The organism is Sinorhizobium sp. NFACC03, from assembly GCF_900103435.1.
Lineage (GTDB): Bacteria > Pseudomonadota > Alphaproteobacteria > Rhizobiales > Rhizobiaceae > Ensifer.
Map to the genome: position 1 here is coordinate 1 of NZ_FMXF01000033.1, position 56,946 is coordinate 56,946.

51 protein-coding genes and 3 pseudogenes (1 of these 54 only partly in view) are annotated in these 56,946 nt (G+C 60.6%); 23 read left to right on the forward strand and 31 right to left on the reverse strand.

Annotated elements, in window-relative coordinates:
• Positions 1-610 (forward strand): hydrolase (locus BLU35_RS28630; RefSeq protein WP_093235532.1); only part of this gene is annotated, 610 nt, incomplete at its 5' end.
• 132 nt (positions 611-742) lie between these two features.
• Positions 743-1,141: a DoxX family protein gene (locus BLU35_RS28635; protein WP_093235534.1), complete on the forward strand. Its 399-nt coding sequence runs from the start codon at positions 743-745 to the stop codon at positions 1,139-1,141.
• Positions 1,142-1,157: 16 nt separating this feature from the next.
• On the opposite strand, the gene BLU35_RS28640 is transcribed toward BLU35_RS28635, so the two are convergent.
• From BLU35_RS28640 to BLU35_RS28655, 4 genes are all read right to left on the reverse strand, one after another.
• Positions 1,158-1,448, reverse strand: a complete 291-nt coding sequence (locus tag BLU35_RS28640) for a GNAT family N-acetyltransferase (RefSeq protein ID WP_058330206.1) — start codon at positions 1,446-1,448, stop codon at positions 1,158-1,160.
• 377 nt (positions 1,449-1,825) lie between these two features.
• Positions 1,826-2,929, reverse strand: a complete 1,104-nt coding sequence (locus BLU35_RS28645) for an NADH:flavin oxidoreductase/NADH oxidase (RefSeq protein WP_093235535.1) — start codon at positions 2,927-2,929, stop codon at positions 1,826-1,828.
• A 210-nt stretch (positions 2,930-3,139) separates the two neighbouring features.
• Complete coding sequence (locus BLU35_RS28650) at positions 3,140-3,427, reverse strand: XapX domain-containing protein (protein WP_057255187.1); 288 nt, start codon at positions 3,425-3,427, stop codon at positions 3,140-3,142.
• Between the two features lie 146 nt (positions 3,428-3,573).
• The gene (locus tag BLU35_RS28655) at positions 3,574-4,506 is read right to left on the reverse strand and encodes a VOC family protein (protein WP_093235536.1); all 933 of its coding nucleotides are present in this window, start codon (positions 4,504-4,506) and stop codon (positions 3,574-3,576) included.
• Positions 4,507-4,623: 117 nt separating this feature from the next.
• Here BLU35_RS28655 and BLU35_RS28660 point away from each other — a divergent pair, with 117 nt between their 5' ends.
• The 6 genes from BLU35_RS28660 to BLU35_RS28685 all read left to right on the forward strand — a co-directional run bounded on the left by BLU35_RS28660 (position 4,624) and on the right by BLU35_RS28685 (position 10,947).
• Positions 4,624-5,523: a LysR family transcriptional regulator gene (locus tag BLU35_RS28660; RefSeq protein ID WP_058325112.1), complete on the forward strand. Its 900-nt coding sequence runs from the start codon at positions 4,624-4,626 to the stop codon at positions 5,521-5,523.
• A 293-nt stretch (positions 5,524-5,816) separates the two neighbouring features.
• The gene (locus BLU35_RS28665; protein ID WP_093235537.1) at positions 5,817-6,764 is read left to right on the forward strand and encodes a hypothetical protein; all 948 of its coding nucleotides are present in this window, start codon (positions 5,817-5,819) and stop codon (positions 6,762-6,764) included.
• The gene (locus BLU35_RS28670) at positions 6,761-7,648 is read left to right on the forward strand and encodes a HesA/MoeB/ThiF family protein (RefSeq protein WP_093235538.1); all 888 of its coding nucleotides are present in this window, start codon (positions 6,761-6,763) and stop codon (positions 7,646-7,648) included. The genes BLU35_RS28665 and BLU35_RS28670 overlap by 4 nt, the downstream gene beginning before the upstream one ends.
• On the forward strand, positions 7,645-8,844 hold the full coding sequence (locus tag BLU35_RS28675; protein WP_093235540.1) for a hypothetical protein: 1,200 nt from the start codon (positions 7,645-7,647) through the stop codon (positions 8,842-8,844). Before BLU35_RS28670 ends, BLU35_RS28675 begins: the two co-directional genes overlap by 4 nt.
• On the forward strand, positions 8,837-9,943 hold the full coding sequence (locus BLU35_RS28680; protein WP_093235541.1) for a GNAT family N-acetyltransferase: 1,107 nt from the start codon (positions 8,837-8,839) through the stop codon (positions 9,941-9,943). Before BLU35_RS28675 ends, BLU35_RS28680 begins: the two co-directional genes overlap by 8 nt.
• Positions 9,940-10,947 carry a hypothetical protein gene (locus tag BLU35_RS28685; RefSeq protein ID WP_093235543.1) on the forward strand — a complete coding sequence of 336 codons (1,008 nt, stop codon included), beginning with the start codon at positions 9,940-9,942 and terminating at the stop codon, positions 10,945-10,947. Before BLU35_RS28680 ends, BLU35_RS28685 begins: the two co-directional genes overlap by 4 nt.
• A 32-nt stretch (positions 10,948-10,979) precedes the next feature.
• On the opposite strand, the gene BLU35_RS28690 is transcribed toward BLU35_RS28685, so the two are convergent.
• The 3 genes and pseudogenes from BLU35_RS28690 to BLU35_RS28700 all read right to left on the reverse strand — a co-directional run bounded on the left by BLU35_RS28690 (position 10,980) and on the right by BLU35_RS28700 (position 15,463).
• Positions 10,980-14,378 (reverse strand): acyl-[ACP]--phospholipid O-acyltransferase, encoded by a 3,399-nt coding sequence (locus BLU35_RS28690; protein WP_093235544.1) that lies wholly within the window; start codon positions 14,376-14,378, stop codon positions 10,980-10,982.
• 91 nt (positions 14,379-14,469) lie between these two features.
• Positions 14,470-14,748 (reverse strand): YiaA/YiaB family inner membrane protein, encoded by a 279-nt coding sequence (locus BLU35_RS28695; protein WP_093235545.1) that lies wholly within the window; start codon positions 14,746-14,748, stop codon positions 14,470-14,472.
• A gap of 28 nt (positions 14,749-14,776) precedes the next feature.
• Positions 14,777-15,463: pseudogene (locus BLU35_RS28700) on the reverse strand (PspA/IM30 family protein).
• Positions 15,464-15,562: 99 nt separating this feature from the next.
• Here BLU35_RS28700 and BLU35_RS28705 point away from each other — a divergent pair.
• On the forward strand, positions 15,563-16,159 hold the full coding sequence (locus tag BLU35_RS28705; RefSeq protein WP_093235547.1) for a TetR/AcrR family transcriptional regulator: 597 nt from the start codon (positions 15,563-15,565) through the stop codon (positions 16,157-16,159).
• A gap of 415 nt (positions 16,160-16,574) precedes the next feature.
• Here the strand turns inward: BLU35_RS28705 and dtd are convergent, their stop codons facing one another.
• Positions 16,575-17,018, reverse strand: coding sequence for a D-aminoacyl-tRNA deacylase (gene dtd, locus BLU35_RS28710; protein ID WP_093235548.1), 444 nt, complete (start codon positions 17,016-17,018; stop codon positions 16,575-16,577).
• A 261-nt stretch (positions 17,019-17,279) separates the two neighbouring features.
• On the opposite strand from dtd, the pseudogene BLU35_RS35310 reads away from it, so the two are divergent.
• A pseudogene (locus BLU35_RS35310) lies at positions 17,280-17,426 on the forward strand (peptidase T); the annotation flags it as partial.
• A 128-nt stretch (positions 17,427-17,554) separates the two neighbouring features.
• Here the strand turns inward: BLU35_RS35310 and BLU35_RS28720 are convergent.
• From BLU35_RS28720 to BLU35_RS28755, 6 genes are all read right to left on the reverse strand, one after another.
• Positions 17,555-17,980: a DUF4168 domain-containing protein gene (locus BLU35_RS28720; protein WP_093235550.1), complete on the reverse strand. Its 426-nt coding sequence runs from the start codon at positions 17,978-17,980 to the stop codon at positions 17,555-17,557.
• Between the two features lie 1,173 nt (positions 17,981-19,153).
• A complete protein-coding gene (locus tag BLU35_RS28735) occupies positions 19,154-21,043 on the reverse strand; it encodes a bifunctional sugar phosphate isomerase/epimerase/4-hydroxyphenylpyruvate dioxygenase family protein (protein WP_093235552.1) in 1,890 nt (629 codons plus the stop codon).
• 28 nt (positions 21,044-21,071) lie between these two features.
• Complete coding sequence (locus tag BLU35_RS28740; RefSeq protein WP_093235604.1) at positions 21,072-21,932, reverse strand: shikimate dehydrogenase; 861 nt, start codon at positions 21,930-21,932, stop codon at positions 21,072-21,074.
• Between the two features lie 91 nt (positions 21,933-22,023).
• Positions 22,024-23,037 (reverse strand): TRAP transporter substrate-binding protein, encoded by a 1,014-nt coding sequence (locus tag BLU35_RS28745; RefSeq protein WP_093235553.1) that lies wholly within the window; start codon positions 23,035-23,037, stop codon positions 22,024-22,026.
• 59 nt (positions 23,038-23,096) lie between these two features.
• Entirely contained in the window at positions 23,097-24,377 is a 1,281-nt protein-coding gene (locus tag BLU35_RS28750) for a TRAP transporter large permease (protein ID WP_093235555.1), read from the reverse strand.
• A gap of 10 nt (positions 24,378-24,387) precedes the next feature.
• Complete coding sequence (locus tag BLU35_RS28755; RefSeq protein WP_093235556.1) at positions 24,388-24,951, reverse strand: TRAP transporter small permease; 564 nt, start codon at positions 24,949-24,951, stop codon at positions 24,388-24,390.
• Positions 24,952-25,232: 281 nt separating this feature from the next.
• Here BLU35_RS28755 and BLU35_RS28760 point away from each other — a divergent pair, with 281 nt between their 5' ends.
• Complete coding sequence (locus BLU35_RS28760) at positions 25,233-25,898, forward strand: TetR/AcrR family transcriptional regulator (protein ID WP_057255171.1); 666 nt, start codon at positions 25,233-25,235, stop codon at positions 25,896-25,898.
• A 73-nt stretch (positions 25,899-25,971) separates the two neighbouring features.
• Here BLU35_RS28760 and BLU35_RS28765 read toward each other — a convergent pair whose 3' ends face one another.
• The 6 genes from BLU35_RS28765 to BLU35_RS28790 form a co-directional block, all read right to left on the reverse strand.
• Positions 25,972-27,045 (reverse strand): ABC transporter ATP-binding protein, encoded by a 1,074-nt coding sequence (locus BLU35_RS28765; RefSeq protein WP_093235558.1) that lies wholly within the window; start codon positions 27,043-27,045, stop codon positions 25,972-25,974.
• Positions 27,042-27,869 carry a carbohydrate ABC transporter permease gene (locus tag BLU35_RS28770; RefSeq protein ID WP_058327944.1) on the reverse strand — a complete coding sequence of 276 codons (828 nt, stop codon included), beginning with the start codon at positions 27,867-27,869 and terminating at the stop codon, positions 27,042-27,044. Before BLU35_RS28770 ends, BLU35_RS28765 begins: the two co-directional genes overlap by 4 nt.
• A complete protein-coding gene (locus BLU35_RS28775; RefSeq protein WP_093235559.1) occupies positions 27,866-28,768 on the reverse strand; it encodes a carbohydrate ABC transporter permease in 903 nt (300 codons plus the stop codon). Before BLU35_RS28775 ends, BLU35_RS28770 begins: the two co-directional genes overlap by 4 nt.
• A gap of 178 nt (positions 28,769-28,946) precedes the next feature.
• Complete coding sequence (locus tag BLU35_RS28780) at positions 28,947-30,179, reverse strand: ABC transporter substrate-binding protein (RefSeq protein ID WP_093235561.1); 1,233 nt, start codon at positions 30,177-30,179, stop codon at positions 28,947-28,949.
• 59 nt (positions 30,180-30,238) lie between these two features.
• Positions 30,239-31,141 carry a sugar phosphate isomerase/epimerase family protein gene (locus tag BLU35_RS28785; protein ID WP_093235563.1) on the reverse strand — a complete coding sequence of 301 codons (903 nt, stop codon included), beginning with the start codon at positions 31,139-31,141 and terminating at the stop codon, positions 30,239-30,241.
• A gap of 10 nt (positions 31,142-31,151) precedes the next feature.
• Entirely contained in the window at positions 31,152-32,186 is a 1,035-nt protein-coding gene (locus BLU35_RS28790) for a Gfo/Idh/MocA family protein (protein WP_093235564.1), read from the reverse strand.
• 137 nt (positions 32,187-32,323) lie between these two features.
• On the opposite strand from BLU35_RS28790, the gene BLU35_RS28795 reads away from it, so the two are divergent.
• Positions 32,324-33,340 carry a LacI family DNA-binding transcriptional regulator gene (locus tag BLU35_RS28795; RefSeq protein WP_093235566.1) on the forward strand — a complete coding sequence of 339 codons (1,017 nt, stop codon included), beginning with the start codon at positions 32,324-32,326 and terminating at the stop codon, positions 33,338-33,340.
• 57 nt (positions 33,341-33,397) lie between these two features.
• Here BLU35_RS28795 and BLU35_RS28800 read toward each other — a convergent pair whose 3' ends face one another.
• The 4 genes from BLU35_RS28800 to aspA form a co-directional block, all read right to left on the reverse strand.
• On the reverse strand, positions 33,398-34,726 hold the full coding sequence (locus BLU35_RS28800) for a sigma-54-dependent transcriptional regulator (protein WP_093235567.1): 1,329 nt from the start codon (positions 34,724-34,726) through the stop codon (positions 33,398-33,400).
• Positions 34,702-36,519 (reverse strand): sensor histidine kinase, encoded by a 1,818-nt coding sequence (locus BLU35_RS28805; RefSeq protein ID WP_093235569.1) that lies wholly within the window; start codon positions 36,517-36,519, stop codon positions 34,702-34,704. The genes BLU35_RS28800 and BLU35_RS28805 overlap by 25 nt, the downstream gene beginning before the upstream one ends.
• 144 nt (positions 36,520-36,663) lie before the next feature.
• Positions 36,664-37,944 (reverse strand): dicarboxylate/amino acid:cation symporter, encoded by a 1,281-nt coding sequence (locus BLU35_RS28810; protein ID WP_093235570.1) that lies wholly within the window; start codon positions 37,942-37,944, stop codon positions 36,664-36,666.
• 63 nt (positions 37,945-38,007) lie between these two features.
• Entirely contained in the window at positions 38,008-39,426 is a 1,419-nt protein-coding gene (gene aspA, locus BLU35_RS28815) for an aspartate ammonia-lyase (RefSeq protein ID WP_093235572.1), read from the reverse strand.
• Positions 39,427-40,094: 668 nt separating this feature from the next.
• On the opposite strand from aspA, the gene BLU35_RS28820 reads away from it, so the two are divergent.
• The 3 genes and pseudogenes from BLU35_RS28820 (at position 40,095) to BLU35_RS28825 (ending at position 41,613) form a co-directional block, all read left to right on the forward strand.
• Complete coding sequence (locus BLU35_RS28820) at positions 40,095-40,286, forward strand: DUF6494 family protein (RefSeq protein WP_093235573.1); 192 nt, start codon at positions 40,095-40,097, stop codon at positions 40,284-40,286.
• A gap of 125 nt (positions 40,287-40,411) precedes the next feature.
• Positions 40,412-40,512 (forward strand): annotated as a pseudogene (locus BLU35_RS36395) (type II toxin-antitoxin system HicA family toxin); the annotation flags it as partial.
• 297 nt (positions 40,513-40,809) lie between these two features.
• Positions 40,810-41,613 (forward strand): L,D-transpeptidase, encoded by an 804-nt coding sequence (locus BLU35_RS28825; protein WP_093235575.1) that lies wholly within the window; start codon positions 40,810-40,812, stop codon positions 41,611-41,613.
• A 327-nt stretch (positions 41,614-41,940) separates the two neighbouring features.
• On the opposite strand, the gene BLU35_RS28830 is transcribed toward BLU35_RS28825, so the two are convergent.
• Entirely contained in the window at positions 41,941-42,858 is a 918-nt protein-coding gene (locus tag BLU35_RS28830) for a LysR substrate-binding domain-containing protein (protein WP_093235576.1), read from the reverse strand.
• Between BLU35_RS28830 and BLU35_RS28835 the strand changes: the two genes are divergently transcribed.
• From BLU35_RS28835 to BLU35_RS28860, 5 genes are all read left to right on the forward strand, one after another.
• On the forward strand, positions 42,847-43,116 hold the full coding sequence (locus tag BLU35_RS28835) for a transporter substrate-binding domain-containing protein (protein WP_093235606.1): 270 nt from the start codon (positions 42,847-42,849) through the stop codon (positions 43,114-43,116). The genes BLU35_RS28830 and BLU35_RS28835 overlap by 12 nt on opposite strands.
• Before the next feature lie 6 nt (positions 43,117-43,122).
• The gene (locus BLU35_RS28840) at positions 43,123-43,833 is read left to right on the forward strand and encodes an ABC transporter permease (RefSeq protein ID WP_210185170.1); all 711 of its coding nucleotides are present in this window, start codon (positions 43,123-43,125) and stop codon (positions 43,831-43,833) included.
• Between the two features lie 2 nt (positions 43,834-43,835).
• Positions 43,836-44,576, forward strand: coding sequence for an ABC transporter permease (locus BLU35_RS28845; protein WP_093235578.1), 741 nt, complete (start codon positions 43,836-43,838; stop codon positions 44,574-44,576).
• A 570-nt stretch (positions 44,577-45,146) separates the two neighbouring features.
• Positions 45,147-46,679 (forward strand): FAD-dependent oxidoreductase, encoded by a 1,533-nt coding sequence (locus BLU35_RS28855; protein ID WP_093235581.1) that lies wholly within the window; start codon positions 45,147-45,149, stop codon positions 46,677-46,679.
• A gap of 78 nt (positions 46,680-46,757) precedes the next feature.
• Positions 46,758-47,603 carry an SHOCT domain-containing protein gene (locus BLU35_RS28860; RefSeq protein ID WP_093235582.1) on the forward strand — a complete coding sequence of 282 codons (846 nt, stop codon included), beginning with the start codon at positions 46,758-46,760 and terminating at the stop codon, positions 47,601-47,603.
• Positions 47,604-47,686: 83 nt separating this feature from the next.
• On the opposite strand, the gene BLU35_RS28865 is transcribed toward BLU35_RS28860, so the two are convergent.
• From BLU35_RS28865 to BLU35_RS28875, 3 genes are all read right to left on the reverse strand, one after another.
• On the reverse strand, positions 47,687-48,781 hold the full coding sequence (locus BLU35_RS28865) for a septal ring lytic transglycosylase RlpA family protein (RefSeq protein WP_093235609.1): 1,095 nt from the start codon (positions 48,779-48,781) through the stop codon (positions 47,687-47,689).
• Between the two features lie 505 nt (positions 48,782-49,286).
• Positions 49,287-49,931: a hypothetical protein gene (locus tag BLU35_RS28870; RefSeq protein ID WP_093235584.1), complete on the reverse strand. Its 645-nt coding sequence runs from the start codon at positions 49,929-49,931 to the stop codon at positions 49,287-49,289.
• Between the two features lie 232 nt (positions 49,932-50,163).
• Positions 50,164-50,454: a type II toxin-antitoxin system Phd/YefM family antitoxin gene (locus tag BLU35_RS28875; RefSeq protein ID WP_286161660.1), complete on the reverse strand. Its 291-nt coding sequence runs from the start codon at positions 50,452-50,454 to the stop codon at positions 50,164-50,166.
• A gap of 389 nt (positions 50,455-50,843) precedes the next feature.
• Here BLU35_RS28875 and BLU35_RS28880 point away from each other — a divergent pair, with 389 nt between their 5' ends.
• Both BLU35_RS28880 and BLU35_RS28885 read left to right on the forward strand, forming a co-directional pair.
• A complete protein-coding gene (locus tag BLU35_RS28880; protein WP_093235585.1) occupies positions 50,844-51,464 on the forward strand; it encodes a hypothetical protein in 621 nt (206 codons plus the stop codon).
• A gap of 846 nt (positions 51,465-52,310) precedes the next feature.
• Positions 52,311-52,796, forward strand: coding sequence for an adenosine-specific kinase (locus tag BLU35_RS28885; RefSeq protein ID WP_058330212.1), 486 nt, complete (start codon positions 52,311-52,313; stop codon positions 52,794-52,796).
• A gap of 718 nt (positions 52,797-53,514) precedes the next feature.
• Here BLU35_RS28885 and BLU35_RS28890 read toward each other — a convergent pair.
• Together BLU35_RS28890 and BLU35_RS28895 are read right to left on the reverse strand one after the other, a co-directional pair.
• Positions 53,515-54,327, reverse strand: coding sequence for a cysteine hydrolase family protein (locus tag BLU35_RS28890; RefSeq protein ID WP_093235587.1), 813 nt, complete (start codon positions 54,325-54,327; stop codon positions 53,515-53,517).
• Between the two features lie 99 nt (positions 54,328-54,426).
• The gene (locus tag BLU35_RS28895) at positions 54,427-55,263 is read right to left on the reverse strand and encodes an alpha/beta fold hydrolase (RefSeq protein WP_093235610.1); all 837 of its coding nucleotides are present in this window, start codon (positions 55,261-55,263) and stop codon (positions 54,427-54,429) included.
• Positions 55,264-55,502: 239 nt separating this feature from the next.
• On the opposite strand from BLU35_RS28895, the gene BLU35_RS28900 reads away from it, so the two are divergent.
• A complete protein-coding gene (locus BLU35_RS28900; RefSeq protein WP_093235612.1) occupies positions 55,503-56,474 on the forward strand; it encodes a GlxA family transcriptional regulator in 972 nt (323 codons plus the stop codon).
• 418 nt (positions 56,475-56,892) lie between these two features.
• Here BLU35_RS28900 and BLU35_RS28905 read toward each other — a convergent pair whose 3' ends face one another.
• Positions 56,893-56,946 carry the end of a GntR family transcriptional regulator gene (locus BLU35_RS28905; RefSeq protein WP_210185171.1) on the reverse strand. The gene runs 684 nt beyond the window's last position, so only the last 54 of its 738 coding nucleotides appear in the window; the start codon falls outside the window, past its right edge — the gene reads right to left on this strand; it ends in the stop codon at positions 56,893-56,895.

Consider the following 56,946-nt stretch of genomic DNA (forward strand, 5'->3'; position numbering starts at 1 on the left):
CGTTCAGTCGATCGATCGGCAGGTGCTGAAGAACAACGTCGTCGGTCTCGCCAAGGCCGCAAAGGTCTTCAACATTCCAACGACCATCACCACCGTCGAAACCGGGTCCTTCTCCGGCCACACCTATCCCGAACTGCTCGCCGTCTTCCCGGAAAACGACATTCTCGAACGCACCTCGATGAATTCCTGGGACGATCAGAACGTCCGCGATGCGCTGGCCAAAAATGCCGCCAACGGCCGCAAGAAAATCGTCGTCTCCGGGCTGTGGACCGAAGTCTGCAACACCACCTTCGCGCTCTCGTGCATGCATGACACCGACTACGAGATCTACATGGTTGCCGACGCCTCGGGCGGCACGTCGGTCGATGCGCACAAATACGCCATGGACCGCATGGTCCAGGCCGGCGTCATCCCGGTGACCTGGCAGCAGGTTCTGCTCGAATGGCAGCGCGACTGGGCCCGCAAGGAAACCTACAATGCCGTCACCTCGGTGGTGAAGGAACACTCCGGCGCCTACGGCATGGGCATCGATTACGCCGTCACCATGGTTCACAAGGGTGACGAACGCATCCGCCACGGCAAGACGATCGGCCCCAACCCGGCAAAATAACGGGGCGATCTGCCCACCGCACAACACCCAGACCCACAATAAGACCGGCTTCGCATGAAGCCGGTCATTATTTTGAATGTTTCAGATCACGTCCACATTGACCTCACCGGGTCGCATGTAAAGGAAACACGCATGCACGCTTTGTCCAACCAGCTGGCCCCTTATCTGCTCAGCCTTTTGCGCATCGTCTCCGCCCTCGTCCTCTTCAGCTACGGAACGCAGAAGGTCATCGGCTTTCCCGCAAGCGACGGCGGCGGACCGCCCGTCGGCTCCCTGCCCTGGATTGCCGGATTATTCGAACTCGTCCTCGGCTTCACGCTGCTGGTCGGCTTCAAAAGCCGGCTTTCGGCCTTCATTCTCTCGGGCGTCATGTCGTCGGCCTATTTCCTGCGCCATGCGCCGCAGGGTTTCTATCCGGCTCAGAACGGCGGTACGGCCGCCATCATCTTCTGTTTCGTGTTCCTCTACCTCGCTGCCGCAGGCGGCGGACCCGTCGGTCTTGATGCGGCGCGCGGTGACGCCAAGCTTTGACGGTCGGTCGCGCCGGTCAACCGTCGACGACGTCGCCATAGTCCAGATGGCGAGCGTACCAGGCGGCCACGAACGGGCAGCGGATGACGACTTTCCGGTGGCTCGCTCTCACGAGGTCGAAAACGCCGGTCACCAGCCGCGACCCGATCCCGCGGCCGGACAATTCCTCAGGAACCTCCGTATGGATCAACACTAGGCGCCCATCCTCCTGACGGTAGTAGACGGCGGCGATGCCCCCGTCGACCGCCAGTTCGAAGCGGCGCAACTCCGGGCGCTCGATAACCACATTGTTTTCGGATTGGTTCATGGGACGCTTTCCCTTCTCCGGCCGGGCTTCAAACGGCCTGTTGCAGAAACTGATGGATAGGAGGCGACGATCCGTTTGCGCTCCGCGGTTTTCGCCGGACAAAACAAGCTTCTTGTCCAGGCGCACCGATACCTAAGTGTAGTTACGTGGCACACCGCGCAGGTCTACCTTTCAACCATCGCCTCGCTTCAGGGGGCAGACAGCATCTTCCAGTCCCGGCTTCGGTATCCCCTCCCCGAAGCCTCGGGCCGCCCCGGCCCGCTGAGACCGTCTCCTGCCGCAGGAGACGGTCTTCTTTCTACGTCGCGGTCAGCGTCGAAAAGAAAAAGGGCGCGATCCGAAGTCGGTATGGCGGGCGGGCCCGCCCCTACGTCTGCCTAGCGGTCGAAGAGATGACGGAGTTGTCGGGGTTGCGATCGCAGATACTGATCGGGCGCCCACACCCGCTCGCCGAAATGCGCGGCGGCATGCCAGGGCCAGCGGGGATCGTAGAGAATGGCGCGGGCAATCGCGATGAGGTCGGCATCGCCCGTCGTCAGGATTGCTTCGGCCTGTTCGAACTCGGTGATGAGGCCGACGGCGATGACCGGTATCGCCACATTCTCTTTGACGGCGCGCGCAAAGGGTACCTGATAGCTTGGGCCGATCGCAATTTGCTGATGGGACGCAAGGCCGCCCGACGAGACATGAATAGCCGAGCAGCCACGTGCTTCAAGCGCCTGGCAAAAGGTGATGGTTTGCTCGATATCCCAGCCGTTCTGCGCCCAGTCGGTCGCCGAGACCCGCATCGTCACCGGCCGGTCCGCCGGAAATGCCGCGCGAACGGCCTCGAAGACTTCAAGGGGGAAGCGCATGCGGTTTTCCAGCGTTCCACCATAGTCGTCTGTGCGACGGTTGGAGAGGGGCGACAGGAACTGATGCAGGAGATAGCCGTGGGCTCCGTGAATTTGGACAGCGTCCAGCCCGAGAGCGGCGGCGCGCCTGGCGGCATCGGCGAAGGCCGAGCGGACCTGCGCAAGGCCGGCGCGATCGAGCGCCACCGGATGGTCATAATCATCGTGGAAAGGGACAGGGCTCGGTGCGACGGTTTTCCAGCCGCCTTCGTCCTTCGGGTTGATCTGGCGGCCGCCTTTCCATGGGACTTCGCTGGAAGCTTTCCGTCCGGCATGACCAAGCTGGATGGCGATGGGCATGTCGGACCACCGTCGCACCCCGTCCAGAACCCCGCCCATCGCGCGCTCGCAGGCATCCGAATAAAGCCCGACATCGCCATAGGAAATACGGCCCTCCGGCAGGACCGCGGTCGCCTCGATGGTGAGCACAGCCGCACCCGACAGGGCCAGATTACCGAGATGGATAAGATGCCAATCGGTCATCTGCCCGTCCGTGGCCGAATATTGGCACATTGGCGCGATGACGATGCGGTTTCGCAGATGAAGCGATCCCATTTCGAAGGGCGAGAAAAGCCTGGTTCCGCTCATGATCGTTCTCCAGAGGTCGACAGGGCCTGTCGGGTCGGCCCTGCCAATGTTTCACCGTTTAGCAGCAAGGTTGCAATCTCTCGGTGTCGAAGGGGCTTCAGAACTTGCCGTTCCGGCTCTGCCATTTCGATTGGGCAGGAATAGCCTCGATCGGGTCCCTGTGTTCGACGATCTTGCCGTACTGGACGCGGAAAGGCTCTCGACGCGGGCTCAGCTATCAGACTTGATCCGAACCCGCTGGGCTGCGGCGACATCGCTCCGGTTTTCTCCCTTCGGCATGTGACCGAACATGTGGGGTTTGATCTGGTTGATCCAGGAAATCACCGCCGGCTCCTTGCCCCACAGAGTTTTGGCAAAAGGAACGATCTGTTCGCCGACGAGAATTCCAAGAAGACCGACCAGGGCGATAACCGGCGGTGCCGGCGAGCGGACATTGAGGAGGCTGTAGACAATGCCGACAAGAAGTCCGGCGCCGAGTGACAGGAGATAGAGTTTCATGACGGTGATCCTTGATTGGTGTAGCTGCCACTCCGAGCGGTTGACCCAGAGTGGCTTTGCCTATCGCATCGCTTAGCCGGGTTCGGGCCGATGCGTTTTCCAGGGTGGACGCGCTGCTTGCGAATGGCACCGATTAGGCGCCGGTCCTATGCAGCGAGCGGAACCAGATTTGCCTCGATCTTGTTGCGGAAAGGCTCGTATCGGTTCGGCAGCTTCAGCGCCTCGCCGAGATGGGCGGTATCCTCGTCGCGGTCGAAGCCGGGTTCGTTCGTTGCGATCTCGAACAGGATCCCGCCCGGTGTCCGGAAGTAGATCGCCCAGAAATAGTCGCGATCGATAACAGGGCTTACCTGGTACCCGGTGTCCATCAGTGCCTTGCGCACTTCGAGCTGCTTTTCACGGTTCTCGACCGCAAAGGCGATGTGATGGACCGAACCAGCCCCCTGGCGGGCAAATGGTGTCTTCGGGAGCGCCGCCAGGTCGATCGTGTCTGCACCGTTGCCGCCGGGAATGATGAACCGCGTGACGTCCCCTTCGATTTCAGAACGCTCATAGCCCATGAAACGGAGGAGTTCTTCGGTCGCCGCCGTGTCGTGAAGGTTGAAGCGGGCGCCGCTGAAGCCGCGGATGGCGTTGGCCTCGGAAATGCCCTCGGCAAGCCAGGGGGCGCGGACGTCGTCGGCCGCTTCGACCAGGGCGAGGCCATCACCATCGGGGCCCGTGAAACGCAGGCGATTGGCACCAAAGACCGTGTCGGTCTGAATACCACCCACACCTTGAGCAATGAGGCGGTCCTTCCAGAAGGCCAGCGCCCCCTTTGGAATGGAGAACTGGGTCTCGCCGACTTCGCCGACGCCCGGCCGCCCGATCATCATGTGCGGGAACGGAAAGTACGTCATGACCGTACCAGGCGTACCGTTCTCATCGCCATAATAAAGGTGATACACACTCGGATCATCGAAATTGACCGTCTTCTTCACGCGGCGAAGGCCTAGCGTGTCGGTGAAAAACCTGTTGTTCTGCTGCGCATCCGACGCCATGGAGGTGACGTGATGCAGTCCCTTGATATCCTTGATCATGGCCCGTGCCTTTCTTCGTTGACTTGTCCGTCGATGCGAAGAGATGTACTCGGGTTGATTACGTCGCAGAATTGCAATATTTCTTTCGAGTGAGTTGCGATTTTTGAAACAATAGAGATGAACGATCATAAAGCCCTGAAAATTTTCCTGATGGCCGCCGAGAAGCGCAACTTCGCTCAGGTTGCCCGCGAGCTCGATATGACGCCCGCTGCCGTCACGCGGGCCATTGCCGCGCTTGAAGATGATCTCGGGGTCCAGTTGTTTGTTCGCACGACCCGCCAGGTATCGCTGACGACGGACGGCGCCGTTTTTGCCGCCCAGATTCAGCCAGCGGTCGAGACGCTCGAAAACGCGCGGCGTGATGTCAAGAACGCCCACAAGGCTGACCAGGGGCGACTGAGGATCAGCGCGCCGACTTGGCTCGGCAAGACAGTGCTGCCGCCGATCCTCTCAGGCTTCCGGGAGCTCTACCCGAAGATGTGCTTCGAGATCTCGCTGTCGGACGGCCTGGTCGACATCGTTGATGACGATTACGATCTCGCGATCCGCATTTCGTCGGCCCCTTCGGACAAGTTTACGATATGGCGCAAGATCAAGGTGGTCCCGAGGATTCTGGTGGCCGCGCCAGGTAGTCGGTTCGCTGAGATGGAACACCCGAGCGAACTGACACCGGACGATTGTCTCGCCTATAGCGGCGAAAGCCGACGTGAGAACTGGCTGCTTTCGGACGGAGGCTCAAGCATCACCATCGTCGCCGGAAGGGCATTCAGCGCCAACAATGGCGAGGTCCTGGCCGACATGGCCGCAGACGGCGCGGGCGTGGCGATGCTGCCGGGCTTCCATATCGCCGAGCATATTCGCAGTGGCCGGCTCGTCCACGTCCTGCGTGGCTGGTCGCCACCGGACCTTTGGCTGACGCTCTATTATCCGCCCTACCAGGCCCTACCGCCGCGCATCGCGACCTTTTCGAAATTCTTCGAGGAACAACTGACCGCTCACATGGTCATGCTCGACTAGAGCTCCCGCTTTCAAGTGGAAGCACTAGAAGCGAAAAGATGCTCTAGAATCAAAGTGCTGGAGCGTACTTTTGTGCGTTCATCTGAACGCACGGCGCTCGTCTTATGACGATCTGCGCTTCTTGTGAGAAAAAGAGGAGTCGGCGAGGACAATCACGGCATCACCGCCTGATACCAAACCGTTGGCGCTTGCTCTCGGCCAAAATTAAACCAAATGTTTGCTCTCTCCCGCGAAGATGCGACCCAAGCTTGCACAAACCTCCATTCTAGAATTGAAGCTGCCGGGCCGGGCCATTGTACAACCTGATATCGGTCGTGCTGAAGAAGCGCCTCGACCTCTCATTCAAGACTTCACCAGATTTCCGCGCGAGGATCGTGGAAGCTCCCGGGCTGTGGATGAGCGAGCGGGAAGTGGCCAGACTGCGGCACGATCTGCGAAAGGTCGCGCAGCGATCGGTTGCCGATGGAGAGCTGGACTACGGCGTCTTCTCCGAGCGTGAAGACGCCCTCGCCCGGACGATCGTGACGGTCGTCTATCGGGTTTCCGACGGTGAGCCGGTCGCCTTCAACGCCTTGCCGGTCATCCAGGTCTCTCTCTCGGGCAAACCCGTCGACGTTCTCCACCTGGGGCTGGTGATGATCGATCCCGCAGTTCGCAGCCAGGGGCTTTCCTGGGTGCTCTACGGCCTCACCTGCTTTCTTCTTTTCCTGCGCAACCAGCTTCGTCCGCTCTGGATTTCAAATGTCACCCAGGTGCCAGCCGTGGCCGGCATGGTGGCCGAGACCTTCAGTGGCGTCTTCCCAGCGCCCACGCGCGGCGCGCGCCGATCGTTGCATCAGCAACTGATCGCCACGGCGATCATGGGCTCCCATCGTCATGTCTTCGGCGTCGGTCCTGATGCCGGTTTCGACGGTGATCGCTTCGTGATCACCAATGCCTATACGGGCGGTTCCGACAACCTGAAAAAGACCTTCGCGGCGGCGCCGAAGCACCGGAAGGCCGAGTACAACGACTTCTGCGCAGCCGAACTCGACTACGATCGCGGCGACGACCTGCTTCAGATCGGACAGCTCGACCTCAACGCGGCGCAGCGTTACCTCATGGAAAGCGTGCCGCGCAACGCGCTCGGTCGTCTTGCCGTCGCAAGTCTCGTCATCCTCGTCCAAAGGCTGGCTCTGCCGGCTTTGCATTGGGCGGACAGCCGTCGGCAGTGGGGCATATTGAGGCCTTCAAACCAATGAGCAGCGTTTTCTCCTATGAGGCCTTCACCACGCGCAACATCGGCTTCGTCACGGAGGCGGAGCAACGACGCTTGAGACTGGCGACCGTCTTCGTCTGCGGAACCGGCGGCATGGGCGGCGCCTGCATCCAGGCGCTGGCGCGGGCCGGCATCGGCCGTCTCATTCTCGCCGATATCGACCGCTTCGAGCTGTCGAACCTCAATCGCCAGGTCTTCTGTTTTGCCGACACTATTGGCACGCCCAAAGCAGAAGCGACCCGAGACCTCTGCCTAAAGATCAATCCCGAATTGGACGTGACCGTCTTCGGCCCGGATTGGACCGATCATGCCGAGACGCTCATTGCCGGCGCGGACGTCGTCATCAACGGGACGGACGATCTCGGCGCCAGCCTCCTGCTCTATCGCGTCTCGCGAAAACTCGGCCGGACGGTGATCGACGCCTATGCGTCTCCCTTGCCTTCCGTCTACGTCACGCGATCGCAAGATCCGATGCCGGAAGAGCGGCTCGGTTATCCGACCGCCGGAACCGCCTGGAACGCGCTTACGGCCGACCAGCGGGCGGAAGCTTTCCTGCGCGAGGCAGAATACGTGATGGTCCATTCGTCGTCACGCCACCATGTCGATCTTTCGCTCGCCGGCGAAGTGATTGCCGGCACCCGCAGTCGCATGTCCTTTGCGCCAATGGTGATCTCCACCGGCACATTGATGGCGTACGAGGCGATCCACGTGGTCCTCGGTCGCCCACAGTCCGCCGATTGCCGCGGCTGGTTCTTCAACCTCCACGCCGGGCGCATCGAACGGCCCCGCAATGCGATCGTCGCGGCGCTGCTGCGTCCGCTGGTACGTCGCTACCTGATGCGCCTTGCGGCTCCGGCAGTGCCATGACCACGCCGCTCGTTGCCGATAGTTTCGTTTCGCTGGCGGCGCTTGGCGGCCTCCTTGTGCTGATCGGCACCATCCGTAGCTTCGATACGGAAAGCCCGCTGAACCGCCGCTTCCTTTTTGGATTGCAGGTGCTGGCGGCACTGATGGCGAGCCGGGTGCTCGCATGGTGGACGGACCTCTTCATCTTCAAAGCCGCAACGATCATAACTGCAGGCCTCGTTCCACTCTCGACAGTTCTCCTCGCCGAGGGCCTGTTGCGCCGCCATGCACCGAGGACGACGAAATGGATCGCAGCCGGGGGTGCCGGCACCTTCTTTGTTCTCGCCTTCCTTCCGGCATCGATCGCCGAGCCCTGGCGTGTCGCGCTGCTGTTCGTCTATCAACTCGTCACCTTCGCTCTTGCCGGGCACATGACGGTAACGCGCGACCGGGCGAGCCTGTCGAAGGCAGAGAACCAGGCGGTCGACCGCGTGGCCCTCTCGCTGCTTCTGATCCTGCCGCTCCTCGTCACCGATTTCCGCTCGGCCTACATCGACCAGCCGGTGCGGCTCGGCGGGGTGGCGATCCTGTTCCTGTGCTGGCTGCTGATCAGCCTTGGCCAGCGCGCAGTCATGCATCGTGACACCGTCGTCTCCTTCGCTATTCTGCTTTCGGTCGCTCTGCTTGCAGCCCTTGTCATCGGCTTCGAAAACGAGCTCGAACCGGCAGCACTGGTGCGGGCGACCAGCGTCATCCTCAGCGCCGCCTTGCTTGGCGTGATCTGGAAAGACAGTCTCAGCCTGCGCACCGAACAAAGGCGCCAGAGCTTGATCCGGCATTTGGCCGAAGACCGCATCGACGACACGCTCGGCTTTCTCAAGGAACTGCAGAACCATCCTTTGGTGGATGGCGCACTTTTGCTTGGCGAAGATGAACTCTCAGACCTCGACTTGCCGGTGATCAAGGCGCTCTTTGCCACCCGGCCGTTGATGCGCACTGCCGAAACGGGCAGCCTTTCCCAATCGGACGCCGAGCAGCTTGCCTGGCTGCTCGAAAAATATGAGGCGACCCACGTCATGCTGGTGTCGAACCGGCCGTTCCGGCTGATTGCGCTCAACATGCCCTCCGTCACGGCCACGCCGGGTGCGGAGACCGAGTTGAAGGTCGTCCAGCGCATGGCCATGCTGATCTCCGAGAGGAACTCGCTCCATGATTAAGATCCGCGAGGGGGATATCGACGCCTTCTTCACCGCGCCCTTTCAGATCTACGGTGCACGCACGCCCTACGTCTCGCCGATGTTCAGCGACCTCAGGCGTTTCCTTTCAGCTGAAAAGAACCCTCTCTTCGATACGGCAGAAGACTTCGCCATCTTCACGGCCCATGAAGGCGGGGCCGTGCGCGGGCGCATAACAGCCCACGTGCACCGCGCATCGAACGCGAAGTTTGGCCTCGATCGCGGCTATTTCGGCTACTTCGACTGTGCCGACGACGAGCGCGTCGCGGCCGCCCTGTTGGAGCGGGCAGAGGATTGGGCGCGTGCGAAGGGCTTTGGGGAAATCCTCGGAAACTTCAACCTGACTGCCATGCAGCAAGCCGGCGTCATGACCGGCGGTTTTGAGAACGCGCCCTATACGGATCAAATCTGGGGGCCACCGCATCTGCCCCGCCTGCTGGAGAAACGGGGATACGCCCCCTGCTTCCCGATGACCACCTTCGAAATCGACGTCCGCACCGTGGCGGTCGATGGCCTGCTCGCCAGCGACCAGATGCGCGCGCTTTTCGACGACGGCTTCCGTTTCTCACCGATCCGGCGAGCAACGCTCGAACGGAGATTGGAGGATTCCCGGCTGATCCTCAACGAGAGCTTCGCCGACAATCCGATGTTCGTGCCCGTCAGCCGTGCGGAATACGACTTTCAGGCCAAGGAGATGAAGTGGATCATGGATCCACGCATCTCGGCGGTGGCGGAGAAAGACGGCGCGCCAGCCGGCGCGGTGATTGCCATACCTGACGTCAATCCGATGCTGAAGGCGATGGGCTCGCGGCTCGGGTTGAGTGCGCCCTGGCATCTGCTCAGGCACCGCCTCAAGCGCCGACGTGCCGTGATCATATTCCAGGGTGTGAAACCGGAGCATCAGGGGCGCGGCCTCAATCCACTCCTGCTCGCCAATGTGCTCACAGAAATGCGCCGCGCCGGCTACGAGACGGCCGGCGGCACCTGGATCGCGGACGTCAATGCGGCGAGCCTGAGGCAGGCAGAAAAAGCCGGCGCAAGGCCTCTGCATCGTCTGCATCTCTTCGGAAAGACATTATGAACCGCATTGACACCGCCATGCTCGTCGACCTGGCGGCTGAGGCTAACTTCGCCCCCTCCGTCCACAACACCCAGCCGGCCCGCTGGATGCTGGACGGGGGCGGATGCATTCTGCTTGCTGCCGACCTCTCCCGGCACCTCAGCATCGGCGATCCGACCGGTCGCGACATGGGCCTTTCCTGTGGAGCGGCGCTCGAGGGCATGGTGATGGCGCTCGCCGCGTGCGGGATCGGTGTGGCCATCGAAGATCTCTGGACGGACAATATACTCAATTGGAGGCCCGGCTACCGATTGGCCGCGCGGCTGACCCTTGCGGGCACGGCGAAAGCGACGGAGCTTGCCGGCTGGACCACCAAACGCTTCACATGGCGTGCCCGCTTCTTGCCCGCGGCGCCCGAACAGATCACACGCCTTGAGCACTGGGTGGCTGAGACGGCTGATGTAAAGCGCGCCAGCGGCCACGAGGATCTCGCCTTCATTGCCGCACTTAACGACCGCGCAAGTCTGTCGATCATGCGCGAAAAATCGTTCCGCGATGAACTCGTGGCGTGGATGCGGCTTTCTCCAACCCATCCGGCCTATGCCTTCGATGGGCTCAATCTTGCCGCGCTGCAGATGGGGCGGCTGGAAGGCGCCCTGGCGGAGCATGTGCTCGCTTCGCCGCTTTTCGATATTGCCGACCGGCTGGGCCTCGGCCGCGCTCTTGTCGCCGAAGCTGAGAAGACGATGACCGCCACAGCCTGCCTCCTGTTCCATCGGCCGGAGAGCGAAAGCCCGATTGCTTGGGGGCGGGCTTTTTATCGATTCTGGCTGAGCTTCACGCGGTTCGGTTTCGCAGGCTGGCCCATGGCGGTGCTCGCAGACCTTTCGTCCGCCGCAGAGGCGTTGCAGCAGCGCTTCCCGTTGCCACCCGGCCACCGGCTGATCAATGTCCTGCGCGTGGGGCCGGCGCCGTCGACCGTTCCGAAATATCGCCTTCCGGCCCGTGACCTCGTGTTGAACTGAAAGCTGGACTGAAGCCGGCTCCCTTTTCTACATCAGGCTGCGTCCTCGGTCCTTGCAGTCTCGGCGAGAAGCTTCTGAGCACTGACGAAGTCCACCTTTCCGGTTCCAAGCACAGGCACGGCACCCACCCTCACATCCGCGGGAACCATCATGTCCATCACCCTCTTTTCCTTGGCGAAGCGAAGGAATGCGGCACGTGTCGCACCCGGAGCGTCCGTGAGCATGACCAGGCGCTCGCCTTTTTTGGCATCAGGCAGCGACACGACAACCGTCAACTGACCCGGCCACAGCTCTCCCGCCAACGCTTCCACAGCACCCAGCGAGACCATCTCGCCGCCGATCTTGGCAAATCGTTTGGCCCGCCCCCGGATGACGATGAAACCATCTTCATCGACAGTGACGATGTCGCCGGTGTCATGCCAGCCGTCCGGCGTCGGCTCGATCACGCCGGGCGCTTCCACGCGGAGATATCCGGCCATGACGTTGGCGCCGCGGATGAAGAGCCGCCCGCCCTCCATGACACCCGGCACGGCATCGAGCCTATACTCCATGCCCGGCATGATCTTGCCGACGCTACCGGCCTTGTTGAACATCGGCGTGTTCAGCGCAATCACTGGCGCCGCCTCGGTCACACCGTAGCCTTCGAGGATCCGGACACCGAACTTCTCCATGTAGAGTGCACGGGTAGCCGCCCTGACCGGCTCGGCGCCGGCGAAGCAATAGCGGATCGAGCGGAAGTCATAGGGATGGGCCGTCCGTGCATAACCGTTCAGGAAGGTGTCGGTGCCGAAGATGATCGTCGCGTTGGAAGCGTAGATCAGTTCCGGGATGATCCGGTAGTGCAGCGGCGACGGATAGAAATAGACGGGCACGCCGGAGATGAGCGGCAGCACAGTGCCAGCGGTGAGCCCGAAGGAATGGAACACCGGCAGGATGTTGAACACCTTGTCGCCCGAGTGGAAATCGATGCGGGACGCGGCCTGCGCCGCATTGGAGAGGATGTTGCGGTGTGTCAGCACCACGCCCTTCGGCGTTCCTTCCGAACCGGAGGTATAGAGAATGACTGCCGGATCGTCGGCCGTGCGTCGGACAAGCGGACGCGCCTTCTGCAGGAGACCGCGCAGCTTGTCGGCAAGGCCAATCGTCTGGCGCAGATCATCGAGCCAGACAATTTCCACGGTCTTCGACAACTCCTCGACGACGGACCCAAGTTTCGCCTGGGTGACGAAGGTACGCGACGTCAGCACGTAGCGGACCTCCGCGGCCTTGCATGCCGAAACGATGTTGGCCGCGCCCGCAGTGAAATTCAGCATTGCCGGCACCTTGCCGGCGGACATCACGCCGAGGATGGTTGCAACCGCACCGTTGGCGTTGGGCAAGAGAACGCCGAGCGCCTTCTCGGCCGGGAAGAGCGCCTTGAACTTCGCGCCAAGCACGGCGGCACCCGTCAGCAGCTTGCCATAGGACAGGGAACCGGTGACCGGGTCCTGCACAGCGAGCCGGTTGAGCCCGCGCTCCTTGGCCGTCTTGATCACCTTTTCGAGCACGGTGGTGTCGGTATCCGTGGTGCGGAACATCAGCATCGACATGACCTGGTAGAGAGCGGCGCCCGCGGCCATGCGGCGCTTGCGACCTTTCAACTCTTCCGGCACGGAAAGACGAACCGGCTCCAGAATGGTGACCTTCACCTTCGGAAACAGGCGGCGGCGAACGTGCAGGGAACTGAGGCGCGAGAAGTAGCTCTTCTCCAGCCCATCGATGCGGACCGGCACGACCATGGAGCCGGTCTTGTCGGCCACCATCGCGGCACCGTCATAGACCTTCATCAGCGCGCCGGTGACCGTGATGCGGCCCTCGGGGAAGATCACGAGCGGCTCACCATTGTTGACCGTCTTGATGAGCGTACGCGTTGCCATCGGCTTCGAAGGATCCAGCGGCAGGAAGTTGCACATCTTCAGGAACGGTTTCACCCACCAAGCCTTGGCGATTGTGTAGTCGACCGCGAAGGTCGGTTCCTCGTCCGTCAGCGCAAGGGCCAGTGCGCCATCGAGAAAGGAAACATGGTTGAGCGCGATGATCGGCGCACGCCCCGCCTTTTTCAGATTGTCGAGGCCCTCCACTTCCAGCCGAAGGAAGGCGCGGAAGAGGATGGATACGAAATCACGGAAAGCATTGGTCGGCAACGTGCGCAGCATGACCCAGGCCGCCACGGCATTGGCGAGCGCAAGGCCGGCGAAAAGTACCGATGTCGACACGCCGGACGCCTGCAGGACGGCGACAAGGCCGCCGCCGGCGGTGATGAAGGCCGCGGACAATACATTCGACGCGCCGATAACACGCGATCGTTCGTCCTCTTGCGCCCAGGCCTGAAGGGCCGCAAGCGTGGGTACGGCCAGGAAGGCGCCGGCGATGGCCATGCCGGCCAGATCGATGGCGATGCGCAGGGTGTAGGGACCGGCGAAAAAGGCGGAGAGCGTCTCGGTCGCTGCGGCCGCACCGGCATGTCCGACGCACCAGGCGAGATCGAGGCCGAACAGCGCCATGATCAGGGTGCCGAGCGGTGCCGGCAGGAGCACGATACGTCCTGCGGACATCCAGGCGGCGATTGCCGAGCCAACGCCGATCGCCACGGCGAAGACGGCGAGATAGGCAGTGATCACAGTCTCGTCGCCGCCGAGATAGTTCTTCACCATGGGCGGCAGCAACGACAGTACGATCGCGCCAACCAGCCAGAACCACGCCGCCATCAGCGCGGTGCGCCAGAGCCGTTTGTCGCTGCGCAGTGAAGCGAGGAGCCGCCCCGTGGAACGGAGGACGTTGCGATCGACGACAAGGTCCGGCGCCTTGGCGCCCAGGCGAGGAATGTAGCGGCTGGAAAGCCAGCAGACGAGCGCGAGGCCGAGCATCATGGGGCCAAACAGCCACGGATCGACGCCATCGGCCGCGGCAAGCCCTGCGACGACTGTGCCGCCGAGGATGGCGATGAACGTCGCCCCCTCGATCCAGGCGTTCGCGCGCGGCAGTTCCTTGCGCTCCAGGTGGTCCGGCAGGATGCCGTATTTGACAGGCCCAAAGAGCGCGGAGATGGCACCGAACAGGAAGAGCGCAGCCAGCAGCACGGCAATGGAGGAGAACGCAATACCGACGACCGCAACGGCTGCGGCAGCGAGCTCCCACCGCTTCAGCCTCTCGGCGACGACCGCCTTGTCGAACTTGTCGGCAAGTTGGCCGCCGAGTGCGGAAAAGAGCAGGAACGGCGCCATGAAGACGGCGCCGGCCAGCGTAACGAGCGATCCGGCATCATTTGCCGCCACGGTGGCGAGGATGAGGAAGACGAGCGTGTTCTTGAGGAAATTATCGTTGAACGCCGACAGGAACTGCGTCCAGAAGAGTGGCGCAAACCGCCGAGAAGTCATGAGATTGTTTTTCACGGAACGTCTCCCCTTTTTTGAACGTTATAGATGAAAATAGTTTCATCCTCGTTCACAGGTTGTGCCTTGTGGCGACAGGGCTAACGATGAATTAAACGTCGTCGGCCTTGATGCCGAGCAGCAGCTTCTCGGTCTTTGCATCATCGATCCTGCGGATGAGCTTTTCAGCTTCCAGATTGTCGCGCAGCGTCTTGGTGACGTTTACCGCCGTCTGGAGGAGCATCAGAATGCCCATGGCGAGATACCCTTTTCCCCAGAGATCGATCGGCATCATGTAAAGGCCGATCACCACCATGAAAGTGGCCACGCCGAAGCTCACATAGGAGAAGGAGGTCCAGGCCGGGGAGTGTTTCATCAGGCTGTCGTTCATCGTCGTTTTCCTTTGAGAAAGAGTGGGTTCAAAGAGCAGGGTTTGCCTTGGCACGCAGACGCTCGAGCACGCCTTCAGCGCTCGTCACGAGCGGGCGCCCGCAACCGGCCGCGGCCAGTTTCTCTGCAAGCGCGGTCGGATCAGGCCGGTCTTCCAGCTCAACCAGCGCCTCGGCCGTCAACTCAGCCTCGCGCTGGCGCGTTTCGAGCCGCGCAAGTGTTGCCTCGGCATCGCTGAGCGTAGCCAGATCGTTGCCAGGCACATCTCGGGAAAGGCGCCGCGTCCGGTCACGTGCCTCGGCCAGGCGCTCGCCGCGGCGCAGCGCAGCCAGGCGCGTTTCGCTCTGCCGCACCGCTTGCCTCAACCGATCTATTCCATCTGTAAACTCCGCCTGAACCTGACGTGCGTTCTGCAGTTCGGTTTCCAGCCGAGCGATCGCGGCGGCAGCCTCGGTAGCCAGATCCTCCCGCCCCTTTTCAAGGGCTGCGATAGCGCGCGTTTCGAGATCATCGATGCGGGCAGAGAGCCTCTCGGCATTTTCTTTTTCCAGGCGATTTTGCGCGATCGACAGAGCGACCGCCCGACGTGCGCTTTCGACGCCGCGCGCGGCATCACGGATCTGCTGCGCAAGTATCGGTAGCGCATGCCGATCTCCGAAGGCCTCCTCCGCCTCATGGGCGCGACCTCATATCAGCGTTACGATTTGTTTGAACATTTCCTCACCTCCATGTATGAACAATGTTCATAATCTTTTCTCACAAAGATGAACGATGTTCAAGTTCAAAATGAACAACGTTCAACAATGAGGTTAACGGTGGTCGGAAAGCGTCAGACGAAGAAGGAAGACCTCAAGGCAAGGCTGATTGTTGCCTGCACGGAGCTCATTCGCGAACAAGGGCTGAAGAACCTGCGCGCGCGGGATATCGCCGAACGCGCCGGCGCGGCGCTCGGTGGTCTTTACACGGTCTTCGACGATCTCGACGGGCTGATTCTCCACGTCAATTCGGGGACGTTGAAACAGTTGGAGAACACCCTCAACGCCGCGATTTCGCCATCAGCGGCCATTGAGGAGACTTTCCTCAGCCTGTCTCTGGCATACATGCGTTTCGCGCTTGCAGAGCGCAACCTGTGGTCGGCGCTCTTCGAACATAGGATGCCGGAGGGCGTCTCCGTTCCGGAGTGGCACCTTGCCGAACACGCTTTCCTGATCGGGCTCATCGCAGCACCACTCGCGCGACATATGCCAGATGCTTCTCGCCAAGACGTGGCAATTCGTGCCCGGACGTTCTTCGCGGCCGTTCATGGCGTGATCTCTCTCAGCCTTGAAGGACGGTTCGTCGGCATAACGTCCGAAGTGCTCGAACGTGAGATTACAGTGCTCGCAGGAATTCTTGCCAGGAGCCGAATCTGACGTATTCGGCGCCAGCTTGGCAGTTCCGTTCGATAGATGACGCGACCTTTTCAGCACAGACCATGTGGAAGGGATCACGCCGTCGGCCGTGCAGGTCGACGCAAACAAAGGGCGCCGACGCTCGTAGTAATTCAATTCAAAGCCAGGCACCTCGATCGCATGTCGATGCTTGGGCGGTCATGTTGCGCACCTGGTCACTTGACCAAGGGAGCATTTTTGCCACCCAATCTGTCGGTTCCCTATCCGCGCACTGGCGGATAGGCTGGCTCCTCCAACCATTTCCGATCGCACCCGCCGAAGGCACTCAACCTGGGCTCTGACCCGGCCCGACAGTCATTCATCCAGGCGATCCGACCGCGAGTATAGGTGATCATCGCCTCAAGCTCATTCCGCTTAATGTGCGACCCTGAAGCGGTTAGCCGGACGTCGTGTCCAGCCAGATCGTTACTGGACCGTCGTTGGCCAATTCCACCCGCATGTCCGCACCGAAGACGCCATTCGCAACGGCAACGCCAAGGGCCGAGAAATTGGCAGAGAAAGTCTCATATAGGCGTTTGCCCTCCTCCGGCGGCGCTGCCGTAGAAAAGCCCGGCCGGTTTCCTTTCGTCTCGGCCGCCAATGTGAACTGGCTGACGATGAGAGCTGCGCCGCCGACATCGACAAGCGAACGGTTCATTCGATCCGCATCGTCCCTGAAGATGCGCAGGTTGACAATCTTGCGCGCCAGCCATTCGCTTTCCTTTTCAGAGTCACCCTTCATCGCACAAACGAAGACCAACAGACCATTGCCGATTTCCCCCGTCACCGTTTCGTCGACGGTGACACGCGCAGATGAAACGCGCTGGACAAGTGCTCTCATGGCAACGATTCTCCCTATGGCTTCCCGCTCTTATCGGCTCAGAGGCGGTGGCGCTCAAGCTCTACTCAGAACCGCGCGCCGACGGTCAGGAGATCGTCGCTGAAATCCTAGTGGAAAGCATGGAGGACTGGCCATGCGCGATCCGCCTGCCCCGAGCGGCCATTCCGGACGATACATTATGTGATCGTTGAAGCAACCTGTCGCGCGGGCGATGCCGCGGAAGCAAGGGGAACTGGGTTTCCTCGTGAACTGGACTGCCTAGGCGCGGTGCTCTCGGCCCGCGGCATTCCGACGCCCAACTTCTTCACCGGCGCCTACAACTTCCATTCGCGTTTCGAGTTTCTGCCGGTGCAGGCATTCGAAAGGTCGCTGGAAGTGGTCGCCAAGATTTGCCAAGTGGCCGCTAGTAGCCGACAATTCCACGGGGCGTGCCAGCAAGCCTCCCTTGCGTATTTCGCACTCGGGAGCGGAAGCCCGCAAATTGAGTTCGCGGGCCACACGCAAGTGTCCGGCAATCCGATCGCTGCCGAGGCCACCTACTGCTGTGCCGGAGCGGTCTTTTGAAGTTCTGCCTGAACCTTCTTGGCGACTGCCGGATCACTCTGTGCCGCTGTAAGAATGGCCGAATATTCTTCGACCGAAATGGCCGGCGAGGCTTTGACGGCTTCAACCATTTTCTTGCTGCCTTCGGTCTCCAGCTCCTTCTTCGCCGCCTCGTCCGATGTTGCTTCTATCTTTGCGGAATATTCCTGCCTGACCTTGTCGACCTGAAGATAGGCAACCGCAAAGGCTTCGATCTTTTGTTCGCTGATGGCGGCCTCCGTGCTCTTCTTGTCAGCCTGTCCCTGCTCCGGCTGCGTCTCTTGCGCCTGAGCAATTTCAAAGGCAGATGCCGGACTGAAGATCATGAAACTGAAGATTGCAGCCGTCAGCGATGCAATGGGCGTGTAACGAGTAATCATATTCATTCCTCTATGATGTGCATGACGTAATCGGCAGCGATACGGCCTTTCGATCGTCACTCGCGTCGGCCGGATACCGAACGCGCCAGTGACGATGAAACGCTGGGAAGGGCTCGGTGCGGCGGTACCGGGGCAATTTGCTGACCATTGAACGGCAGCTTTATGGCTCACCCACGACGCCGGTTCTGTCGAGCCCCATGTTCTTCCCCGCCCTCGAACCCCTTTTGGCGTGTCGGGGCTGCGCCGGTCGAAGGCGGCAGGTCAGCTAGCTTTCGACCGGCGCACGACAGCGTGCCGTCACGGTTAAGTGGCATCTTCGCCATTCGGGTTTAGCACCGGCGCTTCTCTAGTGTCCCGAGGCGGATATATCCGTTCTTCGGACTTCGGCGTCGAGTCATGAGGCACGGGACGGCGGACGGGCCGTGGTTTAGGATCGCCCTTCTCGGGCGGAGGAACAATTTTCTCCGTCATAAGCTCGTTGCTCGCGCTTTCCACTAAAGTTCCGCTCGAGCCGATCTCAGCCTTGAATGGTAGCGTTGACGCACTGGTTTGCTACCAATCGCGGGCCTCGATCAGCCGCCCTGACATTCGTTCGGTTCTGGAAAACGCCGGCATAGTTTTCATCGATGGCGACTACGCGGATAGTGGCGAGCCTGGCGTGCGACTGATCAAATAATGTCCTCCTTCAGGTAGGACAGAGAGCATCCGGCCGCTGAGGCGTAAGACTAATTATGGAACATCCGTATCTATCGGAAAACATCCGGAAATTGCCTGTGAAGGCATGAACGGCGAAAAAACGCAGGGAATTGGACGCTGCCCTTGCGGAAGCCTTCGCCTACACTGACGGCCCATGCCTGATCTCGACATCCACGTGGAGTCGATCGCAGCCCGTGTGCCGCCCGTCTACTCCTGGCTGTCCAAACGCGGCAAAGACCCGCTCAGCATAAAGGTCGAAGAGGTTCGGTACTTCTGACAACCTAGCCCCCAGCTTGATTATGTGGCAGCCGAGAGAGCGTTCGGCGCCCATTCCATCGACGCCGGACCCCTCGGTCGCGAAGGAAAGAGCATCAATAGCAAGTGCGTGCACGCTGAGTCGCCTAGGACGCCTCAACGATCGGAACGAGCACTTGCCTGAGCCGTGCCAGTCGCCGACCCAAAGCTGACGTTGGAAGGTCAGTTTTTAGGCAGACCCTCTGGCCTCAGGTATTTTTTCAGCGCCGCAATGCGAAAGATTGCATTGGCGGCTCCGTATCCGCGATACCCGCGCCGCTCGATGATTTCAAAGAAGAACCCTTCGCCGTAGGTCGGACTGTAGAGCTGGAAATATTCACCGTTCTCGTCCCGGTCATAAAGGATGTTCTCGACCCTCAGCCGCTCGACCAGTTCCGCGTCGAGCCCGAAGCGCGCCTCGACGTCATCGTAGTAGTTCGGCGAGATCGGCAGCGCCTTGAAGCCGTTTGCACGCAGCGCCTCAGCCGTTGCGAAGATGTCGTTGGTGGCAAAGGCAAGATGCTGCACACCGGAGCCGAAGGTCTCGGCGATGAAGTGGCCCGCAAGCGTGTTGCGGTTCTCCGCGCCGTTCAACGTCAGGCGCAACGTGCCAGCATCATTCTCAACGACCTGGCTGCGAACAATGCCGGCCGGATCGACGATGTCGATCATCGGCGTCTTTCGCACATCGAGCAGCGATGTGTAGAACAGCAGCCAGGTCAGCATCTCCTCATATTTGACGGTCTGGGCAATGTGATCGATGGTCGTCAGGCCAGCTGGTATCGCCGCTCCCTTGTCCGGCACCGGATCGAACTCAATCTCCCAGATCCTGGCGAGGTCGGATCGCTCGTCGAGGAAGTAGATGATCCCGCCGCCAACACCGTGGATCGCCGGAACCAGCAATTCTCCTGGGCCGACTGGCTGTTCGAAGGGTTCAGCACCAAGCGCCCTGGCTCGCTCAGCAGTCGCTTTGGCATCGTCGACCACGAGGCCGAAAGCATACGCGGACGTGCCGTGAACCAGATAGGAAGCGTTGGCGAAGCCTTCCCTTTCGGTGTTGATCACCAGATTGATGGAGCCCTGCCGGTAGACTACGACCTGTTTCGTCCGATGTTGCGCCGTCTTGGTGAAACCGATCGTCAGCAGCAGCGCTTCGAGTTCCCCTGCCTCGTCCTCGGAGGCACTGAACTCCACGAAGGCGATACCCTTGACGTCGACGCGCGGAGGCATCTGGGGAACCGGCAAGCGGACATCCGGCTCGGCGCGCTTCACCTGGTCCCCGAGATAGATCAGCGAGCGGTAGCCGTCGACCGCGATGGCATTGGCATTGCCTCCGCGAAACTGGTCGTTGAAGATTTCAAGCGACAGATATCCATCATAGCCGGTCGCCGCCACCGCGCGGGTAAAGTCGGTCACCGGCAGGTCGCCCTCGCCCGGCATATTGCGAAAGTGCCGGCTCCAATAGAGCAGATCCATGTCGATCAGCGGAGCATCCGCAAGCTGGACGATGAAGATTTTCTCCTTCGGGATCGAGCGGATCGAATTGATCTCGATCTTGCGCGACAGGGTATGAAAGCTGTCGAGGATGAGGCCTATGCTCGGGTGATCGGCGCGCCGGACGATCTCCCAGGCATCACGATGGTCGCTGATATGGCGCCCCCAGGCGAGCGCCTCGTAACCGACGCGCAAGTTCCGCTTCGCCGCCCGCTCGCCGAGTTCGCAAAAGTCGGCGGCTGCCCTGTCGATGCCAGCCACTGCCGCCGGCGACACGTTGGAGCAGACGAGCACCAAGTCCGTGCCCAACTCCTGCATCAGGTCGAACTTGCGCTCGGCCCTGTCGAAAGTCCGGGCTCTGAGTGGCTCCGGCATCCCCTCGAAATCACGGAACGGCTGGAACAGACTGATCTCCAGGCCAAAGTCGCGCACCATTCGGCCGACCTCGCGCGGGCTTTCGTCGAAGGCAAGGAAGTCGTTCTCGAAGATTTCGACACCGGCAAAGCCGGCCTTGGCGATGGCGCGCAGCTTGTCCTTGAGATCGCCGCTCAGCGAAACCGTTGCTATCGAGGTCTTCATGCTTCTGTCCTCGCTCGAGTTTTCGGCGTCAGCCGGTCATCGTCTTGAAATGGTTCAGCATCCGCGCTGCGTCGGGTTCGAGTCCCGTAAACAGGCGAAAGGCGCCGACCGCTTGAAATACGGCCATTCCTCCCCCATCGAGCGTGCGGCAGCCGCGCCGTCTCGCCTCCTTGAGCAGCGCCGTTTCGAGCGGGAAGTAGACGATCTCGGCGACCCAGTGGCGCGGATCGAGAAGGTCACCGTCGAGCGGCAGCCCCGGATAGTTCGCCATCCCTGTCGGCGTGGCGTGAATCAACCCCGACGCCGACCGCATTGCAGCCGCAAGGTCCGTGCCGGCTGAGATATCCGCCTCGGGGAACAGGGCGGTCAGCATCTCGGCAAGCGACCGTGCCCGCTCCGGCTCGCGGTCGAAAACCGCAAGACGTTTCAGGCCGAGCGAAAGTGCGGCATAAGCCGTTGCAACGCCGGCGCCGCCTGCTCCAAGCTGCACGGCGAAGGAAAGGTCGGCATCCGGCAGCCCCCGCCTGAAACCTTCGGCAAAACCCCACCAGTCGGTATTGTGGCCATGTCGCCGCCCTCCCTTGAGCACGACTGTATTGACGGCGCCAAGCCGCTGCGCGTCAGGTGCGAGATCGTCAAGATGGGCGATCACCGCCTGCTTGCATGGATGGGTGATATTCAGGCCCGCAAATCCCTGCCGTTCGGCATTGGCAAGCAGACGCGGCAGGTCGTTTTCCGTCGCGTCGATTTCGCGAAGATCGATCAGTTCGTACACATAGCGGAGCCCTTGAGCCGCGCCTTCGGCCATGTGCATCGCTGGGGTCAGCGACGCTTGAATGCCTGCGCCGATCAGACCGGCCTTCAAGGGTCTTACAAGCGTTTCGGTCATGATTTGCGTTTCCATCTCAAAGCCCGCAAATACGGGCAGCCAGCTTCCGGCCCGCCGTGACTTGCGGGCGGGCCGAAGACTTCGCACCCTGTTACTGGCCCCGTGCGGCACCAATCTCCTTGAACAGCGCCTGAACCGTCTCAGCGCCAATCTCGGCACTGAACTTCTCGATCACCGGCTTGACGGCATCACGCAGCTTCTGCGTTTCCTCCGGACTGAATTCGCTGACTTCCATGCCGGTCTTGCGAATTTCCTCGAGAGCTGCGGCGTCCGCTTCGCGTGACACCTTGCGCTGGTAGTCGCGCGCTTCGGTCGCGGCCGCCTCAAGGACGGCCTTTTCCTCGTCATTCAGCCCATCCCAGAACTTCTTGCTGACGAGCACGATCTGCGGATTGTATTGGTGACGGGTCAGCGTCATGTACTTCTGCACTTCGTAGAACTTGGCGTTCAGGATGTTTGCGGCCGGGTTCTCCTGCCCGTCGACCGTCCCTGTCTCGAGCGCGGTATAGAGTTCCGTGTAGGGCAGCGGCACGGCATTGGCGCCGAGCGTGTTGAAGAGTTCGATCGGGATGGGAGACTGGATCGTGCGGATCTTCAGACCCTTGATGTCCTCGAGCTTCGTCACCGGATGGCGATTGTTGGTGAGATTGCGGAAGCCGAGTTCCCAATAGCCGAGACCGATAAGGCCGGTATCTGGCAGGAGCTTGATGAGACTGTCGCCGAAGGCACCGTCCATCACCTTGTCCGCCTCCGCACCGCTGTCGAAGAGGAACGGAAGGTCGACGGCGCCGAACTGCTTGACGTTGTTGGCGAGGATGCCGGCGTTCAACACCGTCATTTCGATAACGCCGCCCTGCAGGGCCGAGACGGTCTGGACGTCGCCGCCGAGCGTGCCGCCCGGGAAGAGCTTGACCTCGATCTTGCCGCCGCTCTTGTCCTTCACGAGTTCGGCAAACTTCTCCATGCCGGTCACCTGCGGGTGACCCTTGTTGTTGGCCGAAGCGAACTTGATCGTCTGATCGCGGATCTCGGCAAGCGTCGGTCCTGCCGTCAGCAAAGCGAGCGGCAGAGCAAGGCCCAAGGCCAGTTTCGTCAATTTCAACATGTTCTCCTCCCAGATTTGGCCGGTAGTTCCGCCGGCCGTGTTGAAGCTTGAAGTTTCGGTCAGTGCCCGAACCAGGTAACCGGAACGGTCACCAGCGCGGGGAACAGGACAAGCAGGAACAGGACGATCAACTCGGCGACCAGGAAGGGCAGCACGCCCTTCATCAGGTCTTCCATCGACAGTTTCGAGACGCCACAGATGACGTTCAAAACCGTACCGACGGGCGGCGTGATCAGACCGATCGAGTTGTTGATGATGAACAGGACACCGAAGTAGACCGGATCGATCCCCGCCTGCTTGATGATGGGCATCAGCACCGGCGTCATCACGAGGATGGTCGGCGTCATATCCATTGCGGTGCCGACGAGCACGATCAGAACCATGATCGCAATCAAGAGAAGCGTCTGGTTGTCCATCAGCGGTTCGATGAGCGAGGCAAGCGCACCGGGGACGTCAGCTACCGTGATCAGCCAGGCGGAGACCGCGGCACAGGCGACCAGGAACATGACGACGGACGTGATCTTTGCCGCCGACACGAAGACGTGGAAGAGCTGCGCCGGCGGCAACTCGCGATAGACGACATTGGCGACGAAAAGCGAGTAGACGGCAGCAACAACGCCGGCCTCGGTTGGCGTAAAGACCCCGAACTTCAGGCCGACGATGATGATTACAGGCAGCATCAGTGCCCAGATGCTGTCGACGAGCGCCTTGAGCCGCACTGCCCCGCTTTGCCTTGGCGGCAGCTCGAACTGCTCCTTGCGGGCAACGATCAGCCAGGTGACGCAAAGGGCCGCAGCGATCATCAGCCCCGGGAAGATGCCGGCGAGAAAAAGCTTGGTGATCGAGACGCCACCAACGACGCCATAGAGGATGAAGCCGATCGACGGCGGGATGATCGGTCCGATCACCGAGGCGGAGGCGAGCAGCCCGCCAGCGCGCGCTGCGTCATGACCGCTCTTCAGCATCATCGGCAGGAGCAGCGCTCCGAGGGCAGCCGCGTCCGCGACGGCCGAGCCAGAGAGGCTCGAAAGGATGCAGGCAGCGAAGATCGCGACGAAACCGAGGCCGCCGCGAATATGGCCGACCATCGCCATCGCCAGCGCGACGATGCGCCTGGAAAGCCCGCCTGTGTTCATGACTTCGCCTGCGAGCAGGAAGAAGGGCACGGCCATCAGCGGAAAACTGTCAGCACCATTCAAGACGTTCTGCGCCACGATTTGCGCGTCGAAGAGACCGAGGTAAAGCATCAGCGCCACGCCGCTGAGAATGAGTGCAAAAGCGATCGGCACGCCGAGCGCCATGGGTCCAAGAAGTGCACCGAGGAAGATCGTAACGGTCATAGCCAGCTCCTCAGCGTTTTGCGGAAACGGGGCCGAGTACCGGCTCGGGGAGATCCTCGAGGGCCAACTCGTCTTCGCTGTCGCGTACGAGTTCGGCAGTCGTCACGTCGATGCGGCCGGTGGCGATCGCCAACGCGTCGGCAAGCAGGATCAGAAAAGCAGGGACACCGAAGGCGAGACCGGCACCGTAGAAGAAGCCCATCGAAATCCCTGTCGCCGGTGCGCCGACGTGGAGATTGATCAGCGTCTGCGCCCAGCTGCCGCTGATCATCAGCCAGGTCGCATAAAGCATCAGCGCATGGCCCAGCAGCACAGCAATCTTTGCCGCGACGGGTGGCAGACGCTTGATGACCGTATCAACGCCGAGATGGCCGTGTTCGCGCATGGCAACGACGGCGCCGAGAAAGGTAAGCCAGACGAAGAAGATGCGTGACAGCTCTTCGGAAACCGTAATCCCCTGATTGAAGGCATAACGCAGAACGACATTGCCGAAGACGAGGACAACCATGCCGGCGAGCAGCAGGGCAATCGCCACCTTCAGCGCCAAGAAATAGAAGTCGATGATGCGGGTCATGCGCTCCTCCCAAAGCGGAGTGCCGTCTTTGCGCCCGAGCGTTGTATCGGCTTCGGTATGCGCATCAGGGGCACGGAGCGACCACGACCTCCTCCGGGCGCAATCGCTCGTAACAAAATGTACGAACTAGTACGTATGTCAAGAGGAGTCTCTTGAAAGACCCCTGCAACCTCAATATGACTTTCAAAGGAGGCGGGATGACGAGTCCCTGTGGTCGGCCCGTTTCGAATTGGTTTTATTGAGAAAATCTCGGGTAACGCCGGAGGAGTGGCGACGAAAGAATGGCTGGGCGGGCTGAGGCAAGTCGGAAGAACGATCCGGAACGGACCAAGGAAGACATCCTTGTCGTCGCCACGGAGGAGTTCTCGACGCATGGTCTGGCTGGCGCGCGTGTCGACGCCATCGCGGAGCGGACGCGAACCTCCAAGCGCATGATCTACTATTATTTCGGAGGCAAGGAGGGACTTTACCTCTCGGTGCTGGAGCGCGCCTATCGCAAGATCCGCACACTTGAGGAGGATTTGAAGCTTGCAAGCCTTGCACCGGAAGAGGCGCTGCGCACCCTCATCTCCAGTACGTTCGACCACGACGAGGCCAATCCCGATTTCGTGCGATTGGTCAGCATCGAAAACATCCACCACGCCGCACATATGCTGCGTTCGGAAGCGATTCGCGATCTGAATGTCTCCGTCATCGAGACGATCGCCGGCATTTTGGAGCGCGGTATCGCTGAAGGCGTGTTCAAGCGAAAGGCCGACCCGATCGACGTGCACATGTTGATCAGCGCTTTCTGCTTCTTCCGGGTCTCCAACCGCTACACGTTCGGCACGATCTTTCGCCGTGACCTCTCAGAGCCACATACAATCGGCAGGCATCGGACCATGATCGCCGACGCCGTTGTTAGCTATCTCAAAGAAGCGGACGGGAATGCGCTGGTGCGTCCCTGAGCCACTGGCAAGGGCCAGCCAGAAGTCGCATATCGAAGCAACGCACGCGCTATTGGGCGGTCAGTATCTGCCCTCAGTCCGGGAAACGCCGTCCGGTATCTGCGTCGAAAAGATGAATGCTGGCGGGTGCAAAGTTCAGTCCGACCCGATCGCCGGCTTGCGCCTGCGATCGCCCGTTGAAGACCACCGAAAGCTCAGGCGTCGTTGCCATGGTCAAGAAGCATGTCGCCCCGGTCGATTCGACCAGCGCCACCTGTGCCGAGACAACGCCCTCATCCGCCGGGGCAAGTTCGATGTTCTCCGGGCGCAGGCCAACGATCAAGGCCCGCCCCGGCTGCACGGCGCGTTCGAGAGAGACCGTTTGCTTCATACCGAGATCGAGGATGATCGACCGGCCATCCGGACCGCCGACTGCTGGCAGAAAATTCATGGCCGGAGATCCGATGAACCCGGCCACAAACTTGTTGTCCGGCCGGTCATAGAGCTCAAGCGGGCTGCCCTGCTGTTCGATGACGCCATCGCGCATGATGACGACGTGATCCGCCATCGTCATTGCCTCGACCTGGTCGTGGGTGACGTAGACCGAAGTGGCACCCAAACGGTCGTGCAACGCACGGATTTCCTTGCGCATATGAACGCGAAGTGCCGCATCGAGATTGGAAAGCGGTTCGTCGAACAGAAACGCCTTGGGATGGCGGATGATCGCCCGGCTCATCGCCACGCGCTGGCGCTGTCCACCGGAAAGCTCACGCGGATAGCGGCCGAGCAGGTGCGTAAGCCCGGTCACCGCGGCGACCTCATTGGCCGCCTTCTTGCGTTCAGCTTTTGCGACGCCCTTGATCCGCAGGCTGTAGGTGAGGTTCTCCTCGACCGTCATGTGCGGGTAGAGTGCGTATGATTGGAAAACCATCGCCACGTCACGTTTGCGTGGGGGCACAGCGTTCATGACCTCTCCGGCAATTCTCAGGGTGCCGGACGATATGCTCTCAAGGCCAGCCAGCGACCGCAGCAGTGTCGACTTCCCGCAACCGGAGGGACCGACAAGCGCCGTGAAGCTGCCCTTGCGGATCGAGAGCTCGATGTCCTTCAATGCATGATAGGCACCATAATACTTGTTGACGTTGGTCAGTTCGATCTGGGCGGTCATTTGAGCGCTCCCGAGGTAAGGCCAGAGACGATGCGGCGTTGCAGGAGGACGAAGATGGCGAGGATCGGCGTCACGTAGATCGCCGCATAGGCCATGATGTTGTTCCATTCGTTGGTGTTCGGTCCCATGAAGGAATTCAATCCGACACTTGCCGGCTGCAGCTCCACCGCCTGGATCATCGACTTCGAATAGACGAACTCTCCGAACGCCTGCATGAAGATCAGGATGGCGCTGACAAGGATACCGTTTCGTGCCAGCGGCAGGACGATGTTGAAAAAGGCGCCAACCCTCGAGTTGCCGTCGACAAGGGCGGCTTCCTCCAATTCCTGCGGTACACTCATGAAGGTCGCGCGCACCAGAACCACGAAGAACGGCATGCTTTTCGCCGCAATCGCCAGGATCACCGCAAGGCGGGGATAATTGAGCAGCCCGATCTGAGAGAAACCCACGAAGATCGGCGTGACCATCAGTGAGGCCGGAAGCACCTGCAACATGAGAATGAGGAAGAGCCCGATATCGACCCAGATGTTGCGATAGCGCGCAAGCACATAGGCGCAGCCGACACCGAGTACGGTGATGACACTGACCGCTCCGCAAGCGATGACCAGAGAATTCCAGATGTACCGGCCCATGTTGCGGCTTTGCCAGACGTTGCCAAAGATCTGCCATTGGGGATCGGTCGGCCAGAAGGTCGGCGGGGTGGCAAACATCTCCGATCCCGATTTGATCGTGGTTATGTACATCCAGTAGAGGGGAAACAGATAGATGCCGGCGAGAATGATCGCGATTGCGAGCAGCAGACGGTCGCGGGTTTGATGGCTCATCCGCGCACCTCATGCCGTGTGGAGCGCACGTAGACGACCGAAGCGATCATCACGAAGACGATCATGATCACCGAAATCGTCGCGCCCTTGGCGAAATCGTACTGTCGGAACGACAAATCCCAGGCCCAGTATTGCGTGACGTTCGAAGCATTGTTCGGCCCTCCCGAAGTGATGGCGGCGAAAAGATCGAATTGTTGCAGCGTGAAGATCAGTCCGAGTGCGATAATGGCCCCGATGGACGAGCGCATCATCGGCAAGGTTATCGTCCAGAAGCGTTGCCAGACATTGGCGCCGTCCAGTTCGGATGCCTCGTAAAGATCCCTCGGTATGGCCGACAGGCCAACGGACAGGAGGATCATGTTGAAGGACGTGCCGAGCCAGATATTTGCGATGATGACGGCCCAGAGCGAAAAGCCGGGGTCTGAGCGCCAGAAGATATTGCCGTCGATGAGGCCGGTTTCGCGCAGAATAAAGTTGAGCACGCCAAAGTCGCCCGAGAGGATCCAGTTCCAGATCGCTCCGACCACGAGGCCGGGCATCACCCAGGACACCAGGAAAAGGCCCCGCAGCCATGAGGCACCCGGAAAGTTGGTCCAGAAGAACAATGCCAGGCTGAAACCGACGAGAAACTGCCCGGCGATCGAGGCGAAGACAAAGGTCGCGGTGTTGGCCAGGATCGGCCACGTTTCCGGCTGCGCGAACAGATCACGGTAGTTCTTGAGGCCGACGAAAGGGCGCCAGAAGCTGCCAAGGCTGAACATGTCGACCTCCTGGAGGCTCATCGCGATATTGTAGAGCAGCGGGAGACCGGAGAGCGTGAGCAGGAACGCGAGCGGCAGGCCGACAAGGCCGATATCGAAGCCGCGACCGTCGATCATGCTGGATAGAAAGCGTTTCATGAGTTCCTCCGCCGCCAAGGCGCCAGCATACACCGCTCGCACAACCCGGCCTGCAAACTAGAACGACCAGAAGCACGCCGGCCTCGCCGGCGTGGGTTTGCGGTATTTCCGCCCGAGCGCCTCAAGCGGATTGAGCGCTTGTGAAAGGCGGCCGGCTTTTCCGGTCCGTCCAGAAGTCTTAGCCAAGGACCGCCTTTATCTTTTCAGCCGCCTGGTCGAGGGCATCTTTCGACGTCATCTGACCGGTCAGAGCCGCCTGGATCGCGTCCTGGATGGCCTTGGAGATCTTCGGCCATTCCGGATGGGGTCCACGCGGCTTTGCGAATTTGAGCTGCTCGATGAAGACCTTGAGGGCCGCATCCTTCAACGGCACACCCGTCTCAGGGATCGCGATGTCGGATCGAGCGGGCAGCTGCCCGAAATCCTTGAACATGCGGTCGTCCTGGGAGGCGAAATACTCCAGCACCTTGAACGCTTCGGCAGGATGCTGCGTGTTGGAAAAGATCGCCCAGTTGAAATCGCCCATGGCCGAGGAGCGCTCTGCACCGACCTCGGGCACCGGCAGCAGCGCAACGCCCCAGTCGAACTTCGCCTCACTCACCATGCGGTCGAGTTCCCATGGACCGGAGATCGCCATGGCAGCATTGCCGGAATTGAACGTGCCGGTCGAATCCCACTGGCCGCGGGTCAGCGTATCCGGTGAGGCCAGTTTCTCGGTTATGATGGTTTTCCAGATGTCGAGCGCCTTGACGGCACCTTCCGAGTTGATGTGCTCGTAGCTGCCGCCGGCCATCTGGACCCAGGGCAGGAACTGGAATGTTCCCTCCTCGTTGGCCTTGGCCGAGAAGGCGAGCCCGTAGACGTTCGCCGAAGGATCCGTCAGCTTGCGAGCCGCATCGACCAGTTCATCCCAGGTCTGCGGCGGCTTGCTCGGATCGAGACCCTTCGCCTTGAACATGTCCTTGTTGTAGTAGAGCGCAATCGTGTTCGTCGCCTTGGGAAGGCCATAGTTCTTGCCGTCCCACATGGTGGAGGCGAGAGGTCCCGGAAAATAGTTCAACGTCTTCACCACGGTCGACTTTGCGATCATGTCGGTCAGGTCGAGGAAGGCGCCGCGTGACGAAAAGAGCGCATGTTCCGGGTTGTCGATGGCGATGATGTCGGGCGCCTGCCCTGTCGAATAGGCCCGCATCGCCTCACTGACGACATCGTCGAACTGGATCTGGCGATACTCGACCTTAATGCCGGTGTTCAGCTTGTTGAAGTCCGCTATCAGGTTCGGCGCAGGCTGGATGTCGCGATCGAGCGACCAGACATTGATCGTGACATCTTCCGCCTTGGCTGAAAGTCCAAACAGAGAGACACCTGCAAGGGCGAGAGCGCCCAGGATTGCGGATCCGCGGATAGCCATTTTCTCCTCCTTTGGTTATCCCGATGCCGGCATCCTCCATGCCGGCCGACATGCACGTCTCAGGCCGGGTCGATGACGAAGTCGCCGCCCCGGCAGGTCTTAAGGTAATTCAGGCCATGGACCTGGCCGGTCATCTCCAGATCTTCGCGATAGACCGGGTCATGCCAGCCTTCGATATCGATCGAGCCGGACCAGCCGGCCAGCCGAAGTTCGGAAATCACGTCGGTCCAATTGGTGTCGCCGAAGCCGGGCGTGCGCATGAAGACGAATTTCTCCTTGCCGAAGATCCCGTGCTCACGGATGACGTCCCAACGGATGGTGGCGTCCTTGCCGTGCACGTGGAAGATCTTCTTCGCCCATTTGCGGATCTGCGGCAGCGGATCGATCAGGTAGACCATCTGATGGCATGGTTCCCATTCGAGCCCGATATGATCGTCCGGCGTCTCGTTGAAGATCAGCTCCCAGGCGTCCGGATTGTGCGCGATATTCCAGTCACCGCTCTGCCAGTTGCCGTCCATGGCGCAGTTCTCAAACGCGATCTTCACGCCCCTGTCGGCTGCATGCTTTGATAGCTCTGACCAGATTTTCCGATAGCGCGGCAGGCTGTCGGTCAGAGGCTTGCCGCGAAGGCGGCCGGTGAAACCGGCGACGCAGGTGGCGCCGAAGTGGTGAGCGTTGTCGATGCAGTCTCGCCAGCCCTTAAGGGTCTGTTCGTCAATCTCCGTCGTCTCCAACGGATTGCCGAACATGCCGAGGGTAGAGATGGTGATGTCGCGATCGCCAATCGCCTCGACGCAACGCTTGCCAAGTTCGGCGAGATCCTGACCGTTCGTCGTCTGCCAGAAGAAGGGCTCGAAACTTTCAAAGCCCATGTCTGCGATCTGGCTGATACGCCTGTCTGCGCCGCCCTTGGTGGCCGAGATCATCGTGCCGATGCGGATGGATTTGCTGGGGTTCTTCAAAATTGGCTCCCTAGGCTGCAATGGTGACGCGTTTGCCGTCGCGCGCGCTGTCGATCGCGCCGAAGACCATGGCAAGGCTCTTGATGTTGTCGCTGCCATCGGTTTCCGGCACGGTTCCCGCGTCGATCGCGCGGATGAAATGCTCGATGACGCTCGCGTGCCCGTTGGTGTCGGCACTGTCTTCGGCCTCAGGCACCGCGATCGGCGCGACGGACCGAAGGAAACCCTCGCTACCGGTGACGACATTGGCCTCAAAGCGATCGCCGCCATCCCAGAGCAAAGTTCCCGCGGAACCGATAATGCGCCACGCGCTTTCCCAGCTCGTGTTGGCGCCCTCAGCGCACCAGGAACCGCGATAGGTGAAGGCGACATTATCGGAGAACTCGAAGATCGCATTGGCGGCGGCGCCATGGCGATACCAGGAGCCGTGCGGATTGTACTCGTGACAATAGACCGCGAGCGGCTCCTTGCCGGACATGAAGCGAGCCGCATCGAAAGTGTGAATGGCCATGTCCAAAAGCAGGACGTTGGCCATCTGTTCGCGAAAGCCGCCGAAATGCGGACCGAGGAAGAAGTCGCAATGCAACGCTGTCAGCTCGCCCAAAGCGCCCGACTGGATGAAGCGACGGATGCGACGGACACCACCGATGAAGCGACGGTTCTGCACGATGGCGTGAACGCGTGAGGCCTCGGTCGCAAGCCGGCGCAATTCGCGTGCCTCATCGAGCGTGGCGGCCATCGGCTTCTCGCTCAAAACGTGGCAACCATGCGCAAGACCGGCAGCGACCACCGCGCGTCGCGCCGCAGGAACGACGATGTCGAAGAGCAGGTCGGCCCGGCTTTCGCGAAGAACCTCCGGCAGGTCCGTACCGATCAGGATGTTGCCAAGGTTGAACTCGGCGGCGAGCGCTTCTGCCGTCGCCCGATCAAGATCGACAAGGCCGACGATCTCCACTTTCTCGCGAAGAACACTGCTCTCGATCAGCGCTCTCAGCCAGCCTTTGGCCATAGCTCCGCACCCGCACAAAACGGCCCTGTATCTCACGTGATTTCCTCCAAGAAACGGAAGTGCCAACTCCTCAATTGGCTTCCGTAAACGTTTACGATACTATGCGGCAACCGGTTTTTATGTCAAGAGGTGAGAAAATGACCAGTCGCGGGTCTGGGGAGGAACGCGGAAAAATGAAGGGGATTCGCGAACTTGCCGAACACCTCGATATTTCTATCGGCACGGTATCGCGCGCACTGAACGGCAAACCCGACGTCAACGAGGAAACCAGAAAAAGGGTTCTTGAAGCAGCAGAATCCCTTGGTTATGTCGCCAATCAATCAGGCCGTGCGCTCAGGAAGGGCGCGACCGGCGTCATCGGCTTCATGATGCAGACCGGCTCGGAAATTACCGGTCAGGGCGACACCTTCTTCATGAGCGTTTTCGACGGTGTTCAGACCGTCTTTTCCCGTCACAAGCTCGATCTTGTCGCCCTACTCTGCTCCTCCGAGGAGGATCCGAACGACTATTTGAAACGCGTCGTTGCGCGTGGGTTTGCCGACGGCATCATTCTTTCGGCGACCCGGCGCCACGACGCTCGCTTCGAACTGTTGGCCAAACGCAAGATCCCGTTCATCACACTGGGGCGAAGCCTGACCGATGTCGGTCAGCCTTGGCTCGATCTGGATTTCGAGGGCATGGCCGAGGCGTCCATCGATCGGCTCGTCTCCCGCGGCCACAAGCACATTGCGGTCACACGACCGCACGACGACATGAATCTCGGCTACGTTTTCGAGGATCAGTGCCGGGCGACCCTCGCCCGACACGGGCTTCACCTCGACGAGCGTCACGTTTTTCGTTCAACCCCGAACGAGGCGGGAGGATACCAGATCGCCCGCGAACTGAGCGCGCTTGAGAACCGGCCAACGGCAATCGTACTCATCAACGAAGCAATCACTGTCGGCCTTTATCGGGGGCTTGTCGAAGCCGGGATAAAGCCCGGGCGAGACATGGCGATCATCGGGCGCCAAAGCCCGCATTCGCAATTCCTATCACCCCGTCTGACATCCTTCAGTCTGTCGCTGCGCGACCTCGGGATTGCGCTTGCCGAGTCCCTGCTTGCAACGATGCCAACCTTTGCAGACATCTACCCGACGAGAGCAGCGCGAATCCTCTGGCCCATGGCTCTCGTTCCGGGCGAAAGCGATTGAGCAACATTCGATCTTAAGGATATAGCCACACTGCAACCCAACGCCGATGGACCAGCATCACGACAAGCCATATTTACGGATCTTGTCATGCAGGGTCGCCTTCGGCACCAGCAATTCCTCGCTGACGCGTGCCAGGCTGTTGCCGTTGCGGCCGAGGGCTTCGGCGATGAGGGCACGCTCGAAGGCTTCGACGGTTCGCGCCAGCGGCCGAGGGGCGGTGCCTGTCGCCCCACCAAAGGGTGGGAAGCCAGCTGCGATCCCCAGCACGCAGCGCTCGGCGACATTGCGCAATTCGCGCACGTTGCCGGGCCAGTTGTAAGCGAGCATCCGTCGCGTGCGTTCAGCGTCAGGCGCGAGCACGGGGCGCTCGTGGCGTGATGCAGCCTGCAGAGCGAAATGCTCGAACAGGAGGCTGACGTCCTCGCGCCTTTCGCGCAAGGGCGGCAAGGGCAGTGTCGCGACGTTCAGGCGATAATAGAGATCAGCGCGGAATTCGCCTTTTTCGGCAAGTACTGCCAGATCGACTTTGGTCGCCGCGATGACACGGCAGTCGACGAGGATCGGGGTGTTTGACCCGAGGCGCTCGAGCGTGCGTTCCTGCAGCACCCTGAGCAGCTTGACCTGCATGGCCATCGGCATGCTTTCTATCTCGTCGAGAAACAGCGTGCCGCCATTGGCGTGCTCGATCTTGCCGATCCGGCGCTTGGCGGCGCCGGTGAAGGCTCCAGGCTCATGGCCGAAGATTTCGCTGTCGAACAGGTTCTCAGGCACGCCGCCGCAATTGATGGCGACGAAATTGCCACTACGCCTTGGGCTCGCATCATGCAGGCAGCGCGCGACGAGCTCCTTTCCGGTCCCGGTCTCGCCCTGAATCAGCACGTCGGCTGCGCTATTTCCAAGCTCGCCGATGAGATGGCGTACGCGCTCGATGGCAGCAGAATCTCCGATGATGCGGCTGGCGGTCGATTGCCTGTTCTCAAGTCGCGTGCGCAGTTCGCGCACCTCCAGCGTCAGCGTGCGTTTTTCCAGCGCTCGCCGCACAATCTCAACGAAATAATCGGGCGAGAACGGCTTCTCGATGAAGTCGTGCGCTCCGTCCTTCATCGCCTGGACCGCCAGAGAAACATCGCCATGGCCAGTCATCAGGACCACCGGCAGGTCGCGATCCTGCCGTAGGAGGTCATGCATCAGGGCCATGCCGTCATCGCCCGGCAGGCGGATGTCGGTGACGACGACACCCGGAAAATCCGCAGCAACGAGCCGCCGTGCCTTTTCGGCGCTTTCGACCGCCTCGACCGCCATGCCTTCGAGCTCGAGCGTCTGCTGGCACCCGAGCCGGACGTTCGGTTCGTCCTCGACGATCAGGACCTTGAGGTTGTCGCCCATGGCGTTTCTCCGATATCGGCTGCGGGAAGAGCGACGGTGAAAACCGCGCCGCCCTCGGGATGGTTCGCTCCCGACAGCGTTCCACTGAAATGGTGCACGATTTCCAATGAAATGGCCAAGCCGAGCCCCAATCCCCTGTTGCTTTCCTTGGTCGTGAAGAATGGCTCAAAGAGGTGTTCGCGCACGTCTTCCGGCAGACCCGGCCCATTGTCATGGACCTCCACGATCACGCGCGTCGCCTCGCGTCGGCCGCGAATGCGCAGCATGGGTGCCGCAATGCCCTCGATCGCATCCAGCGCATTGGCAATCAGGTTGACCATGACCTGCTCCAGGCGGTTGGCGTCGCAGAGCGCCGTCATTTCCGCCCCAATCTCGGCGGTTATGGTCACGTTTGCGCGGCGCAGGCGCTGGTCGAGCAGGAACAACGCGTTGTCGACGGCGCGTCGGACATCGACCGGGCCCGGCATGCCGGAGGATTTGCGGGCGAAGGACTTGAGCTGGTTGGTGAGCGTGCCCATGCCATCGACGATGCTGCCGATGCGGTCCAGATTGCTTTCGGCGGTCGCGACGTCGCCGCGACGGAGGAATTTGATCGCATTGCCGGAAAGCGTGCGTAGCGCTGCCAGAGGCTGATTTATTTCATGGGCAAGGCCTGCGGAAATCTGACCGATCGTTGCCAGCTTGGCAGCATGGACGAGCTCGTCCTGCGCCGCGCGTAGCGTCCGTGTCCGCTCCTCCACCTTGCGTTCGAGTTCGTCATGGGCGCGCTGCAACGCCTCTCGCGCCCGCAGCCGGTCGCGCAGATGCCGCCGCCGCTGGTCGAGCAGCACCAGCACGATGCCGACGAAGGCACTGGCGATCGCCGCCAGCGCGGCGCGTGTCCAGGCGATAGCCCTGACCTCGCCGGCGGGCGAGAGCACGGTCAGCGACCAGCCAGTGTCGCCCATAGGAGCAGTCTGCGCCAGAAAATTGCCGGACAACTTGGAGCCGCCGTCGACGTCCGCCGGCGGAGCAAGCCGCACGAGGACAGCATTTTCATCGAAAGCCTTCTCACGCGTCAGGCCAAGCGAGGGAAGCGGGCGGGCGTTATATTGCAGGCTGCGCTCCAGCCGCCGCCTTTCTTGATCCGGCAACGGGCGCAGCGTCGTGAATTTAAAGGATGACACGGACGCGAGGATGACGACACCGTTCTGATCAGTGACAATGACGGGCACTTCGACGGTCGCCCAGGACTGCTCCAATTGTTCAAGACTGACTTTGACCACGGCAACGCCTACAACCTCGCCATTCGCGAGCAAAGGCGAAGAGAGATAGTAGCCAGGCTCGCCGCGGGTGATACCTATGCCGAAGAGCCGGCCGGGCCGGCCCCGCATGCCATCTGTGAAGTAGGAGCGGTAGGACAGGTCCTCTCCGATAAAGCTGTCAGGTCGGTTCCAGTTGCTGGCAGCAACCACATGTCCTTGCCGGTCGAGCAGATAGATAGACAGCGTGCCCGCCCGGTGGTTGAGCTGTTCGAGGTAGCGGTTGACGGTGTCGGTGAGCGGTTTTCGGCGCGCGACCAGGTCGATTACGTCCCGCTCCAGGCCAAGTGTCGCCGGGAAGTAGGCATATTTGTCGATCTGCCTGTTCAGGCTGGTGGCGTAGACTTCGAGGCGCTGGGTTCCCGTTCTTTGCAACTCAGCGAGCCCCAGGTTCTCGCTGACGCGAAAGCCGGCAATGCCCGCGGCGAACGCTACAGCGACGAGACCGGGCAGCAACAAACCGTATTTGCGAATGAAAGAGGCGATCGACATGGGAACGAATGGAAGCGGATGCGCACGCCGCAACAGTGTTGTTGTTGATCCGGCTCCCTACCACATCCGATGTAGCGGAGCGAGTATGCGGTCATCTGCCCGCCTTCTTAAGGCAAAGCGGGCAGACTGTCCTTGGGCGTCCTGCTATTCGGCTGCGGCCAGTCTTCCGCGTGTGCGCTCTTGCGTTTCGTCAGGAATGTCGAGCGCGTTTTCCCACTTGGCGACAACCGTGGTGGCGATCGCATTTCCGAGTACGTTGGTGGCGGTGCGTCCCATGTCGAGGAAATGGTCGATACCCATGATCAACAGCACGCCCGCCTCCGGCAGGTTGAACATCGGCAGAACGGCGGCCACAACAACCAGCGCGGAGCGCGGCACACCGGCAATGCCCTTGCTAGAAACCATGAGGACCAGCAGCATGACGATCTGCTGCTCCATGGTGAGCGGCAGGCCGTAAGCCTGGGAGATGAACAGAGCGGCAAAGGCCGTATAGATCATCGAGCCGTCAAGGTTGAACGAATAGCCGAGCGGCAGGACGAAGCCGATGACACGCTCCTTCACGCCGAAGTCTTCCAGCTTCTCCATAACGCGAGGGTAGGCCGCTTCGCTGGAAGCGGTGGAAAAACCGACAAGCATCGGCTGGCGCACTTCCCTGACCAGTCGGAACACGTTCGCGCCGAGCACCAGGAAGCCCGCGCCGATCAGCACGGCCCAAAGCACGATGAGCGTTGCGTAGAAGCTGCCGACGAACTTGCCGTAGACCATCAGGATGCCGAGACCCTGGACGGTGACGACGTTGGCGACGGCAGCAAAGACGCCGACCGGTGCAAAACGCATCACATAATCCGTCACCTTCAGCATGACCGGGACGGCGCCTTCGATAACCTCGATCAGGGCTCGAGCCTTCGTGTCCTTCAAGCTGCCGAGGGCGAGACCGAAGAATACCGAGAAGACGAGAATCTGGAGGATCTCGTTATTCGCCATCGCCTCGAAGATGTTGCGGGGGAAGACGTGGGTGATGAAGTCCTTGAGATTGAGCGAGGAGGTCTTCAGGTCGGCCGAGGCCGAGACATCGGGCAACGGCACGCCAACATTGGCGCCGGGCTGGAAAAGATTGGCGAAGACGAGGCCGATTGCCAGCGACGCGAGCGACGCCATCAGGAACCAGCCGAGCGCCTTGCCGCCGATGCGGCCGACGGTCCGGGCATCGCCCATGCCAGCCATGCCGGCGACGAGGGTCGTGAAAATCAGCGGCGCTATGATCATCTTGATCAGCCGCAGGAAAATGTCGGTCACCATCGCGAAATAGCCGGCGATATCCTTCGCCACGGCCGGGCTGTCCGAGAGCACGTTGCAGCCGTAGCCGACGACAACCCCCAGGATCATTGCGATGACGATCCAGGTCGTCTGCTTGTTAATCTTCATGATAATCTCCTTCCTCCCCCGCCCGGTCCATCCGGGCGGTTTTTCAGTCAACAGATGGGTGGTTCAGCTGCGCGCCGTGATCGGGCGCGGCTGGGTCAGCGCCTCGGGGCGCAGGACTTCGGCGAGCGCTTCGGCGGTCATCAGCCCGCGCGCCTCCACGAGTTCGGCGACGCCCTTTCCGGTTCGGTGCGCCTCCGCCGCGACTTCGGTCGCGTTGGCGTAGCCGATGATGGGGTTGAGCGCGGTGACGATGCCGATCGAACCCAGCACGCTCGCCTCCAGGCGCTCGCGGTTCGCGGTGATGCCATCGACACACTTGTCGGCGAGGATCAGGCATCCCTTACCGAGGTGGCCGATGCTCTTGAACAGGCTGTGGGCGATGATCGGCTCGAAGGCGTTAAGCTGGAGCTGGCCTGCCTCGGCCGCAAAGGTCACCGTCAGGTCGTTGCCGATCACCTCGTAGGCGATCTGGTTGACGAGTTCAGGGATCACCGGATTGACCTTGCCGGGCATGATTGAGGAGCCAGCCTGGCGCGGCGGCAGGTTGATCTCCCCGAAGCCCGCCCGCGGTCCGCTGGAAAGCAGGCGAAGATCGTTGCAGACTTTGGAAAGCTTGACCGCGACGCGCTTCAAGACGCCCGAAAGCTGGACGAAGCTACCGCAATCCTGTGTGGCTTCGATGAGATTGGGCGCAGTGACCACGGGCACGCCGCTATCCTCCGCGAGCAACTGGCAAACCAGAGCCGCATAATCGGGATGAGCGGTGATGCCCGTGCCGATGGCAGTCGCGCCGAGATTGATCTCGCGGATCAGCAGTGCGGCCTCGCGCAGCCGCTGCTCGTCTTCGCCCAGCATCACCGCGTAGGTGGAGAACTCCTGTCCCAGCGTCATCGGCACTGCATCCTGCAGCTGGGTCCGCCCCATCTTGAGGATGTCGTGGAATTCGTCTGCCTTGCGTTCGAAGGCTGCGCGGAGATAGGCCATTGCATCGATCAGGCGGAAGATTCCGCTGTAGGTCGCAAGCTTCAGCGCCGTCGGATAGACGTCGTTGGTTGACTGGCCGAGATTGACATGTTCGTTCGGGTGCAGGCGCCGGTAGTCGCCGCGGGCGTGGCCCAGGATCTCAAGCGCCCGGTTGGCGATGACCTCGTTGGCATTCATGTTGGTGGACGTACCGGCTCCTCCCTGGATCACGTCCACCACGAACTGATCGTTGAGCGCGCCGGCCTCGATTTCGTGGCAGGCGGCAACAATCGCCTCGGCCCTCTCGGCATCGAGCTGTCCCAGCTCCATGTTCGCCCGCGCCGCCGCCATCTTGATCTGCGCGAGCGCGCGGATCAGATCCGGATAGTCTGAAATCGGAATGCCGGTCACCGCAAAGTTTTCGACGGCGCGCAGCGTGTGAACGCCGTAATAGGCGTCCGTGGGGATCTCACGGTCCCCGAGCAGATCATGCTCTGTACGGCTCAAGGTAACAGTCATCGGGCGTTTTTACTCCTCTCCATCCACCCGCTGCCGAGCGAGTGTCACCTGAAGAGAGCAACATGCGTGCCAATTCGAGCGGGCCCGAGCCGTGCCGCTAAGTCATTGAAGTCAAACGTTGCGGTTTGCCGCGCCGTTGGGCAGCGTTCGGATTTCCGAATGGAGAATGGCTTGCGCGTTCGGTCTTCCGAATGACCTAACCCCATTTAGTGACGCCACGGCGATGAACCGAGCGGCGCATGGCCTGGACGTCGCTCCCGCGGGCGCATCTGAGGCGACCCGGCTTGCTCGCCACCGCGGTCATCGTGATTGGCAAGGCAAGTGGCCGGTAACCCTGCAAATTATCTCTGCCAACGCGAGCCACGGGCCGAGTAAATCTACCGGCCGCAATAGCCAGTTGTTGGCTTGGTTTTATCGCCCGATCGGCTGACCGGCGCTGCCAGTCAACTGGTGACCAGTTCCGTTCGATACATTATGCGATTTTCGAGCCCCCCCGGAGCGCATCACGTGGATCGGTTCCACGCCTCCTCCCAGAATCGGTTAAGTTCAAAGGGCCCGGCGCCTCTTCTTGGGTCGCAGTCTGTTGTAGCACACCGCGCCTCACAGTCCTGCTTCCTTGACCACTCGCCTTCCCTTACAATCCCTTCTGAACACAGTGGAGTTCTGCCATGAGCGAAGACGCCTTTAACATGTCGATCCGCAAGTTCCTGAAGGAAGTCGGCATCACCTCGCAGCGCAAGATCGAGGAGACGGTGCGCGAAGGGCAGATCGGCGGCCAAAAGCTGAAGGTCCGCATGACGTTGACGGCGGAAGGCACCGACCTCGACCACGTGGTGACCGGCGAGATCGAACTTCCATAAGAAGCATCGAGCTCCCTACCGTGCAACGTCGCATCCCCTAATACGATTCGGAGTCGTCAGAAACACGCCATTCAAAATTATCACTACATTGGAATTGCCAGTGATACCGCGCCTATCGCTGGCAACCGGAGCCAGATTGCCGCGTCACTGTCCCACACCCGAAAAGGAATATCCGATCGGAACACTGAAGAGTATCGAGAAACAAGCTGGACTCAAACTGAGGTAACGAACATGCGCAATTATGTCGGATTGATCCATAAGGACGCCGACAGTGTCCATGGCTGCTCGCCCTGGAATCACTGGAGCGCATAACTGCTGCCGAAGAACCCAAAATGTAGCGGCTCCGACGAGCAGTTGGGTTATACCATCCAGCCCCTCGAGCCCACGTGATGGCGTCTGCCACCCTGCACTTGCAAATGGGAAGCGGCCGGGAGGCCGGTTTCACGCCTTCTTAACCATGAATTGTGAAAATGTGCCCATGCGGTGGGTATGATGCCGACCGTTCGTTTGGGGTAAAAAGTGCATGCGTAAGCCGCAAGATCAGAAGCTTTCCTCTGGCGCGCCCATACCGGAGTCCGGGTACATCGTCTCCCGCCGCGCCGTGCTTTCGGGCCTCGGTGTCATGACCCTGCTTGGCGCTTCCGGCTGCTCGCAGACGCTGGAACTCCCGTCGCTGGGACCAATCGAGCCGTCGGGTGGTATGCCGCCTGTGGGCGTTGACCACATGCCGACCGGGTCCATCCGCCCGATCCCACCGATCAGCGTCGACAGCAACATCACCGACAATAGCACGATGTATGCCTCGCTGATCGATAATGGTTTCGTGATCCCGGCAATCCCGTTCCAGAAGGTCAGGCCGGAATTCCGGCGTCAGATTGTTATCGATCCGACCGGCGAGGCGCCGGGTACGATCGTGGTACGGCTCAACGAGCGGCATCTCTATTGGGTGCAGGAAGGCGGCGAAGCGATCCGTTACGGCGTCGGCATCGGCAAGGCCGGCTTCGAATGGAACGGCCGCGCGGAGATTCAGTACACAAAGGAGTGGCCGACCTGGACGCCGCCCAAAGAGATGATCGCGCGCAAGCCGGAGCTGGTGAAATGGACGGGCGGTCAGCCGGGTGGGCTCGACAATCCGCTCGGCGCCCGCGCGCACTATATCTACAAGGACGGCCACGACACTGGCTATCGCGTGCACGGCTCACCGGAATGGTGGACCATTGGCACTCAAGCATCTTCTGGTTGCGTGCGCATGATCAATCAGGACGTCATCGACCTCTACAACCGGGTCAAGGCCTCGCCGACCAAAGTCCCGATTGTGGTGGCGTAAAAGCCTTCCGCGCTGAGTGCGTAGGGAATCGAAGGATCACGACAGTCCCTACCACCGCTGAAGGAACTTGGGCGAGAAGGTATCTTGGGTTCCCCCCATGCTTCTATTGAATAGAAAAATGAGTCTGAGCCAAATTGCATGCTGAAACACACCCACACCTGCCGGGCCGCGTCAAAAGGTCATTGCGACCTCAGCCAGAACGCAAGACCGGAAAGTCGAGAACCGAAGACGTCGGACCAACGTGAAACCAACCTGCACACCATGCGTCTCTTGCTCGAACGAGGCCGGCGAGAACAGTACTAGGACTGAAAGCACATGCGGGACTGGTTACCCCAGTTTAGCCGTCGCAATACCTTGATCCAGGAGCCAGCTTCTTAGGATCGCAACCTCTGGTCGCGCAAGATTAGCGTCGGGTGTCATGATGACATAGGGCTGCCTAATCGGCAGCGATATCCCGAAGGCATCGACCAGCCGCCCGGTGCAAAGCTCGGTCTCGACCAGGAAATCTGGAGCCAGAGCGAAGCCGGCGCCCGACAGACAGGCATCGATCGCAAGGTGCACCAGATTGAACGACAAGGTTGACCGCAGTTCGAGATGCCCAAACCCGGTTGCAGCAAACCATGCTTCCCACCCTTCATCGTGCCAGCCCGGTTCGGCATAATCCACCTTGATCAGGGGCCGGGACAACAAGTCAGCAGGTGTCGACGCAGGCGGGAGGGTGGCCGCCAAGTCGGGCGAACCGACGACAACCAGGCTGCCATTGATCAGCGTATCCTGTCGGACGCCCGGAATCGTTCCACGGCCATGATAGATTGCAAGATCCGGATCCGGCTCCCTAGTGCTCCATCGGTGCGGCAGAGCCATGACAGCCACGGAGATGTCGGGATGAGCCTTGCGAAATTTGCCAATGCGGGGTGCAAGCCACTTCGTTGCGAGTGAAAACTGGCAACGAACGGTGACGGTGCTGAGTCCGCCGGGCACTCGCGCCGCAGCGCCAACGGCGGTGAGTTGATCGAAGATTGCACCGAGGCGCGTTGCAAAGACCCGGCCGGTCTCCGTCAACCCCACGCCATTGGCGCGCCGTTCAAACAGCGGTCCACCGACCCACTCTTCGAGCTGTTTCATGTGATGACTGACTGCGCCCGGGGTCACGCTCAGCTCACCAGCCGCCCTGGCGAAGCTCAGATGGCGCGCCGCAGCTTCGAAAGCGCGCAGTGCGGGCAGCGGCGGTAAATGACGGGCCATGTCGAGCGGATAGCTCTCACGGGTTCGCCACAAGGCGAAACGATCGAGATCCTGTCACCCAATCTTGATTTCGAGCAGTTCGACTATCTCGGCGTCGGTGTCGGCGGACTGATGCGCAAGGATACCGAGGAGCTTCGCAAAGCATGGGACGTGGCCCTTTGCCAACTGAAGAAAGACGGCGAAGTCACACGGATTTCGCAGCAATGGTTTGGTTTCGATATCTCGACCAAGGCCGACCCGAAAATCTGCGGGGAATGATTTTTGATGGCTGCGGACGCGTCCATTCTTCAAATGCTGGCCTGGGACGATCAGGGCTGGTCCAGGCCGCTCCTGTTCGGGCTCGGCGTCACCGTAACCTGCGCGAGCCTCGGCTACGTTCTCGGTGTCGCCCTTGGGTTTGCGATTGCACTGGCGAAGCTCGGAAGCAATCGCTGGATCGCGGGCGTAGCCAATCTCTATACGACAGTGATGCGAGGAGTGCCGCCCTTGCTCGTCATTTTCCTTCTCTTTTTCGGAACCAACGGGGCGCTGATGTGGGTCGCGCGCGGTTTCGGTTACACCGGCTACATCGAGATAGACGCGTTTTCGGTCGGCGTGATGGCCGTCACCCTCGTCTCGGCATCCTATAGCTCCGAAGTGTTCCGCGGCGCGCACGGCACAATTCCAGCCGGGCAGTTCGAGGCTTTCGCCGCGCTCGGCCTTCGTCCGCTTCTGGGACTCTATTTGGTCATCATGCCGCAAATGTTCCGGCAGGCCCTGCCGGGCCTGGGCAATGTCTGGATCATGGCCATCAAGGAAACGACACTGCTTTCCGTGATCTCTGTGGCCGAGCTTATGCGGGTCGTCGGCCTCGCCGGGCGCACGACCGGACAACCCTTCGTCTTTTACGGCGCCGCGGCTGTCATCTATTTCGTGCTTGTCGCCGTATCCTCGCGGGTGTTCGTCGCCGTCGAGAACAGAATGCGCTGGGGCTGATCATGGATTTCGAAACGACACTACACGTTGCTAGCGAGCTGGCTGGCGTAATCTGGGTCACATTGGCACTGGCGGCAGCAACCCTCCCACTTGGTTTCGTCCTGGCGGGTGTTGCCACTTGGGCGCGTGCTTCGCGTCATCGGTCTCTTCGGGCTATCGCATCAGCCTATGTTCTAGCGTTCCGCTCCACGCCGCTGCTGGTTCAGATCTTCGTCCTTTACTATGGCCTCAGCCAGTTCGCATGGCTGCGCGAAAGTCCAGCATGGATCCTGTTGAGGGAGCCTTTCGCCTGTGCGGTGATCGCCATGAGCCTTTGCTCGGGCGCATATACGGCCGAGGTGATGCGCGGCGGCCTAGCCGCCGTGCCCAAAGGTGCGATCGAGGCAGCCCGCGCGCTGGGACTGTCGTCGATCAAGGTCTTTTTTCTCGTCACCGCTCCGATAGCCGTGAGACGCGCTTTGCCGGCCTACAGCAACGAGATCGTCGTGACGCTCAAGGCGACGTCGCTTGCCAGCACCATCACGGTGATGGAACTGACCGGCGTAGCAAAGGATCTGATGAGCGAGACCTTCGCCGTCATCCAGGTATTCTGCATGGTAGCCGCCATATATTTGGTCATCAATTCGGCACTGATCCTCGGATTGCGTTTGTTGGAAATCTACCTTGCTCCACCACACGAGCGGCCGCTTAGGCATCAGCGCGGGAGAAATCGAAAGACTGAAGTACGATCAGCGGATGCATGAGTTGAAGCCAAGCGAATTCAAAACTTGACGCTCTCGAACGGATTCGAACCATCGGTCGCATAGTTTGCCACAGCCTCAGACCGCAACTCCCGCATGAAAACCATCAAGCCAAAGAGCCGCGTGCTCTTTAAAGCTGCAGATCTCGGCGGTAATGCGAGCGTATAAGGCGGCATCGAAGTCGTCGGGCAGTTCGCTCACCGCCCTACTTGCCTCACTGATCCTTCCCATCTGCGCAAGACACGCCGCCTCGTTCAGCTGCGAGCGTGCTATGTGACTGCCTTGCGATCCGCCGACAATCACGACTTCGGCCCACTATTGGAATTCGCGCGGTCCTGAACCGCCGAACAACGTTATGGTCACGTGGCGAGGGCCGCCGTATTCACGGAGGCACAGCGCCGGTGCCCGGGTTGCTCCTATGGGGCATATTGCAAAAATTGTGCGCAACTGCAGGTCAAATTCGCTTGCCTGGGAGCCGGAATGGCGGACAATTCCAGACGAGTTGCCTGTTGGGTAGGCAAGCCCAGCGTCGCGGTGGGCGACATCGGCAGTTGCCCTTCGACGGAGGAGAAGATGGCCGGTAACCATTCAGACCCGAGCGGACCCGACCTCGCCTTCGGCATTGCGCTCGCCGATCTCCCCGATGGCGGAAAGTTGATCGGTCATCGCGATGGCGAGCCGGTGCTTCTGGTGCGCCGCGGATCCGAGATCTTCGCGGTAGCCGCCAGCTGCTCGCATTACGGTGGGCCGCTGGTCGATGGCCTCGTCGCCGACGACACCGTTCGCTGCCCCTGGCATCACGCCTGCTTTGATCTGCGCACCGGAGTGGCCCTGCGTGCTCCGGCGTTATCGCCGCTCGCCTGCTGGTCGGTTGAACAGCACGGCGGCAAAATAATCGTCGGCGAGAAGCGCAAGAAGCAGTCACCGGTTTCACGCGAAGGCGATGCCGGAGCGGCTCCCGAAAAGATCGTCATCGTCGGTGGCGGCGCCGCCGGCTTTGCCGCCGCCGAAAGACTGCGGCGCGAACAATTTCAGGGCGCAATCGTCATGATCAGCGATGACGAGGCGCTGCCCGTCGACCGCCCTAACCTTTCGAAGGACTATCTCGCCGGTAAGGCGCCGGAGGACTGGATCCCGCTGCGCAAGGAGGGCTTCTATCCCAAGAACGGCATCGACTTGCGCCTCGGAACCAGGGTTGCCGGCATCGATGTCCGCGCCAGCGAAATCTTGCTCGCCGATGGGGCGCGGGTCGCCTTCGACAGACTGTTGCTGGCGATGGGCGCCGAACCGGTTCGCCTGACCATACCCGGCGCCGACCAGCCTCACGTCCACACGCTGCGCTCGCTTGCCGACAGTCGGAAGATCATCGCGCAAGCCGGCACCGCACGCAGCGCCGTCGTCCTGGGCGCCAGCTTCATCGGCCTCGAAGTTGCCGCCGCCCTTCGAAGCCGCGGTGTCAAAGTGCATGTGGTGGCGCCCGAGGAACGGCCGATGGAACGGATACTGGGGCCGCAGATCAGCGATTTCATCCGCGCCCTGCATGAGGAGAATGGCGTCATCTTCCACCTTGGGGATACCGCGGCGAGCATCGGCGCAACGGAGATCCAGCTGAGCAGCGGCGGCATCTTGGCCGCAGACATGGTCGTTGTCGGCATCGGCGTGCGGCCGCGGGTCGGTCTCGCCGAAGCGGCCGGGCTCGCCACCGATCGGGGCGTCCTGGTCGATGCCTATCTTGAGACCAGCGTGCCGGGCATATATGCGGCCGGCGATATTGCCCGGTGGCCCGATCCCCATAGCGGCGAGAACATCAGAGTGGAGCACTGGGTGGTGGCGCAGCGGCAAGGCGCTGCAGCCGCACTCAACATGCTCGGACGCCGGAAGGAGTTCACGGATGTGCCGTTCTTTTGGAGCCAGCATTACAACGTTCCGATCAACTATGTCGGCCATGCCGAAGGATGGGACGAGATCGAGGTCGAGGGCGACATTCCCGCCAAGGACTGCCTCCTGCGCTTCAAGCGCGGCGGACGTGTGCTGGCGGTCGCCACGATCTTCCGCGACACCGAGAGCCTCGAGGCAGAACTGGCGATGGAGCGGGGCGAGGCCTAGTAGTGACGAATTGCTATCTGAGCCAAAGGGCGGAACAGACAGGCGACCTCAGCGGAGAGGAGTAAGGAAGCGATCGCGATGAGACAACTCAGTGAAGAGGGCCGACGAACCCTGGGAGGGATTGCAGAGCGGTACGGGGTCAGCCTCGGCGCGGTGGAGCACCTTCTGATGGCGATTATCGCCGGGCAGGCGACACAGGCCCAGTTCAACCATCCCGATCTAGGTGGGATGGGGCAATGGTCGCAGGGCGGCATGATCATGGTCGGCGACATGTTCAACAATGCGCTGAAGGCAAACGTGGCCGGAGTTTGTTCCGAGCTTGCGGCCTTGGTGCGCGGCATGGATTTGCCGCGCCCGCAGACGTCGCGCCAGTCCCAATATCAAGACCAGGGCGGCGGCGTCAGCCTGTTCGTGCCGGGCGCGCTTTCGGCTGGGAACTGGTGGCCCGAGGAGCTCGGGCATCCTGCCTCGACCGGGGCGCAGAATGACCTGCGTTATGCCTTTTTCCCGACAACCCGACGGCTAGCGATCGATATCGGCGGCCGGGTTATGGTCTATGACACGAAGGACCATCGCATTGGCGGGTTCTCGCAACAGCAAAGCGGCGACCAGTCGCTGAGCTTTACCTCTCAGTATGGGCTGGTGAAAATTTCGGAACTGGATGTGATACGGCAGGGCGGCAAGGAACCGGCAGACACGCCGGCTACCGAAGCATCCGCCGCCACGGCTGCGCCGTCGATATTCGCATCGTCCGCGTCGGAATCCGCCGAGCCACAACAGGGGGCACATCCAGCGCCGGAGGCGGTTCGGTCGGATGAGGACATCTTCGACAAGATCGAACGCCTCGCGGCACTTCATGCGAAAGGCATTCTCACGGATCAGGAATTCGAGGCCACGAAGTCGGAGTTACTCAGCCGACTATAGTATCCGATGAACGGGGCTTGCCACGGAGGTCAATGGAAGGCTTTCCATCGAGCCGCGCCGGGCGATGACGACCGTCAACGACGCTAGGTAAGATCTAATGTTGTGCCCCGCCAGCGGCAGCCGTTTTGGCAAGAGCGGCGTCGCCTTATGGAGATTACCCCGGTAAGACGCTTGGTGCCGCTGCCGGCCGCCAGAGGGAGAACTTGAACCCCACACATGTCGCGCAGACCGTCATCGCCGTCCTCGTCCAAGCAATATTTGACACCAAGCGTCGCCAGGGAGGGCATTTCGTGAGTCTGTGGTGCGATCTTGGCGCTTCGTGACATCGATGGTGTGTGTTCGGACAGCCAATCAGGCAACATCCCGAGTTGGTTGGATGTGTGTGACGCGACCGCGGAGTTGGTCCCAGTCTGGTAGGAGGCGCTCTGCGTTTTTTCGGCAAGGTTCGTCCGCGTCAGAGAGAAAGACTGACTGTCGCTTCGCAACTGGTCGCCAATCGACTGATCCGAGGCCACCATTACGCCGGTTGCGATTTGAGGCTCCGGATTGACGGCTGGGAAACGGTCCCTCTTCTTGATGTAGGAGGCTAGGAGGTAGGGCATGTCGTCCCCACCCAAGCGGGCGCGCCCCACATACTGCACCCGAACGGATGCCGTGCCACGGTGCTTCAGGTCCAGCATGTCTGCTGCTTTGCTGGAAACGTCGATGATGCGACCCTTTCGATAAGGACCGCGATCGTTGACGCGCAGGATGAGCGAAGAACCGTTTTCAAGATTGGTCACCCGCACATAGCTGGGCAAGGGAAGGGTCGGATGTGCGGCGGACAGGTGTTTCGGGTCATAATCTTCGCCGTTTGCGGTCCGCCTCCCCTGAAAAGCCGAGCCGTACCAGGAAGCCACCCCCTTCCTGTCGTAGTTCGGGTCCTCCTTCGGAAAATAGCTCTTGCCTTTCACTACATAGGGCTTGCCAACCACATAGCGGCCACCGCCCTTGGCGACATTCTTGCGGTGGGCGACCCACGGGTTAGCCTTCGCTCCGAATACCTTTTCGGAGATATATGCTTTGCTGCGGTTCGTGTTGGGCGCTTGCGTGGTCGTACAGGCAGCACAGCAGGCGCAGATCACCGTAATCGCCAACCATCGCACACCTTTCGCGGGCGTATTTACCTCAATGACCATCTGTCCAACGCTAGCGACGGACTTCCATGCAACTGCGGCAAGCCTCGACATAAGCGCTGACATAAGCGCTCATGTCGGCCACGCGCCTGCAGTCTGTGCACTGGGTCCAGAGACAGACGGAATAGCAGCTGTGGCACTCGTCGATGCATCACTGCACTTGCGGTCTCGCCATTAATTCGCTCCATCCGTGAAGTAACTGTAAAATCAGATCTGATGCCAAAAAGTTCCACGGGGACACACGCGACGTGGTTGGAGTCGCCCCGGCCTCGCTACGCTTGAGGCCTCTTTGGGGGAGGAAACAGCTACCCACTTGTCTATGATCCAGTTGAAACCTGCACGCCCCACGACCGACAATTCCCTCGCCCTGATCGGAATCGAACCGTCACCCCACGGGGGGTCGACATTCCCGCGGCTGTCAAACTTAAATGGCTGTCGCCTCGGCGGCTTCCGCCAGTCGATGCACAGAGCGCCGGCCAAGCGAGGGGCGCTCTGTGCAGCCGCTGAGCTAGTTTGCCAAATCGTAAAACTGTAAGTAAATCTGCCCGGTCGAAGTCTCTATTGGCGCTGTATAGAAACTGAAGTTTTTCCCCTCGCCGGAGGTAACTGAGAATGTCGCGCCGAACAGTTGTAGGTATTCTGGAAAGTCGTGCTCGGTCTGCTCATCGAGTTGGGCCTTGATTTTCCACCGCCCCGGATCGCCCTCCTCTGTATATTTATAGGTGATACTCAGTCTCGTTGGACCAATATAAAACTGAAGCTTAATTTCGGTTTTGTCTGCCTCGAATCCAGAACTGTTATCTACAAGGAACGTATCACTTTCGCCCTGCGGAATTGGCTCCAGAACTTTCGAAACATTGCAGGAAGCTGGATTGTAGTTATAGAGAACTATTGGTTGCGACGAATTGTTCGTGACCTCTATCTCCAGAGAATCGCCGTCGCTCCCTCCGCCCGTCAACAGCCCCGCTAAACCAATTCCAGCTTGCGACCACGACGCTGCGGCCCCAGAAATCGCTCCAATTGCCGCCCCGATGAATGCGCGGGGGTTTCGAAACGTCTCATTATTGTTGGCTTGAAACAGATTAAGGTCTTTCACTGCTTGTTTGCCGGCACCATCATCAGAATCCAACCATACAATGTCGCCAGTGCTCATAACGCTAACCCCTTGAACCGTTGCAAAATGAGAGTGAGTAGACACTCGCGGCGGGAGCATACGTCGCAATCACGCTGTAAAACCATCGGTAGAATCTATGGCAATAGAACTACTTTTCGGTTCAGCCCTCCGACAGACGGTTGGCCACGCGACAGATCCTAGCAAATATTGATCGAGTCATGCCCTGCCCGGGATAGGCGTTCCGGTCGATACATTATGCAACTTCAGAGGTCTAAAACAGGAACCCGTACTTCCGTCGATTGGACACATTGAATGCCGGCATACAGCGGGTGTTCGACGCCGAGCGGCTCACGCCGACGTCCCAGGCGGGACCGCCAAGCAGATCATCGACCAGCGTTGGCCGGCCGGCGCGCAGAGCGTCGTAGTCATGAGCGGACAGCACGACGGCCGTGCGCTCACCGCGCAGCGCGACAATCTGGGGCCCATCATGGCGCGCCTTCTGCACCAACTTCGAGAATTGGTTCTTAGCGTCCTGCAGTTGCTTGCCATTGAAAGTGCCAATGTACCATGCGGCCGATCGACGTCCTGCGCGCGACCCCGCACGATCGGCAATCTAGATTGTCCGTCCGCGCGCACGACTGACCTTCGAGGGCGATACCGGCGCCCTTATGCGACGACGGTTTCCCCTGCAGTCGCGGTCGCGTCATCTGAGCTCGGCTGCAATCCGTGCCGGTAGGGCTCACTCCAGAGGCCGCACCTTCAATCTACAAATTGCTGAATTAGCACGGCATTATACTTGACATCTGAACTCATCATTTCATAGAACGAGCTCGCTCCGAGACCGGTTCCCAATCGCGTTTCGGAGCAGCAAATCACGACAGTCCGAAGCATCGGACGTGCCCTGTTTCGGGGTGCGAATGCATTCGCGCGTTTTCTTGGGGGAGTTGGGAAATGAGTGTTCTGGATCTTTCTTTGTCGTCAGCACCGCAGCTGGCCTCATACATCCGTACAACGCTACGGCTAGTCCATTTCTCGGGATTGGTTCTCGGGCTCGGCGGCGCGGTGTTTCTTGATCTGATGTTGTCACGCTACCGTCGGATGATCGTCAGCTCGGAACTCGTCGAACACGTCGAATGGATCAGCCGGTTTATCACGGCCGGACTCTTGCTACTCTGGGCCTCGGGCTTGGGATTTCTCCTTCTCTATCAAGTGACCGAACCCGAGAAGCTGCTCAACCCGAAGATCTGGGCCAAGGTGACGATCGTCAGCATCCTCACTGTCAACGGCTTCGCTATCCATCGCTTCGTGATACCGTTCATCCGTCGCCAAATTGGCTCCGCGCTCCTCTCGGAAATCAGACCCGCCACGAAGACCGCTCTGATAGGATGCGGCGTGATTTCAATTGTCTCCTGGAGCGTACCGGTCATCCTCGGCGCCGCGCCGCAACTGAATTTTGTGGTGCCGTGCGAGATCATACTCGGAGGCTACGCGCTGCTGTTAGTCCAGGGTTTTATTATCGCCACTCTCGTCATGCACGACCGGCGCGACAGGTGTGCCAGCATCACCGCCTGAAACCGCGAGAGCCAGGGGTTTCCTCGATATCCAAACAGACGTGGTCAATCGCCAGATACAGCGCCGGTTGCTCGAGGCGACTGTTGAGCCTGCGGGCAAAATCATGTCCAATACCCTCCCTGCAGAACGCCTGAACTTGTGCTGCAGAACCGAGCGCGTTCGATCCTCGCTGCAGAGCAAAGACGTCACCACCAGCTATGTCAACGGTAGGCTTGGCTCCCCTAGCCTACTGAACCAAATCACTCACAATCATTGGGTCCGAGTCGTGGGCGCCGGGCTGGTCCTTCTCTTACTGCTTGCGTGGCTTAACGTTTGAGGTCCCAACCATCGGGTTACTGGACCTTTGGTTTGCGGAAGGATGCAGTGCCGCGAATGCCGTCCACGAGCAGAGGCTCAGTCATGCTACGACGAGCGCGCCGGCGAAATCCGGAAGGGTTAGCGCTTCCCTAGCGCGATACAGAACAGCCATCGTACTGGCACGGCCCTACTAAGCGTTGTCGCAGCTCATGTTGTGAGCAATGCGATCTGAGATTGAAAAAGGACCCAGAACGGATGATGATCTGGAGCCTTCCGTCTGAGCGTTCGAATTCAACAGACCCCGTCTGGCGGGGAGGGAGCCGTCGGATTTTCCCGATATCGGATACCGAATTCACCCATAAACGACGATTCCCCAGCATTTGAAAAACTGACCTCACGCTTGGTCTTCGCCTCCCTTGTGTTGGTCGATCCGCGAAGAAGTGAGGATGACAGCGCTGGGGGGGCCAAAGCGGTCTCGTATGGCAGCTTGAAATCGCCTTCCGTGGTCCTACCTACCATTGCGTTGCCTACCTTGAAGGGAGCGCAGCCATGGAACTCACCGTGGTGCCCATCGTCAAGCCGGACGCCGCCAACTTCATCTTTGGCCAATCGCATTTCATCAAGACTGTGGAAGACCTCCACGAGGCGCTGGTGGGCGCGGTTCCTGGCATCCGCTTCGGGCTGGCCTTCTGCGAGGCCTCAGGTAAGCGGCTGGTGCGGTGGTCGGGTAATGAAGAAGCCATGCTCACCCTCGCACGTGACAACGCATTGGCCATTGGCGCCGGCCACACTTTCCTGATCTTCCTGGGCGACGGATTCTTTCCCGTCAACGTGCTGGCTGCGGTGCGCGCGGTGCCAGAGGTCTGCCGCATCTATTGCGCGACGGCCAACCCGACGCAGGTGATCGTCGCGCAAACGGAGCTGGGCCGCGGCGTGCTCGGCGTGGTGGATGGCGCCTCACCGCTGGGTGTCGAAACCGACGCGGACATTACGTGGCGGAAAGACCTGCTACGAAAGATCGGCTACAAGCTTTAGTGTCTGGATTAGGAGACGTCAGGGTGCCCGTACGGACGATACCGTTAAGCCCATCATCCAGGCAGGGACTCGTTCGTGCGACGCCAACGTTATGGTGCATGCGGTCGGCCGCACGCCATCTCCCTGGCGGCCTGGCGGCACTCCCATTGTTCGAGGATGGATTTGCAGCACAGCACGAGTCCATACTCGGAGAGACTTTTCTTGCGACCCGAAGGTTTCGTCGGTTTGTCGTGGATTGGTGGCCCGACTTTCGAGCATCCGCCCCCCCCTACCCCGTGCGTGAATGCTGGAACCAGATTTCCCCTAAAACATATCGCATGGGCGAGCGGCGTTCGCTTCCGCGGAGGCCCTATATAGAAGCTTGATTGGGGGTCGCGTAAAAAACTTCGAGACCGGACTGGCGAAGGAATTCTAGTTTTCCCGGGTCTCAGCCATTGTGAATGGCTGACGCGTGGTGCCCTGGCCGAGCGGCCAAAAAACTAAAGGGACTTAGGGGCTTCGGCTCCCCGAAGAGGCGACAAGAAGGCGCGGCCGCCTTCCTCGATGCGACCGTCGCCTATTACGCCGGTCTCGGTGTCGCCGTTGCCCGTGTCATGACAGACAATGGCGCCTGCTAGGGGGCGTGTCATGGATGCTGGCCTCCATCCAGCATCCAATACGAATGACAAATCTGCTGATTTGGGAATCTCATGCCGCTTCAGAAGAGCCATGAACCGCTTTAGCTGCGAAGCATTCCGACCGTCTCTTCCGTCGTCCAGAGACCATTTGCCATGTACCGGAAGTTGATGAGGGCCGCCAGGTAGCCATCGCCTTCGGGGAGTTTCGGTGCGGCAACGGCGTCGCGGACCACGGCTACCTCAAATCCCAGTTCGAGAAATTCCCGCAAGTGCGATTCCACGCACATGTTGGCGAGCATGCCTGCCAGGATGATCTGATCGACGCGCTGTTTTCGGAGCTGGAAGGGAAGGTCATTGGCCTGCGGGCCGTAAAGTTTATGTGGCGAGCAGATGATCGTCTTCCCGTCCTCGATATACTGCTTGAACTCCGGAAGAAAGTCCGCGCCCGATCCTCTGAATCCGTCCAACGTATAGGGGCCCTTGCGATCGAATATCCCAACCTGGTGTTGGAACACCTCCAGAGGTCCCTGGATCTTCCAATCGTGATCCCAAGGATAGTAGTGGTGCGGAGAGATCGCGACCACGATCCCCGCAGCCTTCGCGGCCTGAAACAATCGCGAGAGATTCGGAACTACATTGTGTTCGGTCACGCTCTCACCAACGACCGGCCAAGCCCTGCCTACAGGGCTCATGAAGTCGATTTGAGGGTCGATGACGACCAGTGCGGCCCTCGATGGGTCCAGCTTCATATTGCCCTTCTCAAGGGCCGGGTTGGCGGGATCGGCATAGGCGTCCATCGTGGCGGCCTGAGCCGTCGATGCTCCGGCTACGGTCACGGCCGATGCAGCAGCGACGCCGGCGAACGTCTTGAGAAATGAACGTCTTTGTGAATTGCAGCAGTGGTCATCGTGCATGTGTCGTTCCTTCGAGGTGATGTCAGTTGAGGCAATGGCTATATCTCCGATTTCGCACCAGGGATGGTTGCCGGCGCCGTTACCGCGCAGGCTAAAATGCTACGCCTTTACAAAGGCGAGTAGGTCGGGGTTCACGACATCGGCATGGGTGGTGCACATGCCGTGTGGGAGATTTTTGTAGATCTTCAGCGTGCTATTCTTCAGCAGCTTTGCCGAGAGCGGCGCGGAGTCGGCGATCGGCACGATCTGGTCGTCGTCGCCGTGCATGACGAGCGTCGGCACCTCGATGGTCTTGAGATCCTCGGTGAAATCGGTCTCGGAGAACGCCTTGATGCCGTCGTAATGAGCCTTGGCGCCGCCCATCATGCCCTGGCGCCACCAGTTCTGGATCACCGCTTGCGAGATCTCCGCTCCGGGCCGGTTGTAGCTATAGAAAGGTCCGCTCGCGACATCGAGGTAGAACTGCGCACGATTGGCGGCGAGCTGCTGTCGGAAACCGTCGAAGACCTCGATCGGCAGGCCGCCGGGATTGGCTGGCGTCTTGACCATGATCGGCGGCACGGCACCGATCAGCACCAGCTTGGCGACGCGGCCCCGGGGCTGGCCGTACTGAGCCACGTAGTGCGCCGCCTCGCCGCCACCGGTGGAGTGGCCGATATGGACTGCGGTTCTGAGGTCGAGATGTTCGACCACGGCGGCGACGTCGGCCGCGTAGCGATCCATATCGTGACCGTCGCTGACCTGGGCGGAGCGGCCGTGGCCACGTCGATCATGAGCGACGACGCGATAGCCTTGCGCGAGGAAATAAAGCATCTGGGTATCCCAGTCGTCTGCGCTCAACGGCCAGCCATGGTGAAAAACGATCGGCTGTGCGTCGCGCGGACCCCAGTCCTTGTAAAAAAGCTCGACGTCGTCCTTGGTAGTCACAATGCCCATGCTATTGATCCTTTCAGATTGCGTGTTGTTTGGAATGGAGGGCTGAGAGGCAGCCGGCAGGACTGGCAGAGCCGAGAAAGCCGCAGCGCTCAGGCCGAACAGCAGGAGGTCACGGCGGACCGGATCGACAACCTTGGGAAATGTCCTGCTCATTGGCGGCTCCATTGCTCAACGGGATTGACAGCACGATACGAGCAAGCATCAATGTCGCAAACGACATTAATCCCGGGATTTCGGACATGGCCCGTCGCGTGACATTTCTCGTCTATCCGGGATTCGTGCTGCTTGACCTCAGCGGCCCGCTTGAGGTGCTGTCCAATGCCGGCGTGATATCGGGGAAGCCCTATGACCTCCGGGTTGCGTCCATCGGAGGAGGATTGGTGCGCAGCACCTGCGATCTGGAGGTTGCAACGGTGCCGCTGACGATCGAGGCGACAGACACGTTCATTGTCGTCGGCGGGCGGGAGCCGCCGGAAGGGGCGTGGGTGAGTGAGATCGCGAATGCCGTTCGCGGCGCATCAGCGCGGGCCCGCCGCACCGCGAGCGTCTGCACGGGTGCTTTCCTGCTGGCGGAAAGCGGACTCTTGGACGGGCGCGCCGCGACGACCCATTGGTTCTATGCACCGAAGCTGCAGGCCCGATATCCGGCGCTCCAAGTCGATGGCGACCGCATCTTCACCAGCGATAATGGTGTGTGGACGTCGGCGGGCATGTCGGCAGGCATCGATATGACGCTCGCCCTCGTTGAGGAAGATCTCGGTAAGGAGACAGCCCAGGCGGTCGCGCGTATGCTTGTGGTCTACTACCGGCGACCGGGCGGTCAGTATCAGTTCTCGTCGTTGCTCGACTTCGATCCCGGCTCCGATCGCATCCGCAAGACCCTGAGCTATGCGCGGGAACATTTGGCCGAAAACCTTTCGGTGGAGCGCCTCGCCGACGTTGCGAACCTGAGCGCCCGCCAGTTCGGGCGTGCCTTCTCCTCTTCCACCGGCATGACGCCTGCCAAGGCGGTCGAGCGGCTGCGCGTGGAGGCAGCGCGTCCCCTGATCGAGGAGGGCCGGCTGTCCTTCGACGAGATCGGCCGTCTTGTCGGGTTCACCGATCCGGATCGCATGGCCCAGAGCTTCATCCGGATCTTCGGCCATACGCCGCAGGAGATGCGGCGTATGGCCAGACAGGCTCCTACTACTGCGGAGCGCCGGACGGCATGATGACTGAGGTGTCGCATTGTTCCAACGCCTCGATTAATCGGTGTGCGTTTCGTTCGGGAAACGGCCGGACGTCGCTTGGCAGATGGGATGGTTGCCGCCTTCCCGACGGCATCGCTCTCGTATCGCCAATCCCGTAGGCCCGACCTCGTCCACTGGCCGTGTACTCCGTCTCGAGATTGGCCCCGGCGGGGGCCCGTCTACCGCAAAAAGAATAGCAGACCGAAATCTTGCCATCCTTGGAACAGCCGATCACGCGTCCGCACCCCACCGCGGCGCCATGGCGTACTGGAAGGCCGCAACCGGGGCGCATGCCTGATTTCGCCGATCCACTCCTCTTCGATCAGTGATGAACAACGTCACACCGCCGCTGCCTCCGTATGAACGCGACGGTTGCCGGGAGGAAGGCGATTTGTGCTGCTCACACGGCAGCCCCCTGTTGGACTGTTTCATACGTGCTCAATGTCAGGCCGAT

Bases quoted from the DNA above. Each gene is read 5' to 3' on its own strand.
- BLU35_RS28880 (WP_093235585.1), top strand. From the start codon at position 50,844: ATGAGTGTTCTGGATCTTTCTTTGTCGTCAGCACCGCAGCTGGCCTCA.
- BLU35_RS28675 (WP_093235540.1), top strand. From the start codon at position 7,645: ATGACCACGCCGCTCGTTGCCGATAGTTTCGTTTCGCTGGCGGCGCTT.
- BLU35_RS28680 (WP_093235541.1), top strand. From the start codon at position 8,837: ATGATTAAGATCCGCGAGGGGGATATCGACGCCTTCTTCACCGCGCCC.
- BLU35_RS28860 (WP_093235582.1), top strand. From the start codon at position 46,758: ATGAGACAACTCAGTGAAGAGGGCCGACGAACCCTGGGAGGGATTGCA.
- aspA (WP_093235572.1), bottom strand. From the start codon at position 39,426: ATGACTGTTACCTTGAGCCGTACAGAGCATGATCTGCTCGGGGACCGT.
- dtd (WP_093235548.1), bottom strand. From the start codon at position 17,018: ATGAGAGCACTTGTCCAGCGCGTTTCATCTGCGCGTGTCACCGTCGAC.
- BLU35_RS28750 (WP_093235555.1), bottom strand. From the start codon at position 24,377: ATGACCGTTACGATCTTCCTCGGTGCACTTCTTGGACCCATGGCGCTC.
- BLU35_RS28840 (WP_210185170.1), top strand. From the start codon at position 43,123: ATGGCTGCGGACGCGTCCATTCTTCAAATGCTGGCCTGGGACGATCAG.
- BLU35_RS28825 (WP_093235575.1), top strand. From the start codon at position 40,810: ATGCGTAAGCCGCAAGATCAGAAGCTTTCCTCTGGCGCGCCCATACCG.
- BLU35_RS28900 (WP_093235612.1), top strand. From the start codon at position 55,503: ATGGCCCGTCGCGTGACATTTCTCGTCTATCCGGGATTCGTGCTGCTT.
- BLU35_RS28685 (WP_093235543.1), top strand. From the start codon at position 9,940: ATGAACCGCATTGACACCGCCATGCTCGTCGACCTGGCGGCTGAGGCT.
- BLU35_RS28765 (WP_093235558.1), bottom strand. From the start codon at position 27,045: ATGACCGCCCAGATCGAACTGACCAACGTCAACAAGTATTATGGTGCC.
- BLU35_RS28810 (WP_093235570.1), bottom strand. From the start codon at position 37,944: ATGAAGATTAACAAGCAGACGACCTGGATCGTCATCGCAATGATCCTG.
- BLU35_RS28660 (WP_058325112.1), top strand. From the start codon at position 4,624: ATGAACGATCATAAAGCCCTGAAAATTTTCCTGATGGCCGCCGAGAAG.
- BLU35_RS28885 (WP_058330212.1), top strand. From the start codon at position 52,311: ATGGAACTCACCGTGGTGCCCATCGTCAAGCCGGACGCCGCCAACTTC.
- BLU35_RS28650 (WP_057255187.1), bottom strand. From the start codon at position 3,427: ATGAAACTCTATCTCCTGTCACTCGGCGCCGGACTTCTTGTCGGCATT.
- BLU35_RS28845 (WP_093235578.1), top strand. From the start codon at position 43,836: ATGGATTTCGAAACGACACTACACGTTGCTAGCGAGCTGGCTGGCGTA.
- BLU35_RS28720 (WP_093235550.1), bottom strand. From the start codon at position 17,980: ATGATTACTCGTTACACGCCCATTGCATCGCTGACGGCTGCAATCTTC.
- BLU35_RS28770 (WP_058327944.1), bottom strand. From the start codon at position 27,869: ATGAGCCATCAAACCCGCGACCGTCTGCTGCTCGCAATCGCGATCATT.
- BLU35_RS28895 (WP_093235610.1), bottom strand. From the start codon at position 55,263: ATGGGCATTGTGACTACCAAGGACGACGTCGAGCTTTTTTACAAGGAC.
- BLU35_RS28830 (WP_093235576.1), bottom strand. From the start codon at position 42,858: ATGGCCCGTCATTTACCGCCGCTGCCCGCACTGCGCGCTTTCGAAGCT.
- BLU35_RS28735 (WP_093235552.1), bottom strand. From the start codon at position 21,043: ATGAAGACCTCGATAGCAACGGTTTCGCTGAGCGGCGATCTCAAGGAC.
- BLU35_RS28865 (WP_093235609.1), bottom strand. From the start codon at position 48,781: ATGGTCATTGAGGTAAATACGCCCGCGAAAGGTGTGCGATGGTTGGCG.
- BLU35_RS28695 (WP_093235545.1), bottom strand. From the start codon at position 14,748: ATGAACGACAGCCTGATGAAACACTCCCCGGCCTGGACCTCCTTCTCC.
- BLU35_RS28640 (WP_058330206.1), bottom strand. From the start codon at position 1,448: ATGAACCAATCCGAAAACAATGTGGTTATCGAGCGCCCGGAGTTGCGC.
- BLU35_RS28755 (WP_093235556.1), bottom strand. From the start codon at position 24,951: ATGACCCGCATCATCGACTTCTATTTCTTGGCGCTGAAGGTGGCGATT.
- BLU35_RS28635 (WP_093235534.1), top strand. From the start codon at position 743: ATGCACGCTTTGTCCAACCAGCTGGCCCCTTATCTGCTCAGCCTTTTG.
- BLU35_RS28780 (WP_093235561.1), bottom strand. From the start codon at position 30,179: ATGGCTATCCGCGGATCCGCAATCCTGGGCGCTCTCGCCCTTGCAGGT.
- BLU35_RS28820 (WP_093235573.1), top strand. From the start codon at position 40,095: ATGAGCGAAGACGCCTTTAACATGTCGATCCGCAAGTTCCTGAAGGAA.
- BLU35_RS28775 (WP_093235559.1), bottom strand. From the start codon at position 28,768: ATGAAACGCTTTCTATCCAGCATGATCGACGGTCGCGGCTTCGATATC.
- BLU35_RS28740 (WP_093235604.1), bottom strand. From the start codon at position 21,932: ATGACCGAAACGCTTGTAAGACCCTTGAAGGCCGGTCTGATCGGCGCA.
- BLU35_RS28870 (WP_093235584.1), bottom strand. From the start codon at position 49,931: ATGAGCACTGGCGACATTGTATGGTTGGATTCTGATGATGGTGCCGGC.
- BLU35_RS28745 (WP_093235553.1), bottom strand. From the start codon at position 23,037: ATGTTGAAATTGACGAAACTGGCCTTGGGCCTTGCTCTGCCGCTCGCT.
- BLU35_RS28645 (WP_093235535.1), bottom strand. From the start codon at position 2,929: ATGAGCGGAACCAGGCTTTTCTCGCCCTTCGAAATGGGATCGCTTCAT.
- BLU35_RS28855 (WP_093235581.1), top strand. From the start codon at position 45,147: ATGGCCGGTAACCATTCAGACCCGAGCGGACCCGACCTCGCCTTCGGC.
- BLU35_RS28800 (WP_093235567.1), bottom strand. From the start codon at position 34,726: ATGGGCGACAACCTCAAGGTCCTGATCGTCGAGGACGAACCGAACGTC.
- BLU35_RS28795 (WP_093235566.1), top strand. From the start codon at position 32,324: ATGAAGGGGATTCGCGAACTTGCCGAACACCTCGATATTTCTATCGGC.
- BLU35_RS28655 (WP_093235536.1), bottom strand. From the start codon at position 4,506: ATGATCAAGGATATCAAGGGACTGCATCACGTCACCTCCATGGCGTCG.
- BLU35_RS28835 (WP_093235606.1), top strand. From the start codon at position 42,847: ATGACGGGCCATGTCGAGCGGATAGCTCTCACGGGTTCGCCACAAGGC.
- BLU35_RS28760 (WP_057255171.1), top strand. From the start codon at position 25,233: ATGGCTGGGCGGGCTGAGGCAAGTCGGAAGAACGATCCGGAACGGACC.
- BLU35_RS28890 (WP_093235587.1), bottom strand. From the start codon at position 54,327: ATGCACGATGACCACTGCTGCAATTCACAAAGACGTTCATTTCTCAAG.
- BLU35_RS28670 (WP_093235538.1), top strand. From the start codon at position 6,761: ATGAGCAGCGTTTTCTCCTATGAGGCCTTCACCACGCGCAACATCGGC.
- BLU35_RS28805 (WP_093235569.1), bottom strand. From the start codon at position 36,519: ATGTCGATCGCCTCTTTCATTCGCAAATACGGTTTGTTGCTGCCCGGT.